The sequence below is a fragment of the Microcoleus sp. B7-D4 genome, from assembly GCF_036705125.1.
Lineage (GTDB): Bacteria > Cyanobacteriota > Cyanobacteriia > Cyanobacteriales > Microcoleaceae > Microcoleus.
Window position 1 is genome coordinate 1 of record NZ_JAUBTT010000078.1, and the last position, 42,511, is coordinate 42,511.

The window sequence follows — 42,511 nt, forward strand, 5'->3', positions numbered from 1 at the left end:
CTCATTATTGTCTCGGATGATTCACTTTTACGCCCTCAATCCGTCTATGTGCCAGTTGGGGGTGCGGAATGTGGGTTAAATCTGAGATGTGGCACCATTGTCAGGAACAGGCAAGATGCCTGTTCCACAAAAAGTGAATTTTCTTGTGGAACAGGCATCTTGCCTGTTCATAAAAAGCTTATTGACAATAGTGCCATATCTCAGATTTAACCAATTTTATGGTCGTTCGATCGCGCATCATCTCCAATAAAAAAACCCCACAGATGGAGGTTTTTTGATTATTATTGGCTATCGTCGGACAGGGTAAAACATCCTGTCCCTGCAGGATGCCCACAGCACTAAGACTCGATTCTTAGCGGTAGTCAGTGCGGACTGCTGGGTCGCGATCGGCTGTTGTAGTGGTATAGCGGACATTTTCTTCACGTTTTTTGGGTATTAAACCTAACAAGCCAGATAAGCCGAGTAAGCCCAACCATCCCCAATCAAAATCGCGATCGCTTTCAGCATTGTAGACATCGGAGCGAGGAGTGGTGGTGGTTGTAGTGTTGTTAGTACCGCCAGTTGTATCTGTCTGAGCTGAAGCAGGCAGATGAGCTGGTGCTATGGCTAAACCAGCAGCTATAATACCTGCACCGATTGCTTTGGATAAATCAGAACGTTTCATAATTCAAATGCTCTCTGTTGGCTAAAATCTTTAACTATCACAACTATATCGATTGGCTTTTAAATTTAAATCCACCTCTAGCAGTAAACATTGTTAGGTTCTACGTATAACTAGAGATTGATATCAAATTTTTAGCGGGCGCACAAAATATAAGATTGCTCGCGGAGGCACTCCGGCACTAGAAATCGCGGGTCTGGCACCTCACTCGGTTATGAGGCACTCCGGCAGTCCCGACAATAGACAAGGTGTTGTTTACAAAAAAAGGTAAACTCAGATATTGCACAGATAAGTGTTGGAACTCGATCGACGGAGATAAAAACTTTTGGGTATAGAGCTACGCAGCTACGTATTTCTAGACAACTTGCAGCCGCAGCACGCAGCATACATCGGCACCATCGCCGCCGGATTCTTGCCGCTGCCGGGGGATGCGTCGCTGTGGATAGAAATCTCCCCCGGTATCGAAATTAACCGAATTACCGATGTCGCCCTCAAATCTGCCTCCGTGCGCCCAGGAGTGCAGATAGTCGAACGCTTGTACGGCCTTCTGGAAGTACACTCGGGCCAGCAGGGGGAAACGCGGGCCGCAGGCAAAGCAATTCTAGAATTCATGGGAGTCCGCAGAGAAGAAGGTATCAAACCGCGAGTGATTTCCAGTCAAATTATTCGCAACATTGACCCCCACCAAACACAATTAATCAACCGCACCCGCCGCGGACAGTTGCTGCTGGCGGGACAAACGCTTTACGTATTAGAAGTAGAACCGGCGGCCTATGCAGCGCTGGCGGCCAATGAAGCAGAAAAAGGCGCATCTATTAACATCTTAGAGGTTCAGGCTGTAGGCAGTTTCGGACGGCTGTACCTCGGCGGCGCAGAACGAGATATTATAGCAGGTTCCCAGGCAGCAATTGCGGCGGTGGAAAATGTGACGGGTCGAGAAAATCCAACAATTTTTGGTCGCAAGGAATAGCCGTTAAAGGAGATGCAATTATGGCAAATACACAGCATTTAGCGCTGTTAAAAAAAGGTGCAGTTACTTGGATTGAATGGAGAAGTCTCAACCCAAATATAGAACCGGATCTCAGCGAAGCTAACCTCGCCGAAGCAAATCTCAGAGGTGCGTATCTTTGGCGGTCTAACCTTTTTAAGACCGATTTGTTTAAGGCTAAATTAATTGCGGCAAACCTCGCCGAATCCAACATCAGTTTAGCAAATCTTGCTGGAGCGCAACTGCTCGAAGCTAATTTAATTAAAGCTAATTTAACTGGAACTAACCTCGGAGCAGCAGACATTAGGGGAGCTGATTTGAGCGGTGCTAATTTAATTGGGGCTGACCTCACCGCTGCTAATCTCCAACAAACCGATTTCGCAGATGCGAATTTAATCGGTGCGGTGATGTTTCGAGTTAATGCGATGGGCGCGAACCTCAACTGTGCTAATCTCAGTCAAGCTAATCTGACTCAAGCCGAATTGATTGAAGCACATTGCTATGCAGCTAATTTCTCTAAAGCTAACCTCGGAGAATCTCACTTCACTGGAGCATATCTTTTCCGGGCAAATCTCAGTTTTGCACAGTTGAGCGCGGCAGATTTCCGGTGGGCAAACCTTGGCAAAGCTGATTTGAGAGGCGCGAATTTGACCGGGGCAAATCTTAGGGGAGCGAACTTGGCGGGAGCGATTTTGGGGGAAGCTATTTTGAAAGGAACAATCATGCCTGACGGCAGCATTGTTCGATAAATATTGGATAATATTTAGTCCTGTAAAATAACCGCGATAGTTAAAAGAAAGCCAGTGGCGCGTTTACCGAAAGGATTGCCAAAACATGAATTTTTGGGGCGGGTTCAGACTTTCTCTCTAATACAAATCCGAGATGAGAGTAAACCCGCCTCGGCTCAAAACTCGCAACTGTCGATCGATTAATTTTTGCCAGGGGGCGATACTTGATAAAGTCCTCTAACGGGCCCTTGATCAGTCGGTGAACCTTCCTGCTGTGTTGGAAGTGTAAACTGATCTTGGAGTCCGGCGGGAGTGGGGAAACAGCCGCTCGGTTGAGGTGCTAGCTGGCAAGCTGGAGGCAGTGCCATGATTGAGGCATCGAAGGGATTGACGGCATCTGGGACGCGCAGAATCGGATCGCTGGAAACTTGCCGCTGCATTACTCGTCGGTAGAAGCCGTTGACGCGACTAGCATCCCGCTCAATTTCTTTTTCGGGAAAGGCAACGACGCCGCTGGGGGAACCGATGCCTAAATAGTCGCCCAAGTAACCTTGCAAGCTGACGTTGTGGTAAAAGTCTCCTGAAGCTTGAAAAAATTGTCGGTTGAAGTCGTCGGCAATTGGATGAAATCGCTCTGTTTGTGCTTGAGCTGGTTTGACGGATGCCATTGCAGCAGAGGCGACAGCGAGAATCAACGCGCCGCTCAGGCTTTTTAACTTTTGACTCATATATTTGGGCCTCCTTAATTAATTCCGATTCCACTTTGACACTCCCTGACCTAAAGGACAGGGATTCTTAATTCAGCGACTGACCTTAAAATGTTGCGTCCTTTCGGCAATACTCAAACTTTTCAACCGTGCAATTGCACCAATTGACCAGCTTAACTCACAACCACCCCAGAGGGTCTATCTCCAAAAGCGTACTAGGGTACGAACCTAGAGTTCGGGTGTGCCCCACCCTACTTGATTGAAACAAATTATTGATTTTCTGGTGGGTGAGAATGCGTTGATTCCCCAGCTCTGTTTTACAAGGTTTTCGCTACCCTTCTTTTTGCTTTTAAAAAGCTTTCAGGTTCGAGGGTGCCGACTAAAAGCCGCTTCACAACCGCCCACCTTGGGAATTACAACCATGTGTATTCTATCAAAAAGCCGTCAAGCGATTTTAGATTTTAGATTTTAGATTTTAGAATTGAAGCATTGACCCCACGGATAAATTCGGGGGCAAGTTTCATCGGAGACAGGTTTTTTATTTCACCGGTCCTGAGTTGGCGCGTTGGAATGAATCCGGGGGCTTTTATCCTGGATGCCTTCGGTCAAGCGAAAGACGGGATTTTCAACCCAATTTTTTGATAAACTGATTATCGGCGGATTATTTGTGTTTTTTATAGGGTGTGAGTTATGGATGCTGCGGATTTAAAGGTGTTGCGCGATCGACTTCTAGATTTGTTGTGCGAGTTTGCCTATCGCGAAGGCGATTTTATGCTGTCTTCGGGGCAGAAAAGTTCTTATTACATTAACTGCAAACCGGTGACGCTGCACGCTGAAGGTGCTTTGGCAACGGGACGTTTGCTGTTGTCGATGCTGTCGTCTGATGTGCAAGCTGTGGGCGGTTTGACTTTGGGTGCTGACCCGATTGTAACTGCTGTGAGTGTGGTTTCGGCTCTGGAAGGTCGATCGATTCCGGCGCTAATTGTCAGAAAGGAGACGAAGGGACACGGGACAATGGCCTATATTGAGGGGCCGCTGTTGCCAGAGGGGACGAATGTAGCGGTTTTGGAGGATGTGGTGACGACGGGTAAGTCGGCGATGCAGGCGGTGGAGAGGTTGCGCGGTGCGGGTTATAAGGTCGATCGGGTGTTGTCGCTGATTGACAGAGAGCAAGGTGGTGCGGAGTTTTATCGCTCTGTTGGATTGGACTTTGAAACAGTTTTTACGATTAATGATCTTCAAAAGTGGATGGCTAGCAAAAAATAGGCAAAAGTGCGATTCCCCTCGTTACTAGGTTCTACCTGGTAACGCAGATGCTTTCGCTCTGCCTCATGTTAAAAATGGTGCAAGATATCAATCTTAACCAGCCAGTTTAAGGCTATGAAAACCCTCCGTTTTATTGACTTATTCTCAGGAATAGGCGGCATGAGATTAGCGTTTGAATCCGCCGCTCGTTCCTTGAATCTGCAAACAGAATGCGTATTAAGCAGCGAAATCAATTCCGACGCTCAATTAGTTTACCATAAAAACTTTGCCGACACACCTTTAGGCGACATCCGATTAATTGACAAACTGCCTGAACATGAAATTTTACTAGCGGGATTTCCTTGTCAGTCTTTCTCCTATGCTGGCAAAAAAGAGGGCTTTGGAGACACCAGAGGCACCCTATTTTTTGAGATTGCAAGGTTAATTGATACCTTTAAACCTCAAGCATTTATTTTCGAGAACGTGCGGGGGCTTGTCAGCCACGACGGCGGCAGAACCCTCGAAACTATTAAGGGCGAAATCAAAAGCCGAGGTTACAGCTTCGATTATTTTTTGCTCAACAGCTCTAACTTTAGTTTACCTCAGAACCGCGTCCGAGTTTACCTAGTAGGAATTTTAAATGCTTCGCCCCAATTTAAGCTAATTTCCGACTTAGGCCCAAAAGATTCGCATTCCTCTAGTCATCAACAGCTATCGTTCTTTTCCCCGTTAAGTCAACCTGTCACAGTTGCAGATATTTTGGAAGACAATCCAGAACCAAAATATGATTGTTCGCCAGAATTTGTTAATGCGTTGAAACAAATAGTTAACAATGATTTCAGTCGCTTGCACGGTAGGCGACTAATTGACTATCGCGGCGGCAATTCGATTCATTCTTGGGAACTGGGTTTGCGAGGCGAGTGCAGTTTAGACGAAATTGAATTAATGAATCTTTTTATCTTGAAAAGGCGCAATAAAGAATTTGGCGCTGACCAAGATGGCAAGCTATTAACTAAAGAGCAAATAGCTACTTTTTTTTCTCATCCCAATCTCGATGAAATGCTGGATTCCTTGGTAACAAAAAAGTACCTGCAACGGAACAACAATCAATACAAACCTGTATCCGGTAACTTTTCCTTTGAAGTATATAAATTTCTCGATCCGCAGAAAATTTCTGTAACAATTGTTGCCAGTGATGCTAATAGATTAGGGGTTTACTCTCATAACCGAGTCCGCAGGATTACTCCCCGCGAGGCGGCGCGGTTACAAGGTTTTTCCGATAGTTTTATTCTGCATCCTAATGATGATAAAGCTTATCATCAACTGGGTAATAGTGTAAGTATTAATGTAGTTAAAGCTGTTGCTCTAGAAGTGATCCAGAATGTTTTGTGCTCTACCAAACAAAAAGTTAGCGCCTGGTGAATTGGGAAGGGTGAGCCGAGTATTTTCGCTCACCCTAGGAACTAGCTTGGCGCTACAGGTTCCTTAGCCAAAAACTTCTCTAATTCCGTGAAAGCATCGGCATCAACCTTAGATCGGTGTTTTATTGGGTGGGATTAGAAACTATGTCTGCTCTAATTTTATCAAAATCAGCTCAGGTACTTGGAGGACAAGGGAAAATAAAGTTTTCGGTGCTAAACAAGCGCAAGCTTTCAGGTTGAGAGTCTCTACCAATAGGCCTATTTTAGCACAGCGAAATTATAACCTGAGTGAGATATTAACTAGAGAAGACTGTTTTAAAATGTTAGATGACGCGCAAGGAGAAGCAGTAATGATTTTACCTGCATCTATTAAAAGGAAATGGAAACTACTGGCAACAGCCTTTATTTGTCCTCTGACACTAATTGGTGTTGGGATTCAGCAACAACCGCTTCAAGCACAACAAAATCCCTCTAAGACTAATGTTGCTGCTTTGCCAGATGGTATTTACCTGTACGGAGATTCGCCACAGCCCAACCAAGTTCTTCAAAACTATATCGTGTTTCAACGTCAGAACGATCGCGTCGTTGGTGCAATCTACGCGCCGCGATCGGACTTTGCGTGCTTCACTGGTAAAATTGAGGGAAATACACTGTACGGGAAAACCATGTCAGGCGGACAAATTCAAACAGTTGAAGTCAATACTCAGCTAACAAATCTGCATTCTATTCGCACAATTAGCGCAAACGATCGCCGCATTCTTTCAACGTGTCAACAGACAGCGCGAGCTAACATATCCAGGTAAATCTTTTACCTAGCTCAAATGGTGCATGAGGCTGGCGGTGCGTTACACGGCGTTAACGCACCCTACGAATTGAAAATTTCTCGTTACCAGGCTCTACCTGGTAATGAATATCTAGAGGCTCTGCCTCCATATTTCTCGTTACCAGGCTCTGCCTGGTAATGAATATCTAGAGGCTCTGCCTCCATTAAAAAATAGCACAAAATATGAGTTTTCACCACCGGCTTAATAGCCATGAAAAAAATCCGTTTTATTGACTTATTCTCAGGAAGAGGCGGCATGAGATTAGCGTTTGAAGCCGCCGCTAGTTCCTTGAATCGGGAAACGGAATGCCTCTTAAGCAGCGAAATCAATCCCGACGCTCAGTTAGTTTACCAGTACAGGGTAGGCCGCTAATTGACTATCGCGGTAGCAATTCTCTTCATTCTTGCAAACTGGGTTTGCGAGGCTAGTGCAGTTTAGACGAAATTGAGTTGATGAAGAGTTTTATATCGACAAGGCGAAATAAAGAATTTGGGCATGACTAAGATGGCAAACTATTAACTAAAGAGCAAATAGCTACTTTTTTTGCTCTTCCCAATCTCGATAAAATTCTGGATTCCTGGGTAACAAAAAAGTACCTGCAAGGGAACATCGCAATTCTCCTTTTCGGAAACTGCTTTTAATCTAACCTTAAGTAAGGTGCGCCATCAGCACCCTACTTTTGAGCGGGCAGGATGGCCGCCCCACAAGAAACGAAACAGCTTTAGGATTAAGTAAGGTGAGCAATGCCCACCCTACGAATTAATCCAATTAGCTTTGGGCTACAGGTTCCTTAGCCAAAAACTTCTCTAATTCCGTCAAAGCATCGGCATCAACCTTAGTCTGCATCGGACAGAACTTAGGCCCGCACATTGAACAGAATTCAGCAGTTTTGTAGATATCCGCCGGCAAAGTTTCGTCGTGATATTCCTTTGCCCGTTCTGGATCTAATGACAGCTCAAATTGACGGTTCCAATCGAAATTGTAACGCGCTTTCGAGAGTTCATCATCGCGATCGCGCGCACCCGGACGGCCCCGTGCAATATCTGCAGCGTGAGCCGCGATTTTGTAAGCAATCAGCCCGTTTCGGACATCCTCAGCATTCGGCAATCCTAAGTGTTCCTTCGGTGTCACGTAACACAGCATTGCAGTACCGTACCAACCAGCCATCGCCGCCCCAATTGCTGAGGTAATGTGGTCGTACCCAGGCGCAATATCTGTCACCAACGGCCCCAAAACATAGAAGGGTGCTTCCGAACATTCCTCCATTTGTTTCTTGACATTAAACTCAATTTGATCCATCGGCACGTGGCCGGGCCCTTCCACCATTACCTGCACATCATGTTCCCAAGCTTTGCGAGTTAATTGTCCCAAAGTTTTGAGTTCAGCTAATTGAGCATCATCCGACGCATCGTGAGTGCAACCGGGGCGCAAAGAATCTCCCAAACTAAACGAAACATCGTATTTTTTGAAGATTTCAATGATGTCGTTAAAGTGAGTGTAGAGGGGATTTTGTTTGTGGTGATGCAGCATCCACCGCGCCAAAATGCCGCCGCCGCGAGAGACAATCCCAGTCAACCGATTTTTTACCAACGGCAAATGCTCGATCAAAATTCCGGCGTGAATTGTTTGGTAATCAACGCCTTGTTGAGCGTGTTTGTCAATGATGTGAAGAAAGTCATTGGGCGTCAGACTTTCCATATTACCATGAACGCTTTCTAAAGCTTGGTAAATTGGTACAGTACCGATCGGCACTGGTGAAGCTTTGATAATCGTAGTGCGAATTTCATCCAAATTACCGCCACCGGTGGACAAGTCCATCACGGTATCAGCGCCGTATTTCACTGCTAATTTAAGCTTGTCAACTTCTTCTTCCATATTGGAAGAGTTGGGAGATGCACCGATATTAGCATTGACTTTGCATTTAGACGCAATGCCGATCGCCATCGGTTCCAAATTCGGGTGATTGATATTAGCGGGAATAATCATCCGTCCCCGCGCTACTTCCGCGCGGATAAGTTCTGGCGGGAGATTCTCTCGCTTAGCAACAAAGTGCATTTCCTCAGTAATTACACCTTGACGGGCGTAGTGCATTTGAGATACATTGCTCTGGCCCTGACGCTTAGCGATCCATTCGGTACGCATATTTAATTTCCTTGATAAACAGCTTCCCTCCGCTGGTATTACCCAGACTCAGGTTCTAAGGGTGTTTTCTCAGCCCGGATATTCGGGCACCCCTAGCTAAGCTGTTGATTGTATCACCGATTTCTGTACCAGATCAAAGCAATTAAGGAAATCTTAATATAAACAATGGGGTGAGGAGATCGAAAGTGCGAGCTCCCTTTTGGGGTTTCTGATATTTCTGCTGTTTAAAAAGTACAAGCGAGCGAAGCTATCCCGAAGGGAATCGCACCCCATTTAACAACCTAAAAACAATCACACCTCATCAGGATTAATCCCCATTTCGCGCAATTTTGCTGCTAGGCGATCAGCGCGTTCTTTTTCTTCCTCCGCGCGAAGGCTTTCTTGTTGCGCGCGAAGGCTTTCTCGTTCTGCCCGCAGGCGTTCTTCTTGGGCACGTTCCTCTCCAATTAACAGCAAATTCCCTTCACTATCCCACCAACGCAACCAAGGTAAATTCATCTCATCATATTCACCTTGCCAAATGCCCAACTCAACTCCAAGCTGAGGAATCGGATAGCGACCGCGCTCATTTACACTCATGCGCTGATAGCGATTGTCTTCTAAATGATACATTTCTACAGCCGCTTTTTTCACTTCATAAATGCCGTAGTAAGGCACGCGAATCGCCTGTTCGTAAACCCAAAATTTTCCCACCTTTTGTTCTTCTGCTTGACCGGGTTCTGGTGGCGGCGTTCTATCTCGCTCTTCTGAACCATTACCCGACACAAATTCCAAAACAATCAGCGGTGCAACGTATTCTTTCCACAATACATAAGAACGTCGCACCTCACCATTTAATAGTGGAGGAACATTCGGCACATAAAACCAATCGGGTGCTTCGGCACCGCGTTCGAGAGGGTCAGTTAAACGCCAATAAATCCCACAATCTTGACCGATACGATAGCGTCCGTCAGGATGAATTCGTTGCAATATTGGTCGGAGTGAATCAGTCAGGATAATGCTTTGAGGAAGTTCTTGAAAGTTTTTCACAAAAGTACCGTCCGACTCTGGTAATTCAGTGTGGTCTGGGAGATGGGTGACTTCCAATTCAAATGGTTTGGCAATAGTCATAAAACTTGCGCTGATTTGAGGAATTCAACTTATTATAGTAGAAGGAAGAAGGAAAAAGCGAAATTGGGCGAATTACAAGCCCCCGGTAAATCACTAAAATTTAATCATCAAAAAGTCAGCCTAACCCAAGATAAAATCAACGCTCACTACTGTTGGTACCGTTTGGGTTTTGGGTCAATGCAGAGATTGCTGTTGTTCTTGTCGGTGAGCATTGTTAACTCTGAGCGAGAAGAGCTTTCAGTTCAGATTCTGTTTCCCCCCTTTGAATCTTGACAACTCCTGACATTTTCGCTCTTTATATTTGGGTAATAACTCACAAAAATGACATCTACTAACTGTAGCAGTTTTTTAGAAAGTTGGTTAATTCCTGAAACTCATTTGAAGCTTTGTTAATTTATTTTTTATGACATTTAACAATGTTAAATTTTCTTTACTGATTGATACAAAAATATAATTCAATGATATCCGCTTGAACGCAATCCGAGGGAGCCAAGGAGAGTAAAAGCCAATAAATAAATTACACTTTATTAACTTTTAATATGTTTTAAGATTTTTAGGGCATCCTAGATAGATCAGCATAGTTCGCTAAAAGCAAGCATAGCCTTTCTAAGATAGTGAACTTTTGGCTGTAGAAAAGCCCTTCTGACTCGCTGCCCTTGGCTCGTCTACGCTTTGTAGAAAAGTCCCGGCAAAAACTGGGCTAACTTTTGTTGAGTAAATTGCTATGTTACAATCAGCTCTAACAATAATTAAGTTTTAAAACCGGCCTGAACCTCACGCTCAATTCCCTTGCGATCGCTAGAATAACAATGACTCTCAACTTAGCTGGCTATCAATTCGTTGAAACCCTCCACAGCGGGATAAGAACTTCAGTCGATCGCGCTCGCAAGGATTCGGACTTGTCCAGCGCGATCGTCAAAACGCTAAAGGCTGAGTATCCCACTCTTTCTGACATCACCCGCTTGCGGCACGAATATCAAATTCTGCACAGCTTGAACGTAGAAGCGATTATCAAAGCCATTAGTTTAGAAAGCTATAACAACGGTTTAGCACTAATATTAGAAGATTCAGGCTCCGAGTCTCTCAACGATTGGATGAAGCGTAAAAAACTCACAATTATTCAATTTCTTTCTTTGGGTCTCCAGCTTGTCTCTGCCTTAGCCGAAATCCATAAACATAACATTATTCATAAAGATGTAAAGCCACAAAATATTATCATCAACCCAGCCACTGAAAAAGTTCAAATTATTGATTTCAGCATCGCTTCGCGCCTGGAGCGAGAAAATTCGACGCTCAGCCATCCAGATTTGCTCGAAGGCACACTCGCCTATATGTCGCCAGAACAAACTGGCCGGATGAATCGGTCAATAGACTACCGCACTGATTTTTATTCACTAGGCGTTACCTTCTATGAAATGCTCACAGGCGAGTTGCCCTTTAATTCCACAGACCCGCTGGAATTGGTACACAGCCATATTGCCAAAACTCCCATTCCCCCTCACCAGCTAAATCCTGAAATCCCACCCCAAATTTCAGCGATTGCGATGAAGTTATTAGCTAAAAATGCTGAAGACCGCTACCAAAGCACTGAGGGACTAAAATTTGACTTAGAAACTTGCTTGGTAAAACTACAGGCTAGCGGATATATTTCCAACTTTGTTGTTGGAAGTGCGGATAAAGCAGGGCAATTAAATATACCGCAAAAGCTCTACGGTCGCGACCAAGAAATTGAAAATATTCTAGAAACTTTCGATCGCGTTGCCAGTGGTTCCACCGAATTAATGCTGGTTTCCGGTTATTCCGGGATAGGCAAAACAGTTTTGGTCAATGAAGTTCACAAACCCATTGTGCGGCAACGAGGCTATTTTATTGCAGGTAAATTTGACCAGTTCAAGCGCAATATTCCTTATACTTCTCTGATTCAAGCATTCCAATCCTTAACTCAGCAACTTCTAACCGAAGGCGAAGTAGAAATCCAAACTTGGAAAGAAAAACTGTTATCCGCTTTAGGCGATAACGGACAAGTCATCATTGATGTTATCCCTCAAATCGAATTAATTATTGGCAAACAGCTACCCGTACCTGAGCTAGGGGCAACTGAAGCTCAAAACCGTTTCAGTCGCGTCTTTAAACAATTCATTGGCGTATTTACGACTATTGACCATCCCTTAGTTATCTTCCTCGATGACTTGCAGTGGGCGGATTCGGCATCGTTGAAATTAATTGAATTGCTAATAACTGATTCTGATAGCGAGTATTTATTGGTGATTGGGGCATATCGAGATAACGAAGTTTATCCAACTCATCCGACGATGCAAACGATTGACAAGATTCGCCAAACTGGTGCGACGGTGAATAATATTGTCCTTCAACCATTACATCTGGTTCATGTCGAAGAATTAATTGCGGATACTTTAAATGAATCTGGCGGTTCCGAACCCCTGTCTGTAAAGACGCGAAATTTCGCCTCTCTACTTTTTAATAAAACGCAGGGCAATCCTTTCTTCTTAAGTCAAATCCTCAAAACTCTCTATCAAGAAGATTTGTTGACTTATAACTTCACCCCCCTAATTCCCCCTTACCAAGGGGGGACAAAGGGGGGTTGGCAATGGAATATTGAGCAAATTCAAGCGATCGGCATCACCGATTACAATGTTGTCGAGCTGATTGCTAGAAACATACGCAAATTGCCAGAGTATACACAAAAAGTATTAAAATTTGCTGCTTGTATTGGCAACACTTTTAACTTAGAAGTTTTGGCGATTGTCAATCAGGAATTATCCTTAGTCACGGCGGCGCAATTGTGGGAAGCACTTCAAGCTGGCTTGATTTTACCTTTGAGCAATGAATACAAAATTCCCCTCGTATTTAGTCAGGAAGAATCGGGGGGCTTTACCTTAACTGATGTGAAAGTTGACTACAAGTTTTTACATGACAGAGTGCAGCAAGCGGCCTATTCTTTGATTCCAGATGAGCAGAAAAAAGAAACCCACTTAAAAATCGGTCAACTGCTGCTGCAAAGTACAACGCCAGAAGACCGAAAAGAAAATATTTTCGCTTTAGTTAACCAACTCAATTATGGTACTGACTTACTTACCACTGAATCCCAAAAATATGAACTAGCCCAATTGAATCTGATTGCAGGTCAGAAAGCCAAAGCTGCTACAGCCCACGATTCCGCCGTCAAATATTTGCAAGTGGGTTTATCTCTGTTAGCGGTAGATAGCTGGGAGAATCGGTATGAACTGACATTAAGGCTGCATGAGGAAGCAGCAGAATCAGCATATTTGAGTGGTGATTTTGACGGAATGCAGAGATTCGTTGAGATAGTACAAAACTACGCCAAAACGCTGCTGGACAAAGTGAAAGTGTACGAAGTCCAGATGCAGGCTTACATAGGGCAGAACAGGCTGCTAGAAGCCGTTAATACAGCGCTACAAGTTTTAAAGCTATTAGGGGTCGAGTTTCCCTCTGAGCCGAAACCGTCCGATATTGGGCAGGCACTAGGCGAAACTGCGGCAATTTTGAGTGGAACGCGAATTGAGGATTTAATTGACCTGCCTCGAATGAGCGATCGCTATAAACTAGCAGCCATCAAACTTTTATCAAGTATCTTTGCTCCTGCATATATTGCTGCTCCTACACTGTTGCCGTTGACTGTGTGCAAACAAGTAGATTTATCCGTCCAATATGGTAATGCTTCTGTTTCTCCCATTGCTTATGCCAATTATGGTCTTCTGCTTTGCGGAGTTGTGGGAGATATTGATTCGGGTTATCAGTTTGGTCAATTAGCTTTAAGTCTGCTGTCAAAGTTAAATGCTCAAGAAATCAAAGCCAAAACAGTCGTCATAGTAAATATATTTATCCGACCTTGGAAAGAGCATCTGAGACAAACATTAGAGCCTTTGCTATCAGCTTACTCTAGCGGATTGGAAATGGGAGATTTAGAATTTGGTGCTTTTGGTCTATTGGTGTACTCTTATTTCTCTTACTATACCGGCCAAGAGCTGACTTCCCTTGAAAGAGAAATGGCAATCAACAGAAATGCTATTCAGAAAATCAAGCAGAAAACAGCGCTTTATTATCACGAAATTTATTGGCAGGCTACCTTAAATCTGCTCGAAAAAAGTGAAAATACCTGCCGTCTCCAGGGTGAAGCCTGCGATGAGCAGATAAGATTGCCCCTGCACCAGGAAGCAAATGACAAAGCGGCAGTGGCCTACATATATTTAAATAAAATTATACTTTGTTATTTATTTGAAAATTACTCTGAAGCGATTGAAAATTCTGAGATAGAAGAGAAGTATTTGGACGCAGTAGTCGCAACACCTCATCTTCCTCTATTTTATTTTTACGATTCTCTAGTACGGTTAGCGGTGTATGCCCCTAGCCCCACGCCTGGGCAACATAAAATTTGCGATCGCGTACAAAGTAATCAAGAAAAAATGCAAAATTGGGCGGATTATGCCCCAATGAATCATCTGCATAAATTCTATTTGGTCGAGGCAGAAAAGCATCGGGTTTTAGGCGAAAAAGTAGAAGCAATGGAGATGTACGACAAAGCGATCGCTCTGGCTAAAGAAAACGAGTACATCAACGAAGAAGCACTAGCTCACGAACTCGCTGCCAAATTCTATTTGTCATGGGGTAAAGAAAAGATTGCCCGCACCTACATGACCGATGCTTATTATGCCTATATGCACTGGGGAGCTTTAGCTAAAGTTAAACATCTAGAAGAAAAATACCCGCAATTAATAGCGCGATCGCCTGCAGTCACGGAAACCGCTTTCAATCCTACGATGACAATTCCTCCTTTCACCATTACAGGCGGTCAAACAGAGTTGCTAGACTTGGCAACTGTAATGAAAGCATCTAGTGCCATTTCTAGCGAAATTGTTCTACCTAACTTGCTCACCAAGTTAATGAAAATTTTGATAGAAAACGCAGGCGCTGAAACTGGATCGCTTATTCTCTCAAAAGAGGGTCAACTTGTTATAGAAGTGGCGGGGACTAAAGATCAAGTCCGAGTGCTAGAATCTTTACCAGTATCAACTTCTGGGCAAGTGCCTATCTCGGTACTTAATTACGTCACCAGAACTCATAAAGATGTCGTTTTAAATGATTCGGGCCGCGAGGAAATCTTTAACGCCGACCCCTACATTGCCCAACACAAACCAAAATCAATTTTGTGTGCGCCTATCCTATCTCAAGGTAAGTTAAGTGCCATCCTGTACCTAGAAAACAACGTGATTGCTGGCGCTTTCACGCCGAAGCGGGTAGAAGTGTTGCGGATGCTATCGGGACAAGCTGCGATCGCCTTAGAAAATGCCAACCTCTATCACACTTTAGAAGTCAAAGTAGAAGAGCGAACCGAGGAATTAAAAACCAAAAATACGCGCCTAGAAGTAGAAATTCAAGAGAGACAGCGAGCCGAGGAAGCGGCAGAAGCTGCAAACCGCGCCAAAAGCCAATTTCTCGCCAACATGAGCCACGAACTTCGCACACCGCTCAACGGCATTTTAGGTTATACCCAAATCCTCAAACGAGACATAGATTTAACCAGTCAGCAAATTTCTGGTATTAACATCATTCATCAGTGTGGCGAACACCTTTTAACTCTAATCAATGACGTTCTAGACCTCTCCAAAATCGAAGCCGGAAAAATGGAACTCTACCTCACCGAGTTTCACCTGTCAGACTTTCTCCAAGGCATTACTGAAATCTGCCAGATTCGCGCCCAACAGAAGGGAATCTCTTTGATTTACGAACCGCTAACTCGACTTCCCACTTGCGTCCAAGCCGATGAAAAAAGATTGCGGCAAATTCTCATAAACTTACTCGGTAATGCCATAAAGTTCACCGAAAAAGGAGGCGTTAGTTTTAAAGTAGACAGAGTGAAGACTCAGCAATCTTTGTCATCACCAATCCCCAATCCCCAATCCCCAACAGCGAAATTTATTTTCCAAGTAGAAGATACAGGCATTGGCATCGGGCCGGACGAACTCTCAAAAATATTTTTGCCCTTCGAGCAAGCCAGCGGTTCAGATCGCCAGATAGAGGGAACAGGATTAGGGCTGCCAATTAGTCGCCAATTAGTGGAGATGATGGGCGGCGAACTGAAAGTACAAAGCTCTTTAGGTAAAGGCAGTATTTTCTGGTTTGAGTTAGAGTTGCCTATTACCGAAAGCTGGGGAGGGTATCAAAAAGAACCTGAAAAAATTATCAGGGGTTTCTCAGGCGATCGGCGGAAAATTTTAGTCGTTGACGATCGCTGGCAAAATCGCTCTGTCCTAGTTAATCTTTTAGCTCCCATTGGGTTTGAATTAATGGAGGCAACGGACGGTCAAGACTGCGTGAATAAAGCGGTGTTATTTCAACCGGACTGTATTATAATTGACTTAGTAATGCCAGTCATGGACGGCTTTGAAGCGGTGAGGCGGATCAGAAAAATCCCTCCATTGAAGGATGTAATCGCCATCGGAACTTCTGCTAGCATTTTATCCGGCGATCCCCACAGCATTGTGCAGGCTGGCTGCAACGCTTTTCTCCTCAAACCAATTCGGGCAGAAAAGTTATTAGAATGCTTGGGCCACCATTTAGGTTTAGAATGGATTTATGAAGAGCGAACAACTTTCAGTTCAGAAGGTATCTTCACCGAACTCCCTTCCCAACTCCAAGACCAACCACTGATTGCTCCCCCTTCGGAAGAAGTTGCAGTCCTGTTCGATTTAGCCATGAAAGGTGAACTCCTCAGTATTGAGCAGCGAGCCAGCAAGCTGAAGGCAATAGATATGCGTTATGCACCTTTTGCCAATCAGTTGATTGAATTAAGCAAAAACTTTGAAGAAGACAAATTAGTAGAATTTGTTCAACAGTTTAGATGAGGAATAAAAATGACTACCGAATCTTTAGACAGAGGCACCATTTTAATTGTGGATGATACGCCCACTAATCTGGGTTCAGTATTGGATTTTTTGACCGCATCTGGCTTCACTGTTTGGGTAGCTCGCAGTGGGTCTAGCGCTCTCAAAAAAGTGCAATATTCCCAGCCTGATTTAATTTTGTTGGATGTTCTGATGCCAGAAATGGACGGATTTAAAACCTGTCAAAATCTGAAAGCGAATGACTTAACTAAAGATATCCCAGTCATTTTTATGACCGCGCTGGACGATACAGAAAGCAAAGTCCAAGGCTTTAATGTGGGGGGAGTTGATTATATCACTAAGCCCCTTCAACACGAAGAAGTTTTAGCTCGCGCTATCACGCACCTGAATCTGCGAAATCTAACTAAAAAGCTTCAGGCGCAAATTGTCGAGCGCGAGCGAGCGCAAGCCGACCTACAAGTTTTGGCACAACAGCTAGAGACGCGAGTAGAACAGCGCACCGCTGAACTTTCCCAAACGAATGAACGCCTCAAGCAGGAGGCTGCTGAACGCAAGCTTGCAGAAGCAGCTTTGCAAGCATCGGAAGCGCGAGAGCGGCACAAAGCCCTACAGCTCGAAAATTCCCTGCACGAACTCAAGCACGTGCAAAGCCAGCTCATTCAGAGCGAAAAAATGTCCGGGCTAGGCCAACTCGTGGCTGGCGTAGCTCATGAAATCAATAATCCAATTAATTTTATTTATGGAAATCTTTCCTATGCTCTGGAATATTCAAAAGCTTTGGTCACTATCCTTGACCTCTACGAAAAGCACTATCCTAATCCGGCTCCAGATATACAAGCAGAAATCGCAGCAAGCGAGCTAGATTATCTCAAAGACGACTTGCCTAAATTGTTCAAATCGATGTACTTAGGAGCAGATCGCATCCGCGAAATCGTTTTATCTTTGCGCCTCTTCGCACGGCAAGAAGGATATGAAATGAGAGCGGTCAACATTCACGAAGGCATGGACAGCACGCTGATGATTTTACAGAGCCGGCTAAAATTTAACTCAGACCGCCCCTCGATAGAAGTGGTGCGGGACTATTGCCCAAACCTGCCCGAAGTGGACTGTTATGGGGGAGAAATGAATCAGGTATTTATGAATATACTTGCCAATGCGATCGATGCTATTGACGAGTGGAACACGCAGAGATCGCTAGAAGAAATTAAAGCGAATCCTAGCGTGATTCGGATTAGCACAGAAGTAACAAGCAGCAATTGCGTAGCTGTCCGAATTGTGGACAATGGGCCAGGGATCTCGGAAGAGGTTCGTCGCCACGTATTTAACCCGTTTTTTACGACAAAACCCCCCGGTAAGGGCACAGGGATTGGGTTGTCGATTAGCTGGCAAATTGTAGTGGAAAAACACCGGGGAAGCTTGGGGTGTATTTCTGCACCAGGCGGGGGAACAGAGTTTACTATTGAGATTCCGCTTCAGCAGGAGTCTCCTGTCTTGTCGCTGTCAGCTTGATATAATGTCGGGTATCTTCATCCATCATGGTGCGCTGTGATGGGCAATCGCGGGGTTTCTGCGATTGCCCATCACAGCGCAAAATTACCAACAAGAAAGTTCGGGTGTGCACGTAGTGGTGTAGGTAATACCGAACTAACTCTCCGAAGATTCATCGGATTGTGGCTGTTTCTGAGTATCTTTTTCCCCGGCAATAAATCCTTCTGTATCCTGCTTTAATTCTGATACAAGTGCGCCTCGATCGCGCCAAGCTTCGGCATTTTCTGGTTTGATGGCAATAGCTTGATCGTAAGCTGCCATTGCTTCCTCATACCGCTTTAATTCTGACAAAGCTATCCCCACATGACGCCAAGCATCGTAGGAGTCAGGCTTAATAGCAATCGCTTTCTCATAAGCTGCGATCGCTTCTTCATGGCGCTGCAATTTTGCCAAAGATTCGCCTTTACAAAACCAAGCTTCGTAACACTCGGAATTAAGGGTAATTGCTGATTCGTAAGATGCAATTGCTGCTTCGTGCTGCGACAGTTTGTCGAAAGCTACGCCTCGGTTGTGCCACACTTCAAAATCCTGCGGTTTAATCGCTATTGCTTTGTCGTAGGATTCGATCGATTCTTGATATCGCTGCAATTTTCCGAGCACAGCAGCTCTATTGTACCAAACTTCGTATTTGTCGGGCCGGATGCCGATCGCCCGATCGTAAGAATCAATAGCATCGCTGTAGCGGAGCCGTCTCCACAGCATATTGCCTCGATTGTACCAAGTTTCGTATCTGTTGGGATTGATCTCAATAGCGCGATCGTAAGAATCAACTGCTGCTGCGTACTGTTGTACTTTGGCCAGCATCGCACCTCGGTTGTGCCAAAGTTCGCTGTCGGTTGCTTTGATAGCCAGGGCGCGATCGTAACTGGCGATCGCTTCTTCGTAATGCTGCAATTGACCCAACAAAGCCGCTATACTGTGCCAACACCCGTATTTTCGGGATTCGCTCGAACTTGCTCGCTCGTAACAGGCGATCGCCTCTTCGTACTTCTGCAATTTGGCCAGCAAACTCGCTTTATTATACCATGCTTCGTAGTTATCCGGTTTAATTAATATTGCTTGGTCGTAACAGGCCAGTGCTTCTTCCATGCGCTGCAATTTTACTAACACATTTCCGCGCCAATACCAAGCCTCATTCAAAAATTTATTCGCTAAAACAGCTTTTTCCAAACAGACTAATGCTTCATCATAATTGCCTTGAAAATAAAGCCCTTCGGCTTGCTTGATATAATCGTCAGCAATCAATTTTTCGTCGTTAGCAGGTGCAGTTTGCGATTTTTGGGAATTGTTTAAGGCCGGTTGAGGTGCGATTTTGAGAGCTTCTTTGGCAACAACTGCGGGAACTTGGGAAATCTCTTGAACAATTTGATATTTTTTCTCGTCAACTTCTTTCCGCAAAACTTGCAGGTGCATGATAAATTGAGATTTGAGAGTCTCAATTTGCTCGACAGAAGATTTGGAAACTTCAGTTTCTCTAGTTAAAAAATCAAGGGATTGTTTAGCTGCACCCATTTGCGCTTCTAATTCATCCTTTAACTTTTGAGTCAGTTGGCTAGAATTTCTGAGTTCGGATTCCAATACACCAATGCCCTGCAATCGTTTATTGGCATCAGCCACCAACTGTTTGATTATCAGCCGTCGCATCATCCAAAAAAATGCAATTGTCACTGGTGGAAATACAGTACCAAGAATTAGTAAAATATTGAGCAGAGTTATGGTACTATTAAAACCATATCCAGATTCAGCACTGCCACTAGACGGGGAGATAAAAGCTAAAACCTCGCGAACTTGAGGATTGCTTTCAGCCCCGGTTTCGATTAATTTAGCCAGCCAGGTTTCTTGTAAAGATTTTGTTAGTTCATCGCCGGATGCAGCAGGAGTATTCGCCTTGGTTTTGGCACTAGGAGATACATCGGGTTGAGCGGCGGCTACCAGCAAACCTGTCGGCGATTTTACAGCAATTCGCGGGGAAAATTGTTCGTGGGCGATCGTCTCAGGCTCGCTAATTGGCTCAGCCCGACGGGATACGGTAATATTTGGGGAAAATTGTTCGTGGGCGATCGTCTCAGGCTCGCTAATTGACTCAGCCGGACGCGATTCAGTATTATTTACGGCATCAACAACGTTGCTAGCTTGCGGTGTCTCAGGAGAAATAGGAGGTGCAGCAGGATTGGCGCTAGTATTAGCAGTTAAATTGTGGGATGCGAGGGCAGCCAGAGTCAAGAGAGCTAGATTAGAGACGCGCATAAACGTCAACTCATTTAGGAGAAATTAGTGCTTGGTTGTCAGCGATCGGGCGATCGAACTCATAGTCTCAGCAGTTAGAATAGCTGACATGAGGAATGCTGACTTACTATCTCCAAAATACGGGCGGAGTCTGACTTTTCAGGAAAAGTGCCAGTAATTCTGGCTGTGGAACTTTTGTCCAAAAATATATTCTCGCGCCTAATCCGGTTGAATAACCCTCGAAATCATCGGGGCGGGTTTACCAATCTGCACAATTAGCCCAATATCCGGGTGAACCCGCCCCAACAGACCCAATTTTTCGCTTTAAACCCTAGCTACAATTGCTTCCGGCTGCTGACTTTGGGCCACGACTTCCTCTAAATCAGCGCCGAAAATTTCACAGCTATTATTCGGACTTTCAATCAGCTTAATTTTGTGCAACTGGGCGCCCAATTCCCGAACGGGCGATCGCAACAATTGCCCGATCCGAACTGCAATATTCTCCGCAGTCGGCACAACGTTCTCAAAATAAGCAATATCCTTATTTAAAAAAGTGTGATCGAAGGGTTCAACAACATAATCGTCAACGGCTTTTTGTAAAGCTCCCAAATCAGCAATCATGCCAGTCCGCGCATCCATTTCCCCTTTAACAGTCACCTCTAAATGATAATTGTGACCGTGACCGTTGGGACGAGCACATTTGCCGTAAATTTCCGAGTTTTCTTCAAAGCTCAAATCGGGACGAGCCAACCGATGGGCCGCGCTAAAATGAGTGGACAAAGTTAGATAAGCTTCCATTCCGTTTCCTAAATATTCAGCCCAAAGTTCGGGATGTTCAAACAATTGAATTTTGCTCAGAGGTAAATGAGGGGCTAGGCGCAGCCAAATTTGCCGTGCTATGTTTTCGGTAGTTGGCAGAGTCTGCTCAAATTCCGGCCACGCTTCGTTGAGAAAGGAAAAATCGAGATCCTTGATAACTTCCCGTTTGATGACGTGCTTGACATCAGACAGGTTGAGCACCATGCCGTTCTCGTCGAGTTCTCCTATCATGGAAACGTAAAGGACGTAATTGTGTCCGTGTCCCGGTGCGCGGGCAGTTGGGCCAAACCGCTCAAAGTTCTCGGCTTCGCTTAACTCCGGCAGCCAGTACCGGTGACTCGCCGAAAACTGTGCCCGACGATTGATGATGCACTGCATAAAAGTCAAGTAGGGTAAGCTTGTTAAGTTCTGTAAAGGACTCGCTTCTTAAGGATAAACTAATTTTTGCTGGAATTTTTCGATTATTTGAGGGTGCTGTAAATGAATTTCTACCAATTTTCCAAATATTGGCAACAAGTCGCCGATCGATCGAGCCGCCGGGCCCATTTTACGCCACAACACAGATATCCGGCAGAAAATACCGCTACAAAACAGTTTCTCGCCATCAATTGCTAACCCATCAGTTACGAGCCTTTGAGAAAGTACGCGCGTGCGGATTTATCCCGTTCGCGAAGCGGGCCCGTTGCGGTAAGGAATCGACCTTTTTTGCAACACAGGGCACTCCACAGTTCGAGTTTTTCGCCTAAGCTCTGCAATAGTTAGCAGTTGGCGGTTCAGTTGCGCTCAAAACTAATCACCCATTACCCCTTACCAAATATTAATGAATTGGATTACTTCACGAGCCGATCGCTTTTTTGAAGATTGGTCGGGTGCGATGACAACCCCCCTCTTTTATATCGGGGACGCTCATCTGTCCATCAGTGCGATCGTCCAACTGATAGTTTTAGCTATATTTGCCTTCATTCTAGCTAAGATTATCAGTGAAGGAATCAAGCGCAGCCTGCTAGTTCGGATGGGATTGGATCGTGGCAGTCGAGAAGCAATTTCCACCATCATTAGCTATATTTTAGCAACGCTTGGCTGTATATTCGTCCTGCAAAGTGCCGGCATCAACCTCACTTCTCTCACCGTCTTAGCTGGCGTTGTCGGCATTGGTTTCGGCTTCGGCTTGCAAAATCTCGCCAGCAACTTTATCAGCGGTCTCACCCTGCTATTCGAGCACCAAATTAGAGTCGGAGACTTTATTGAAATAGACAAGTTATTAGGAACGGTAGAAACCATTTCGATCCGCTCTACGATTATAAAAACAATTGACGGTCTCTTTGTAATCATACCCAACATTAAGTTTGTCGAAACTAACATTATTAACTGGAGTTACAAAGACCCCAGATGCCGCATCCACATCCCCGTCGGCGTTGCTTACGGCTCTGACCCAGTAATAGTTACGGAAGCGCTATTAATTGCGGCGCGGATGGAATCGAATGTCTTATCCCATCCTTCTCCTAAAGTATGGTTTTGCGGTTTTGGAGATCACGCTTTAAATTTTGAACTTTTAGTTTGGATTGACCAGCCACAGGAAAGCGATGCTATTAAAAGTGCAGTTTATTTTTTAATAGATTACGAATTTCGCCACCGAAATATCGAAATTCCCTTTCCACAGCGGGATTTGTGGCTGCGAAACCCCCAAGAGTTAACTCAACTTTTTCACAATAACAAAGACGATAATTCCAACGGCAAACTTTTTCCGCAGAATGCCACACATTCTACAGAAGTCAAATCTAATTCCACGGTTTCCGATCATAAAAACTCAGGGCCTAAATCCCCTAATAATTGGACGCTGCGAGATTTGTTGCGGCGAGTAACTTATTTTGAACAGTGTACGGATTTAGAACTGCGACAGTTAATTGAATACGGCTACCGACAACTGTTTCCAGCGGGACAGGTTGTATGTAAAGAAAATGACCCTGGCGATTCTTTTTATATTATTCTTTCGGGTACTGTAGAAGTTCTTTCTCAAAAAGCCGATCAGTATATTGCTACGCTTCATGAGGGCGAGTTTTTTGGGGAAATATCTTTGCTGTTGGGAACTCCGAGAACTGCGACTGTTAAAACTAGCGAAGATGCAATTTTGTTTGTGGTGGAACGCCACGACTTGCAAAAACTTTTAATAGAACAGCCGAACTTAGCCGATCAGATTGCTCAAAAATTGTCGGAACGCCAGCAAGCTTTGAGAGATTTGGGATTGTTAGATGGCGACTCTCTGGGACAAACTCCTTTTATTAAAATTCGCAAGCGAATTCAAGTTCTTTTTGGAATTTGATACGGAAAGGAAGTTCGGCAACGCGCCGTGTACGGGATTTAACGCATTTAACGGATGAATGCTGAGGGAATTGGGAATTGGGAATTGGGAATTGAGCAATTCTCCCACTCTCCCACTCTCCCACTCTCTCACTCTCCCCTCTCCCCCTCTCGTTGACTAACTAACTTTTAAATTTTAATTCATCCTGTGCTTCCCGCCGCAGTCTAGCGGCAATTCTAAACAGTTCTTGACCGGTGTGCAAGTGGCGATCGTCATAATTGAGGGTAAATAGCTGCAATTCTTCTATTCCGTCTCCGACTTGATTGATGCTGTAGTAGAGATGGGCCGCAACTCCGGCTACATTAGATGGATTGGGCATTGATGTAAAAAAGTTATGAGCTTTTTTGAGATACTCGCGGCTGGTTTCGATATAAAGTTGAAACTTTTCTATCAGTTCGTCATCAAACGGATCTGCTGACAATTCGTCTATTTCTTTTTTAAGTGGCTTCAAGATGCTGTTGAGCATTCTATTGACTGGTTTGTATACTTTAATCAGCCACTGTTCCATTAGTTCGTCAGCGTCCCGTGCTGTTTGTTGTTGCTGGCGGCTGACGTTTGGTGCGACTGGTGATTGCTGTTCGGTTTGCTCGGAAAGTTGGCGATCGTAAGATTGTCTGTGCTGGGCGTCTCCTAATATTTCATAGGCTGCATTGAGGCGGACAATCTCTTCGTGACCCGCTGTGTCGCTGCGGCTGTCTGGATGAAATAATTTGACTAAACGGCGGTATGCTTGTTTAATCTCGGCTTGTGTTGCGGTTGGGCTAATCTTTAGGGTTTTGTAGTGATTGATAACGGAAGACACGCTGTTATTTCCTTGAAATCTGGATAATTTGTGAAAAAAAGCTTGACAAAAATATCATTATTTGCTAATTTATTAGGTATTTATCTGATATAAATGCCAAAAAGTGTAAGTTGAAAACGTCAGTTTTAAACTTATCATCAATCTATTTTAGAAAAAGATTGATGCTTTTGAAGTGGCAAGCCGATCGACATTGGGGGCTCATATATAGCCTTTCTCGGTAACATGAGGTGCTCTCGCGGGCATAGGGCATAGGGCATAGGGCATAGGGCATAGGACAAAGCCCCCATACCTCACCACGCTTGAGAACCGCTATAGCCCTCCTCCCAGCAATTGTTAGCTCTTTCCTTCCCGACAAGAGCGCTTACCGGCCACGAAGCTAACGCGCCGAAAGCGGTTCGTTCAAAAAAAAGCCCCTTGACAAATTCAGCATCGCTCGCGATCGAGGCAGCTACAATCTATCGCAATTCTTTAAGCTAAAAAGCCAAGCCAAGCAGGGCGTACAGTGTACGCCCTGCTGTCAGTTTCTGCAGCTTGGGTCGGAGGCTGACCTAGTTGAGGGCCATCGCCAGATTGAGTTCTGGATCTTGGAACAAGGGAGTGCTGAGATAGCGTTCGCCGAAGCTAGGCTGAATCATTACAATCAATTTCCCTGCATTTTCGGGACGCTGGCCGACTTTCACCGCCGCACATAGTGCCGCGCCGCTGGAAATACCGGACAAAAGTCCTTCTTCTCTGGCCAAGCGACGGCCATAGGCGATCGCATCGTCATCGGTAACAACTATAATTTCGTCGATCGAATCCACATTCAGCACCGGCGGCACAAAACCAGCACCGATACCTTGAATTTTGTGAGGCCCTGGCTTTCCGCCCGACAGTATCTGACTATTAGCCGGCTCAACGGCGATCGCCTTAAATTCGGGTTTCCGCGACTTAATCACCTCTGCGACACCCGTAATCGTACCGCCCGTGCCGACTCCCGAAATCAGGAAATCCACCTCGCCGTCTGTATCTTCCCAAATTTCCTCAGCCGTTGTCGAACGGTGAACCTGCGGGTTCGCGGGATTCCGAAACTGCTGCAACATATACGCATTGGGAGTTTTGTCCACAATCTCTTGAGCGCGGCGGATGCAGCCGCTCATGCCCTCAATTCCGGGAGTCAGTTCTAGTTGGGCCCCGTAAGCTCGCAGCATCGATCGGCGTTCCGTGCTCATCGTATCCGGCATGGTCAAAATCAACTGGTAGCCCTTAGCCGCAGCCACCATTGCCAGAGCAATTCCGGTATTCCCAGAAGTCGGTTCTACTAAAACCGTTTTGCCAGGACTAATCAGACCTTCGGCCTCTGCTTGATTGACCATATTGACACCGATGCGGTCTTTCACCGATGCTGCCGGATTCATGCCTTCGAGTTTGACCACAATCCGAGCCACGCAGCCTTCGGCTTGGGGAATGCGGTTGAGTTGCACCAGGGGCGTCCGCCCTACCAATTCTGTAATGTCGCCAGCAATACGCATAATCTTTGTCAGTTTGTGGTTGAAAGTAAATCTTAATTCCTAGTTGGCAATATTTTAACTAGATGTAATACATGATATCGAGCTGCCGTCTGCCATTGCGCTTTTCGCACAGATCCTGTAGCGTGTATTTTTGCAACACTGAGTTGGCAATCGATCGAGCTTCTTGCCAAACTTCCCAAATCACCGCACTTTCTACAGTTTGAGCAGGCGAGTCTTTTTCAGCTCGATCGAACTCTGAGCCTTCGAGGCAGTTGATAATTTCGAGGAGTGTAATTTTCCAGGGTTCTCTGGCCAAGATATAACCTCCCTTAGCTCCTCGCTGGCTGCGAATCAGCCCGCAGCGTCTCATGGTAGCCAGCAACTGTTCCAAATATCGATCGGGAATATTTTGCTGAGCCGCTATCTGGCGAATTTGCAGAGGCTCGCCTTCTTCGTAGCAATCGGCAAGCTCCAGCAAAGCTAAGATTGCATATTCGCTTTTACACGATAGTTCCACCATAATTGCACTTGAAAGTTCCAGAATTATCAACTCCGAAGTCAGATTTTAGAATTATTCTCAATTTTGAGTTCCAAATTCTCACTCCTCACCTTTGATTATACCCCGGTTCTCCACTGGAGTTTACTGACTTTCATAAATTCTTGTAATTTGTTGCGCTGGGCGTTTGGCGGCGCTAGGCGCGGTTGCTATGTCAGGATTAACATCCAGAGCTTTGATGCTCCTCCGCCCTGAGTCTGCGATGTAGGCATAATTATCCCAAGGAGTCCGCCCTCTAATTATTCGTATCGACATCTAAAATCGTATCCCCAGGGGCAATTTCTATTAGTCAGCGGATTGCCTTCAAGGTAGACTTCCAAGATGTAAATTAAAGTTTTCAACATACTAATGTCAGAAATTAGATTGTTAGCAAGGTCGAGCCTTCTTAAGCTGGTTAAAGATTTTAATACGCTCACGTCAGAGATTTGATTTTCGCTAAGGTAGAGTTCAGTCAGTTTAGTCAGAGATTTCAGGGGACTAATGTCGGAAATCTGATTGTCAGCGAGGGAAAGTACCGTTAAACTCTTCATAAATTTCAACGATCTAACATCGGAAATATGATTGTTCGTGAGTTCTAGAGACGTTAAATTAATCCCAGATAACCTACTAAGATCAAAGATTTTATTATGAGCCAAATCGACTTTTTTTAACTTAGTCATAAATCTCAACGAACTAATGTCTGATATTTGATTTTCAAAGATATACAGTGTAGTTAGGTTAGTCAGAAATTGCAGGGGACTAATGTCTGATATTTGATTTGTATTAATAAACAAGGTATTTAGATTAGTTAGAGATTTCAGGGGACTAATGTCTGATATTTGATTTTTCTGCAAGTATAATTTTCTTAATTTATTGAGAAATTTTAAAGGATTAATATCAAAGATTTTGTTGGCATCTAGCGAGAGGTATGTTAGATGTGTTAAAGATTTTAAGGGATTAACATTCGAGACTTGATTACCGGTTAGGCTCAGTTTAGTCAAATTATTCAAATTATTCAAATTATTGAGAGATTTAATTTGATTATATCTGAGCTCCAATACAGTTAGCTTCGTTAAATCCTTCAAGGGTGCAATGTCTGAAATTTGATTGCCAAAAAGGGCTAACTCTGTTAAATTAGTTAGATGTTTTAACGGAGTGATATCAGAAATTGTATGATTCCTATCTAACTTAAGTACAGTAAGATTAGTCAGAGAACTTAGCGGACTGATGTCAGAAATATTATTAACACTAAGGGTTAACTTCCTCAAAATTTTAAAGGATGAAAATGGACTGAGGTCAACCAGTTGAGAACCCTCGATGCTAAGTTCAGTGCGACTAGAAAGCTTCTTGTTAGCTTGGGCGCAGTCGGTTGTCTCAACATCCCGCAACAACAGTTCAATAGTATGCCTAGTAGAGAGAGTGAGATTGGTTTTATTTACACACCAATCAGCAAAAGTGCGGTAACTGCTTGCTTGTACTTTGGGCTGTGTTTGTAGCTGTGATTGTATCTGTTTAAAATGTATAATTGAATTGCATCCACTTACAATAATAATTAAAGCTACACAAAAGGTGAATGTGACTTTAAAATAATACATACATAGAAGTTTCTGTACTCTTTTCATTTGCTCTCGCTCCTGTGATTTAAGTTTTTAATAAAAGTGAAATCGTTGTTACAATCGTTTGATTTATTAATATTCACACCTATAAAACTGCAATGGGCACTTTTTATTCCTCAGCGGATTTCCTTCAAGGTATAGTTGCCGGACGTTAGTTAAAGGCTTCAACATACTAATGTCCGAAATTCGATTGTTAGCGAGGTCGAGCATTGTTAAGCTGGTTAAAGATTTCAATGCGCTCACGTCAGAGATTTGATTTTCGCTAAGGTAGAGTTCAGTCAGTTTAGTCAGAGATTTCAGCGGACTAATGTCGGAAATCTGATTATCAGCGAGGGAAAGTACCGTTAAGGTCGTCAGAAACTTTAACGAACTCACCTCTTCAATTTGATTGTTAGTGAGTTGGAGATACGTTAAATTAATCCCATATAACATACTAATATCAAAGATTTTATTATGACCCAGATCGACTTCAGTTAACTTGGTCATAAATCTCAACGAACTAATGTCTGATATTTGATTCTCGGAGATATACAGTGTAGTTAGGTTAGTCAGAAATTGCAGGGGACTAATGTCTGATATTTGATTTCTATTAATAAACAAGGTATTTAGATTAGTTAGAGATTTCAGGGGACTAACATCAGAAATTTTATTTATCCCTAGCGAGAGGTCTTTTAGATTTGTTAAAGATTTTAAGGGATTGACGTTCGAGATTTGATTATCGGTTAGGCTCAGTTTAGTCAAATTATTCAAATTATTCAAATTATTGAGAGATTTAATTTGATTAGAGGTGAGAGCCAATACAGTTAGCTTTGTTAAATCCTTCAAGGGTGCAAGGTCTGAAATTTTATTGCCAAAAAGGGCTAACTCTTTTAAATTAGTCAGATGTTTTAACGGAGCGATATCAGAAATTTTGTTGTTCCGGTCTAAATTAAGAATAGTTAGATTGGTCAGTGAGCTGAGCGGGCTAATATCAGAAATCTCATTAACACTGAGACTTAGATTTTTTAAGTTCGTTAAAGATGAAAGAGGACTGATGTCAGTTATTCCCTCGCCCTCAATGCTAAGTTCAGTGCGACTAGAAAGCTTCTTGTTAGCTTGGGCGCAGTCTGTTGTCTCAACTTTCCGCAACAACAGTTCAATAGTATGCCTAGTAGACGAACTCAAATTAGTCTTATTTACACACCCATCAGCAAAGGTAAGATAAGTCGTTGTTTGTAGTGCTTGTCGCTGTGCTTGTGTCTGTTGTTGAAGAGGACTCAGTACACTGCATCCTATCAAAAAAAGAGTCAAAGATACACAAAAAGTGAGTGCAAATTGAAAAGGATAGCTATCGAGAAGTTGCTGTAATCTTTTCATCTGCTCATGAATTTTCATCAGTAGTTTTATTTGAGCGTCAGACGTATTTTCCCTCTCACTCAGAAGAGGTATTCTAGCAAGATACTATTAGCGTAGGCGCAAGAGATGATTTCCGGGACGCCCTGCACCCAGACCTTTGGGGAAATTACCAGAAGTTCGATTGCTTTTGTAAACCGTAGTTTTTTGCCCATAGGAGGCTGGTACATCCTTTAAGTTATGCTCGTAAAGCCCATAGACTGACCATTTACTAATAACCCTTGTTACTGTATTCCCAGAAACGGCTGCCACAATTCCTGAGTGTTGAATTAGCCCTTGGTTGTCCCGATAAATTACCACATCACCCACAGATGGATTCTGCGCGACGGAATACCCATTGTCTTTGAGGATTTTTTCTACTTCACCATTATTAATCCATTCTGCCCCTGCTAAAAATGTAAAGCCGTGGCAATCATATTCGGTGGTGATATCAGAAAGTTTTTTCACCTTGTCAGACATCTTAACGCTTTCAAGAAAAGTTTTTTCGTTAAAACCACTAGACATGCGACGCGAAGATCCAGAAGATCCATATCCAATTGTTATCGTTTTTCCACTATCTGTGAGATATTGATGGGTTTTTACTTTCGCAGTGAATAGCGCCGTGAGTAGCAACGCATCCAAGAGCTGATTTCTCATGCGTAGTTCAGTAATAATTGACCAGAGGGTTTTGGAGTCTACCTTACCATCGCGCTTAAGACCGTGAGTGGATTGCCAGTCAACGATCTTTTTCACAGTGTCTGCTCCAAAAATTCCCGTCTGACCTGCACCTACTACCTGTTGAATCAACTTAATACCAGCCGCGCTGTAACCTTTATCGTTATTGTAGCGAATGGCCGCAGGGGCAATATCAATTTTAGTAGCAGCCACACCCAAAGGATTACCACCGATCGCAATCACAGCCGGAATAGCACCTTTTGGTATTATATTCGGATTAAACTTCTCAACACCCTGCGTTGTCAAAGCATAAGCAGGATTTTCAACAGTCTTAATAATTTCCTCCACATCAAAGACGTAAGCATTTCCACCACCACCCAGAGTAGGATAAGAACCAATTAGATACTTCCCATCACTAGAAAGAGCCACATTATTAGTTAAACTCCCCGGCACCGGTTGAGTCGCGGCAACTAATTTGGGATTAGGCCCCAGGGGATCTTTAATAATGCCAATATTCCCCCCCGCCAGCGGATAACTTCCCGTATTTCCCCTGAAGTTACGACCCGCCACAAACGCATACCGCCCGTCCTTCGTCACCGTTACAGCCACTCCCTCATTCACCTCAAAGACATTGCCCTCATTGGTTTGTGCCGAAAGCGTTAAATTCGTGTAGCGAGTTGTAGGAGCCAAATTGATCGGGTCATCACTCACCGTCAGCACCCCAAAACCGCTTCCGTCTGTGTTCGGGTTACCATTGGTAAAAACCATTTTGAGCGGGTCAGGAGTTGCAGCCAACCCCCAAGCCCCTGTAGGAGTCAATACTTTTCCAATCTGTTCGCGCCACTTACGAGGGTTAGAATTCGGTTCGCTAGGTTTGTCTTCTGGGTCGATATTCACAGCGTAAATATAACCATCTGCCGCAGTAGCAAACAGCTTGCGCCCGTCACTGCTAATCGCAATCTGGCGCAGTCCTGACTTCGCATTAACTGAGAGAGTCTGGACAACCTGGTTATAGCTTGCCGAGTCTGGATTGACATCCAGAACATAGATGCTGCCCCGCCCCGAGTCCGCGATGTAGGCATAATTATCCCAAGGGTCAATAGATATCGCCCCAGGGGATGCACCATTTGGCAAATTAATATCATCGACAGCCGTCGTAGAAGCATCAGCATCCACCTCCCGCCGCGCCAGCAAATCAACCATTGCCACCCGCCCCGACCTCTCCAAAGGTACATAGGCGCGAGTCGCATTACTGGTGACAGCTAGCTGTCCGGGACGGTCTGTCACGCTTGGCATTCCCACCGACAAATCCTTGGGAGGCTGCTGTTGCGGGCTCGGCGGAGTCGAAACTGAACTGAGAGCGTCAATTACCCTAATTTTGTCACTAGACCGCTGTGCCACCAACACCAAATCAGAAAATACAGGTTCTAACTGGAGGTCTTCAAAACTCGAACGCTTGACCACATCAGAATCAAGCTGCCCAGGGCCAAAACGCTCATTCTGCGGCCGCGACAGTGTAATTTCCGACTCGCCCAGAGGTACGCTGATAGGAGCTTTGACCGCCACCTTATAGCGGTTGTCTCCGAGTGAGCTGCTGAGTTCTGGCATGACAGTGCCAGAGTAACTCTTACCTCCCACTGAGAAGTCAACCTTCAAATCCCCGAAACTATCGCCCAGATTGCCGTTGAGACCATTTAGGAAATTGCTACCTGTCAAGAACACCACAGGTTCGCTGTTCGAGAACTCTAGTTCGGCTGACTCCAGCGACGGCGGTTCAAGGGGAACTGCTAACCCAGTGTCAGGTCCAGAGAGAACTGCCGAGACTGTAGGAACTCCTTCTGTATTCAGTTCTACCTGAGCTGTTGTAATAACGGGTTCCCCAACTTTGGGAATTCCGATCATTTCCAGCGGCTTGTTTGAAGATTGCGCCAAGTAAGCTAATAGTGAGGTTGTCGCCTCGAATTGATTCTCTGTGGCAGAGACTGCACCAATTCCACCCGTTTGCGCTCCTAAATAGCTATTCTCAAAGTAGAGGTTAGTCGAAAGGTTGATGAGTCCAGCATTTTCCTCTGTACTCGCGTTCACAATTGAACTAACTGATGGCATTCCTGCGGGCAATAACCCAATAGTATAAGTACCGCTTTGTGTCACGCCTGGAAAAGGTGGCGAAGTGGTGCGGATCATTCCGTCTGCACCCACTACCCCTGATTCCTGTATCAGCCAAGTTTGGTTCCAGCTATCAGCTTCACCTGGCAGCGACCCCTTCCGCATAAATAAAACTTCGGTGCCGACTGGTACGCCAACTGGGGCGGGAATTGCCAACTGGACGGGTATATTCAAGGGGGTGTTCCCCAAGTCCAAATTGAACCCCCCAGCAAACTCCATGCTGTCGGGGAATGGCAGTGGCAAGCCCTCGCTGCTAAGTGGTGTCAGGTTAACCGTTGTATCATGAGTTAAGGCACTAGGAGCTACCATTACTACTGAGCCGTCGCTGCCTTGCACGACTCCGCCATCAACTCCCAAAACCGCCGGGTCCATCAAAGGCGTTTTTACCCGCACTGGAACCACCTTTTCTGCTGCTCCGTCAATGACGGTGACGCTGGCAATTCCTTCACCTACAGCAGTAATTACGCCGTCTGAATTCACCTGCAATACATTGGGGTTGCTGACGAAGTAGCGAGTGCCGACAGAGCCAAATTTTAGGTCTGGAGAGTCAGTAAGGCCGGAAATTCCTACCAGTAATGAGCGCTTTACTCCTGTTGTTAAAGTCACCGCTTGCGGGTAAACATCCAAACCGTAAATCTCTGCTAGTAGCGCATTCCACTCGTCATCGTTGGCAGGAATTGGCATTTCGCCTACTCGTGCCGCAGTCACGGCTTGAATGTTGTTGTGAGAGGCTGTAAAAATTGAGGTTCCGTTGGCTAATCCTGTGACTTTTCCGAAGGGGTCAATGGGTGCTACTCCGGGATTTAATGATGTGTATGTTAAGTAAGAATCTGGCAGCACTACGCCTTTTTGGTCGGCGAAGTCTCCGAGCACAACTAATTCTGTGTTGTCTCCTGGATATAGTTGAGGGTTGCGATTGGCGAAGTCTAAGGAAAGTAGGGGGGATCCGCTGACGTTGACTGTTACTTTTGCTGGTATTCCACTGTTATAGCTGTCGCTGGCTATGAAGTCAAAGCTGGCGATGCCTGAGAATCCGGGTGTGGGTTTGAAGGTGGCTGTTTTGGTAATGGGATCGAATTTTACAGTACCGTTAATTGGGTTGAGCGTGTTGTAGGAGATGGGGTCGTTTTCGGGGTCTGTTGCTTTACCGATTAAGGGTATAATTGTTTCCAATTCTGCATGGGTGTTGGTTGAGAATGGGGAGGTGACTGGTGGTTTGTTGGTGATGAAGCCGAAGTTGTTGTTGAGGAGAGTTTGGTCTACTGAGTTGATGATTCCATCGCGGTTGAGGTCTAGGTTAATTGTATAATTGGGGTCTGTTGCTGTGCTGCCTAGAGCGTTATTTAGGAGTTGTCTGTCTGTTGTATCAACTCGGCCGTCGCTGTTGATATCGCCTGCTACGTTCAGTTTTAGAGTGTACGCGCCACTCGATGCGCTGTTGATATTAAGCAGGTTTAAGCCAGAACGATTGATGGAAAATAGGGAATAGGTACTATTTGTATCGGTTGATGTGAGAATTGGTGTGAGTTTATCTACTTCTGGTAGTTCAGGTGACCCTTGATTATCTTTTGAGGCTACTGAAACTCCCACAAGTACGGTGTCTGAATCTGTGGAATTGAGTTCGGAATTAGTAATGCTAAAGGTGTATTGGTTCGCTGAACCTGCATTGTTATTACCTGATGCTGTTTTGGCTGTAAATGTGTAAGCGCCACCTAAATCAGTAGGTACTTTATTATTGCTTCCAGGCGGATCTATGGGCAATATAATTGGGGGTGGCAGCGTATTAAAAGCCCCTTGAATGTTAGGCCCTGGTGTCGGTGTTGGTGGAGAGTACAAGCCCAATGGGTCAAAGTCAATAATCGGCGGCAAGTCGCCATCGGGGGTGGGGGAAGTTGGGCAAGTACCCGCACCGCTATCTGCAAATAAATGTAAATTGGTCGCGTGATTAAATTTTTGGGCCCAGTCGGAAAAGTCAAAACTGAGCAGCGATAGAGAGTTGAGGAGTTGGTGCTGCGCGTCAGGGTCATCCACACCACCGGGAACTAGGGCGCTGGGGGTGATAATTCGTTCCAGGATGAATGTCTTTCGCGGGCGGCGAGTTTTTGGGGGAGAATTCTCAACCCCTTTATTCTTGCGGACTTGAAAGCCTTTTGAATGCCAACCCATACACTTAAGCCCCCGTTTAGTAGTGACCTGGAAAACCCAGGCAGTTAATTGAGTATATTAATTAACTACGTAGATTTGCAAATTAGCTAATTAAACACTACCATGTAAATCATGCAGCGATCGCAACTTGTAAACATTAGGGAATTTATTGTATTAATTAATACAGGAATTGCGCGAGTGTTGAGAAACCGGGTTTTTTACGAAAAGACGCATTGTAGACGGCAGATTCGGTAAAAAACCCGGTTTCTCGACCCCCATGCGTCCAGGACTGAAATTGCAACCTTTCTGTATAGCAAGATACAAATTGCTGACATTGCCAATGTTTTTCTGTGCAGCCTACAATTTATAACTCCCAACATCATGCAAAGTCGTGAAAAATTTGCACGCATCGAAGGTCAAGAAAAATTGTGCCCCGACTTAACTAAGGAAGAGGAGAAATCTATATCTCAAAATCCGAGTGAAGATTCTCCAACGATTCTTTATGGCCCAAAACTCAAATCAACGGTACAGTGGATACCGCACCCAGACGGCTATTGGATACTCCGCAATTCAGAAGGCGTTACTTGCTTGCAAGTTGACAATTCTGACAAAGAGGTAATGGAAAAGTTGGGCTTGAAGCCAATCAGCGATATCGCATCGGAATATGACATTACTTTGGAGGATTTGCAATACTTGCTGCGGATGCTAGCAGAAACGGGAATGTTAGAGGGAACCCAACCTCAAAAACCACCCCCAAACAAATTCAACATTCAGCAATTATTGTCTTTCCAAATTCCCCTGTTCAATCCCGATGCTTGGCTAACCAAACACACAGGTAAACTCCGCTGGATTTGGACGTGGCAATTGAGCTTTTTTCTGTGTGTTTTGATCGGTGCTTCTCTGGCTATATGGCTGGCTTTGGCTGACGAGGTTTCTGCTTCCAATCAACAGGTTTGGGCAACTGGGGAAATTACAACTCTGGTAACATTTGTGCTACTGATTATGGTAGTAGTTGGTCTGCACGAATTAGGTCACGCTTTTACTTTGAAGCACTACGGCGGTGTTGTCCCAGAAATGGGGCTGTTGTTTTTGTGCTTGATACCGGGATGCTATACAGATACTACAGATCAGTACAGTTTAGTGAGGCGGAAGCAGCGCGTTTTTGTAGTAGCAGCAGGCGTGTTGGTGCAGGTGGCTATCTGGGCTTTTTCGGTTTGGGTTTGGGTTTTTTCTAAGTCTAACTCTGGATGGCATTTTGCTAGCTATTTGCTGATGGTAGCAACGCTGGTGACTGTAGTTTTTAATCTCAACCCTTTGAATAAGTTTGATGGCTATTATTTGCTGGTTGCTTTGACTGGGCTTAACAATTTGCGATCGAGGTCTTTTCAATTTTACGCTCGTTGGCTGCGGCGAGAACACATTTGGGAAGAACCTTCAGACTGCTGGACTTTGGCTGCTTATGCTCCTTTTAGCATAGCTTATACGGTCTGGGTTTTAGGTTATCTGTTCTCTGCTGTTGTTCATTTGGTGGTGGAAAATATGCCGAGGTTTATCGATTTTTCTAAGTTTTACCTGCAGTCTGGCCTTTAAAAAAAGCGGAAAGCGGCAGACACTTTTCCCGATTGGAAAGAAGAGTGATTATTTAGGAGTGTGTCGCAATGAATGGATATCAAAAGTTAGGAATAGCGGTTGTTTATGGGGTTCTTAGCTTGGCTTTCAATGAGTTGGCAATTCCTGTACAAGCTGCTGTTCTCACGCAAACTTATACGGTAAATTTGAAGCAGCAGCCAGTTAATAGTACGCTGAATGGGGTGTTTCCTAAGTTTAATTCGCTGTTGGGGACGCTGTTAAAGGCTTATGTTACAGTTCAGTCAACGGTTAACAGCGATATCAGTATTGTTCCTGCTAGCAATTTTACTGGTACGGCGGTAACGAGTGCTCAGATTGCTGTGAATTTACCGAGTTTAAAAGCTGACCCCAATTTGGTTCTGAGTTTGTTTGCAAATCCGCCGGAAATGAGTATTGAATCGGGGGCTGCAGGGGCTAGAGGTGGGAGTGCGATGGTACGAGTTTCAAGGAGTTACAGTTCGCCGCAGTCTCTAAATATGTTTAGTGGGTGTGCGGGGGATTTAATTGCTGCTAGCATTGCGGCAATGGGTACTGTTAAAGTTTTAGGAACGCCTGCAACTGGAACTTATGCGGGTACAGTCGCGGCTGATTCAACACTTACTCTCGCCTATGAGTACGAGTCTGAGTCGGAAACTGTGCCGGAACCTACTACGATCGCAGGTGTTGGTTTAGCTTTTGGCTTGGGGTGCTGGTGGAAGAGGAAGGTGGGGAAAAGGGATTTTAAATAAGATGAGCTGCATTTGTCCGCCACACAGAAAAGCCCTGCCTTTGGCAGGGCTAATTTCAAAGTTTAGAGTTATTAGCAGACAGAGAGGATATGACCCCCCTGCCTCCTCTAACCCGCTCTTAGAACGTGAAAGTAGTTCTCAGGGTACCAATGATGGTGTCATCATTACGGCGATTTTGATCGGGATTCGTCACCCAAATCACGCCCGGAGTAACAGAAATGTTGTCCGAGAGCTTGAATTTGTAGAACCCTTCAAAGTGCCACGACTGGTCATTTGTGAAGCCCCGCAAATCGCTCGGAACCTTAAGTTTATCCAAGTAAGGCTCGCGACCTACCACGAACCCTAGCAAGTTGCCTTCTTTCCCGAAATCTGGCAAAGCCAAGGTGACAGCGTAATTCCAAATTTTCGCATCGCCGATGCCGAGAATGCGAGCATGGGTTAAACCAGCCCAGCCGCCAATGATAAACCTCGGGCTCAGCCGCAACGAAGCCTGAGCACCGTAGGAGTTGCTGACCACTTTGCGAGCGCGGAAGGAGGTGCCATCCTCGTAGGTAAAGCCGTCACTCAAAAAGCCGAGAGAATTAGCCTCGTTGGTACCGGTGAAACCGCCGGGGACGCTGGCCCCGGAACCGTTGTCAAACCCAAAGTTACCCCTGCCAAAGTAACCGTGGTTGTAGTTGAAAGCAACTTGCAAGTTGCGTCCGGGGGTAAAAGTCAACTGACCCATCGCCGCGTAGTCGCCATTCGTCAAGCCTGCACCCTTGCTAGGATTGGCTGCATTTGACGCCAAATAACCGAAGGACAGAGAAGTCGGGCCGAACACGCCACCCAGCAAGCCCCTGCCGCCGAAGGCGTAGTCAAAGCCGATACCTGAGCCACCGCCCAAGCGATAAATCGGGTTCCGCTGTCCAAAGGCGCTCAATGACCCGTTACCGCCGTCAAAGTCTTCAAAGTAAGGGTTGACAGTCGGCATAATGTCGTCCCAAACGCCAGCGTTGGCTATCAGGCTAACGTTCAGTCGCTGACCGACGGGGAACTTGTATAGCAAGGTGTCGAGGGCAACAACGTTGTCGGTTCTGCCGACGACATTCCAAGTTTGAGTGCCTTCGCTGGTCAACCCTAAGTTCAAGGGTTGACCGTTGCCTACCTGAAGCCTCGTCAGCAGCAAGTCTCTGCCGGTGAAGCTAGTGTTTAAATTCAGACGTACCCGCTGTTGGAAGACAGCTTCGTTGTTGTTGCTGCCTCTTCTGCGCTTTGAGCCCAGAACGTTAACACCGCCAGTCAAGGCACTAAAGTCCCTAAAGTCGTCGGTGAGGGCAAAAATTGCTTCCCCGGTCAGCTTGGTAGTAGTTGAGAATTGGTTGGCTTCGAGTTCGGCTGTCCGAGCTTCCAAAGCATCGACGCGGCCGCGCAGGGTTGCCAGTTCCGCTGCAAATTCTTCTTGGAGCCGTTGGAGGGCTGCCAAGTCATCTCTCGTAGCGAAGTTGCCACTGCCTGCTCTAATGAGCTCGCTCACCTTGTCTAAGCAAGCATTTAAACCGGCTGCGAATTCGTAGCGGGTCATTGCCCGGTTGCCGCGGAATGTGCCGTCGGGATAACCGGCAATACAGCCGTAGCGCTCGACTAGGGATTGGAGTGCTTGGAAAGCCCAGTCTGTGGGCCGCACGTCGGAAAGTTGAGATACTGAGGTAACTTGACCTTCAGTTTCGCTGCCGGCAGCACCTTCGGTGGTGTACTGGTTGAGCTGTTCTAATGTGGCGGCTGGGTTTTGCTCTTGTGGTGCTGCAGTTTGGGCTAAAGATTCAGCCGGTTTTGGCAAACTTGGTTCTGCCGACTCTGCCACTGCCGGGGCTGGAGTTTCTAATTGAACTGCACCGATTTGCTCTGGGAGAGCGGTAGCTGCTGGGGCTGGAATTTCTAGTTGGGCTGCCGGGGCCGAATTTTCTACTGGTTGAGCGACTGCTGGCCGGGCTGCGGCTAAAGATTCACTTGTAGGTTGTGATGCCGCTTGGGGATCTTCCTCAGCAGGGGCTGTGTTGGATCCGACGAGCGCACTTTCAGTTGCAGGCGTGGCCACATCTGCCATCGCTGCCTGGGTTTCGCTGCCAGCGACTTGGGAAATTTCTTCTACTGGCTCGGAGGCTGCAGTTGTTTCGGAAACAGCAGCTAAAGCATTTAGTTTCGCTTCGGAGGTTTCAGCGGTTTCAGCTTTGGCGGCAGCGGGATTGAGCGCATCAGCAGCCTGCTGAGCGTCTGCTGCCATCGCGCTCGAAGAAACTACTAGGGTAGCTCCTAAGACTGCTGGGCTGATTAGTAAGTAACTCCACAAAAATTTCGACATATTCACTCTCATCCTCACACCGATTACAGAGAAACTTTTTTAGTCTTCTATGTGGTCAGTCGTTGCTCAACTAGCATACTCTAAAAAGAGACCTAAAATTCACTTTTTCTTTTGATTCTTTCGGGCTGACCGAGTATATAGATGTGACTGACGGCTGCACAGAGCCTGTTTTTTTACCTGTACTCAACGGCGTCAAAACCATACCAGGCTTGGGCTGTGGATTGATTTGACTGCTGACACTAGATAGCGCCCGATCGCCTCTTTACTTTTTAGCACAGCACGCCCGACTCGTCTAGGCTGATTCGACTTTAACATCCAAGCTGTGTCCTAGAACGCTAAAGACTTGGCGGTGATCGAATAGTTCCAACAAATCGGCGTTGATTTTATTGTGAGCTGCTTCTTGCCGCAAAATTTTCATCGCTGCCTCTGTTCGCAGAGCTCGCTTGTAGGGGCGATCGCCTGCTGTCAGGGCATCGTAAATATCGGCGATCGTCATCAATTGCGCTTGAATTGGAATTTCTGACTTGTTTAAACCTCGCGGATAGCCTGTGCCATCGAGTTTTTCGTGATGTCCGTAGGCAATGTCTGGAATATTTTTTAAATCCTTTGTCCAAGGAATTTGTTTCAGAAACTCGTAAGTGTGAGTTACGTGAAATTCTATTGACGATCGTTCTTCCGGCGTCAGGTTGCCCCTTGACACCATCAATTGCAATATCTCGTCTGGGTTCAGCAGGGGTTTCCTTGCCCCATCTATATCTCTGTAAGTTTGTCGAGCAATCTCTCGCAGTTGAGCTAGGGGTTCTGCTGCCAAAATGTGAGGCTCGTTTGCCTCTAGCAGCACTTCCCAGTATTCTGCTAATCGGGTTTTCGCCTCTGCTAGCTTAGTGTCTAGCTGTTCGATTTCCTGGCATTGAGCGCACTCTGGCTCCTGGCTTGGGTGTTTTCGGTAGGCTGAATGCTCCAGCAAGTATTTATATTTAGACTGGACGCATTCCATTTCCATCGTCCGTTGAGCTAAGCCAAAGCGGTGGCGAATGATTTCTAGCTGTGCGGGGTAGAGCTTTTTCTGTTTGGTCAAAACTGCTTCGGGCACTCCAATTTTGCCAAAATCGTGCAGCAGGGCGGCGTAGCGAAGTTCTTGAATTTGGCGGTTGTTAAAGTAAATAGAGCGCAGTCCTCCGCTGCTGACGGTGTTTACTTCTTCTGAAAGGCGTACTGTCAGGGCTGCTACTCGTTCTGAATGGCCGTAGGTACAGGGGTCTCTGGCTTCTATGACTTGCACCGAGGCTTTGACGAAGCCCTCGAACAAATGTTCTATGCTGTCTTGAAGTTGATTGCGCTCGATCGAGATGGCTGCTTGAGAAGCGAGCGATCGAACTATCCTTTCTTCCCACTCCGAATACTGCTGCGTCGCTTCCCAGGCATTGTCTGCTGTCAGCACCGTATCTGCCTTTGTTTTGCGGTTGATCAGTTGCAGTACACCTATTGTCTCCCCCTGTCGGTTTTGCATCGGCAGTACCATTACCGAGCAAGTGCGGTAATTAATATCCCTGTCAAAACTGGTATCTAGCCGGTAGGGTACGCCGGGGGGTAAGTCGTAGGCATCAGACAGGTTCAAACTTTGACCTGTAATTGCCACGTATCCCGCCAAGCTTTTGTCTGTCAGTGGCAGAGCAAACTCCTTAAACGACAGGCTTGGTTTAGAACCGTTTTGCGCTACCTTGAACAGCAGCTTAGGTGTTTCGTCGCTGTGATCTACTAAGTAAACACTGCCAGCATCGCTGTAGGTGATTTCTCTACTTTTGGATAAAATTAAGTTTAACAAGTCGCCCAAATCTTGGGCGCTCGACAGAGCCGCGCCAATATCTAAAAGCTTTTCTATCAGATGGGTTTTTTCTGCCGCAGCAGACTCGTTCTTGAACTCTGGCTTTTCAAATACGATCATGGTCGGATGATGGGGAATAGCCTTTTATACATTGAACGTTTGGCCTCTCGACTTTTTAGCACCCGATTCTCACCCCCAGTCGATTTTTTATTGGCCAGCTTTCCGCGAGCGGGGCCTGTTGTTGCGCCAACGGACACTCTTTTAATCTAGCGTAGAAATCTCTTGGGCTAGCGCAAAGTCTTTCTCAGTTAAGCCTCCGGCATCGTGAGTTGTCAAGTTAAGTGTAACTTTATTATAGGAAATTTCTATATCGGGGTGATGTGCTGCGGCTTCTGAGGGGGCGACCAACTTATTTACAAAGGCGATCGCTTCTATAAAATCTTTAAATACACGGGTAGAGCGCAGTTGTTTGCCTTCAACCGTCCAGCCTGACAATTGACTGGCGCGCTCTTGAATTTCAGTATTGTTAAGTAGCTCAGCCATAATTTTTTTCTTTGGGATTAGCAATGGCAGATTAACTGCCCACCTGTAGAAACCCGGACCAAAAACTATCCGCTCTCACCAATAGCGTTTAGTCTCAAGTTTTCCTACTCAAGATTTAACACTATTTGAGGTGAGAGCGGTCTAGCGGGTCTTCAGATTAGAACCTGACTGCCGGGAGAATCCCTAGCTCAGCCTGGTTCCCCGTGGAAGTCGTTTCCCGTTGGAGACGACGGCTGACTGCTAGTGAGCGGCCCCGGCGCACAGCCGGTAGTTTCCAATCTGATGACCCATGCGTTTACTACTTTCTATCATGGGCATCACCTCCAGGTTTAGCTAAATGGCTTAATATTGGAACGCACATCACCTAAATACAAGATTTAAGGTGATGATTTGTGCGCTAGCCATTGCCAGCGTTACCGAAAGAACTTGCGTTCTGAGTATCATTCCAGTAGTCACAATTATCAGAATAACACAAGAAATTAGAAGTGGGGGAGGCAAATTGAGAATTTTGCAAGATCGGCGGAAATTACTGCTGCTGCAAGCTCTTTGATCGATCTCTACAGCAAGCGGGCGATCGCTGTTTCAGCCATTTGCGGATATGTTCTTCAGAATCCGCGCTGTGCGGCTATCAGGTGCATGGCAACTGAGGCTGCGGGGAAAGGCCGATCGATTTCTAGCCAGATGGAGAGTTCACCAGATATAGAGACACGAGTTGTTCTAGCTGCAGGCAGAGTTTGTTTTTGTACAAAATCAACTTTTTTTAGGGCGCTAATTCGATCGAATCCTGGAAACAAAAAGCTCCCGCCACCAGGCAGGAGCTTTTTAAGCATTAAGGGTAAAGCCTAAACTGCTTTATCTTACCCTTTTAAAATGTTGGAATTTTTGATATTTCGCCCAGATTACAGAGCGTTACCGCGAGGCAGAACTTCTTCAGGGAAGATGAAGTTTTCGTGAGGTTGGTCTGTCGGAGCCATCCAAGCACG

General features: G+C 45.4%; 29 protein-coding genes, 1 pseudogene and 1 riboswitch. Of the genes and pseudogenes, 14 read left to right on the forward strand and 16 right to left on the reverse strand.

Annotated features, from left to right (window positions below; genetic code table 11):
* Positions 1–210 (forward strand): annotated as a pseudogene (locus QUB12_RS26635) (hypothetical protein); the annotation flags it as partial.
* A gap of 142 nt (positions 211–352) precedes the next feature.
* Here QUB12_RS26635 and QUB12_RS26640 read toward each other — a convergent pair.
* Complete coding sequence (locus tag QUB12_RS26640) at positions 353–664, reverse strand: WGxxGxxG family protein (RefSeq protein ID WP_333139083.1); 312 nt, start codon at positions 662–664, stop codon at positions 353–355.
* 322 nt (positions 665–986) lie between these two features.
* On the opposite strand from QUB12_RS26640, the gene QUB12_RS26645 reads away from it, so the two are divergent.
* Positions 987–1,631, forward strand: coding sequence for a hypothetical protein (locus QUB12_RS26645; RefSeq protein WP_333042577.1), 645 nt, complete (start codon positions 987–989; stop codon positions 1,629–1,631).
* 20 nt (positions 1,632–1,651) lie between these two features.
* Positions 1,652–2,398, forward strand: coding sequence for a pentapeptide repeat-containing protein (locus tag QUB12_RS26650; RefSeq protein WP_333309178.1), 747 nt, complete (start codon positions 1,652–1,654; stop codon positions 2,396–2,398).
* Positions 2,399–2,577: 179 nt separating this feature from the next.
* Here QUB12_RS26650 and QUB12_RS26655 read toward each other — a convergent pair whose 3' ends face one another.
* Complete coding sequence (locus tag QUB12_RS26655; protein ID WP_333139079.1) at positions 2,578–3,105, reverse strand: hypothetical protein; 528 nt, start codon at positions 3,103–3,105, stop codon at positions 2,578–2,580.
* A 669-nt stretch (positions 3,106–3,774) separates the two neighbouring features.
* On the opposite strand from QUB12_RS26655, the gene pyrE reads away from it, so the two are divergent.
* From pyrE to QUB12_RS26675, 4 genes are all read left to right on the forward strand, one after another.
* Positions 3,775–4,350 (forward strand): orotate phosphoribosyltransferase, encoded by a 576-nt coding sequence (gene pyrE / locus QUB12_RS26660; protein WP_333309180.1) that lies wholly within the window; start codon positions 3,775–3,777, stop codon positions 4,348–4,350.
* Between the two features lie 114 nt (positions 4,351–4,464).
* Positions 4,465–5,751, forward strand: coding sequence for a DNA (cytosine-5-)-methyltransferase (gene dcm, locus QUB12_RS26665; protein ID WP_333309183.1), 1,287 nt, complete (start codon positions 4,465–4,467; stop codon positions 5,749–5,751).
* Between the two features lie 319 nt (positions 5,752–6,070).
* On the forward strand, positions 6,071–6,553 hold the full coding sequence (locus QUB12_RS26670; protein WP_333309184.1) for a hypothetical protein: 483 nt from the start codon (positions 6,071–6,073) through the stop codon (positions 6,551–6,553).
* A 231-nt stretch (positions 6,554–6,784) separates the two neighbouring features.
* Positions 6,785–6,946 carry a DNA cytosine methyltransferase gene (locus tag QUB12_RS26675; protein WP_333139071.1) on the forward strand — a complete coding sequence of 54 codons (162 nt, stop codon included), beginning with the start codon at positions 6,785–6,787 and terminating at the stop codon, positions 6,944–6,946.
* Between the two features lie 396 nt (positions 6,947–7,342).
* Here QUB12_RS26675 and thiC read toward each other — a convergent pair whose 3' ends face one another.
* Together thiC and QUB12_RS26685 are read right to left on the reverse strand one after the other, a co-directional pair.
* Complete coding sequence (gene thiC, locus QUB12_RS26680; RefSeq protein WP_333102218.1) at positions 7,343–8,716, reverse strand: phosphomethylpyrimidine synthase ThiC; 1,374 nt, start codon at positions 8,714–8,716, stop codon at positions 7,343–7,345.
* A 7-nt stretch (positions 8,717–8,723) separates the two neighbouring features.
* Positions 8,724–8,820: riboswitch (TPP riboswitch) on the reverse strand.
* A gap of 187 nt (positions 8,821–9,007) precedes the next feature.
* Complete coding sequence (locus tag QUB12_RS26685; protein ID WP_333139068.1) at positions 9,008–9,826, reverse strand: Uma2 family endonuclease; 819 nt, start codon at positions 9,824–9,826, stop codon at positions 9,008–9,010.
* A gap of 809 nt (positions 9,827–10,635) precedes the next feature.
* Between QUB12_RS26685 and QUB12_RS26690 the strand changes: the two genes are divergently transcribed.
* Positions 10,636–16,710, forward strand: coding sequence for an AAA family ATPase (locus tag QUB12_RS26690; protein WP_333309187.1), 6,075 nt, complete (start codon positions 10,636–10,638; stop codon positions 16,708–16,710).
* 9 nt (positions 16,711–16,719) lie between these two features.
* Complete coding sequence (locus QUB12_RS26695) at positions 16,720–18,219, forward strand: response regulator (RefSeq protein WP_333309188.1); 1,500 nt, start codon at positions 16,720–16,722, stop codon at positions 18,217–18,219.
* A 135-nt stretch (positions 18,220–18,354) separates the two neighbouring features.
* Here QUB12_RS26695 and QUB12_RS26700 read toward each other — a convergent pair whose 3' ends face one another.
* Positions 18,355–20,505, reverse strand: a complete 2,151-nt coding sequence (locus tag QUB12_RS26700; RefSeq protein ID WP_333309190.1) for a tetratricopeptide repeat protein — start codon at positions 20,503–20,505, stop codon at positions 18,355–18,357.
* A gap of 31 nt (positions 20,506–20,536) precedes the next feature.
* Here QUB12_RS26700 and QUB12_RS26705 point away from each other — a divergent pair, with 31 nt between their 5' ends.
* Positions 20,537–20,662, forward strand: a complete 126-nt coding sequence (locus QUB12_RS26705) for a hypothetical protein (protein WP_333309192.1) — start codon at positions 20,537–20,539, stop codon at positions 20,660–20,662.
* Positions 20,663–20,808: 146 nt separating this feature from the next.
* Here QUB12_RS26705 and QUB12_RS26710 read toward each other — a convergent pair whose 3' ends face one another.
* Positions 20,809–21,681: a 6-carboxytetrahydropterin synthase gene (locus QUB12_RS26710; protein ID WP_333309195.1), complete on the reverse strand. Its 873-nt coding sequence runs from the start codon at positions 21,679–21,681 to the stop codon at positions 20,809–20,811.
* Positions 21,682–21,783: 102 nt separating this feature from the next.
* Here QUB12_RS26710 and QUB12_RS26715 point away from each other — a divergent pair, with 102 nt between their 5' ends.
* Together QUB12_RS26715 and QUB12_RS26720 are read left to right on the forward strand one after the other, a co-directional pair.
* Complete coding sequence (locus QUB12_RS26715) at positions 21,784–21,918, forward strand: hypothetical protein (protein WP_333309196.1); 135 nt, start codon at positions 21,784–21,786, stop codon at positions 21,916–21,918.
* Between the two features lie 205 nt (positions 21,919–22,123).
* Positions 22,124–23,623, forward strand: a complete 1,500-nt coding sequence (locus QUB12_RS26720; protein ID WP_333309198.1) for a cyclic nucleotide-binding domain-containing protein — start codon at positions 22,124–22,126, stop codon at positions 23,621–23,623.
* Positions 23,624–23,783: 160 nt separating this feature from the next.
* Here QUB12_RS26720 and QUB12_RS26725 read toward each other — a convergent pair whose 3' ends face one another.
* The 6 genes from QUB12_RS26725 to QUB12_RS26750 all read right to left on the reverse strand — a co-directional run bounded on the left by QUB12_RS26725 (position 23,784) and on the right by QUB12_RS26750 (position 34,483).
* Entirely contained in the window at positions 23,784–24,464 is a 681-nt protein-coding gene (locus tag QUB12_RS26725; RefSeq protein ID WP_333309200.1) for a J domain-containing protein, read from the reverse strand.
* A 548-nt stretch (positions 24,465–25,012) separates the two neighbouring features.
* On the reverse strand, positions 25,013–25,975 hold the full coding sequence (gene cysK / locus QUB12_RS26730) for a cysteine synthase A (protein ID WP_333102231.1): 963 nt from the start codon (positions 25,973–25,975) through the stop codon (positions 25,013–25,015).
* 58 nt (positions 25,976–26,033) lie between these two features.
* On the reverse strand, positions 26,034–26,474 hold the full coding sequence (locus tag QUB12_RS26735; RefSeq protein ID WP_333044126.1) for an Rrf2 family transcriptional regulator: 441 nt from the start codon (positions 26,472–26,474) through the stop codon (positions 26,034–26,036).
* Between the two features lie 275 nt (positions 26,475–26,749).
* Positions 26,750–28,084: a leucine-rich repeat domain-containing protein gene (locus QUB12_RS26740; protein ID WP_333300461.1), complete on the reverse strand. Its 1,335-nt coding sequence runs from the start codon at positions 28,082–28,084 to the stop codon at positions 26,750–26,752.
* A gap of 93 nt (positions 28,085–28,177) precedes the next feature.
* Positions 28,178–29,461, reverse strand: coding sequence for a leucine-rich repeat domain-containing protein (locus tag QUB12_RS26745; RefSeq protein WP_333309202.1), 1,284 nt, complete (start codon positions 29,459–29,461; stop codon positions 28,178–28,180).
* An 87-nt stretch (positions 29,462–29,548) separates the two neighbouring features.
* Positions 29,549–34,483, reverse strand: coding sequence for a dockerin type I domain-containing protein (locus QUB12_RS26750; RefSeq protein ID WP_333309203.1), 4,935 nt, complete (start codon positions 34,481–34,483; stop codon positions 29,549–29,551).
* A gap of 360 nt (positions 34,484–34,843) precedes the next feature.
* Here QUB12_RS26750 and QUB12_RS26755 point away from each other — a divergent pair, with 360 nt between their 5' ends.
* Together QUB12_RS26755 and QUB12_RS26760 are read left to right on the forward strand one after the other, a co-directional pair.
* Positions 34,844–36,052: a M50 family metallopeptidase gene (locus QUB12_RS26755; protein ID WP_333139036.1), complete on the forward strand. Its 1,209-nt coding sequence runs from the start codon at positions 34,844–34,846 to the stop codon at positions 36,050–36,052.
* Between the two features lie 68 nt (positions 36,053–36,120).
* Positions 36,121–36,819, forward strand: a complete 699-nt coding sequence (locus QUB12_RS26760) for a PEP-CTERM sorting domain-containing protein (protein WP_333139034.1) — start codon at positions 36,121–36,123, stop codon at positions 36,817–36,819.
* A gap of 118 nt (positions 36,820–36,937) precedes the next feature.
* On the opposite strand, the gene QUB12_RS26765 is transcribed toward QUB12_RS26760, so the two are convergent.
* From QUB12_RS26765 to QUB12_RS26780, 4 genes are all read right to left on the reverse strand, one after another.
* On the reverse strand, positions 36,938–39,160 hold the full coding sequence (locus QUB12_RS26765) for an iron uptake porin (protein ID WP_333309205.1): 2,223 nt from the start codon (positions 39,158–39,160) through the stop codon (positions 36,938–36,940).
* A gap of 292 nt (positions 39,161–39,452) precedes the next feature.
* Positions 39,453–41,105 (reverse strand): HD domain-containing phosphohydrolase, encoded by a 1,653-nt coding sequence (locus QUB12_RS26770; protein WP_333139030.1) that lies wholly within the window; start codon positions 41,103–41,105, stop codon positions 39,453–39,455.
* Between the two features lie 141 nt (positions 41,106–41,246).
* Positions 41,247–41,528, reverse strand: coding sequence for a 4a-hydroxytetrahydrobiopterin dehydratase (locus QUB12_RS26775; protein ID WP_333139028.1), 282 nt, complete (start codon positions 41,526–41,528; stop codon positions 41,247–41,249).
* Between the two features lie 605 nt (positions 41,529–42,133).
* Positions 42,134–42,358 (reverse strand): hypothetical protein, encoded by a 225-nt coding sequence (locus tag QUB12_RS26780; RefSeq protein ID WP_333139026.1) that lies wholly within the window; start codon positions 42,356–42,358, stop codon positions 42,134–42,136.
* Positions 42,359–42,511 lie beyond the last annotated feature (153 nt).

Coding starts and splice junctions, on each gene's coding strand:
- QUB12_RS26640 (WP_333139083.1), bottom strand. CDS start 664: ATGAAACGTTCTGATTTATCCAAAGCAATCGGTGCAGGTATTATAGCT.
- QUB12_RS26650 (WP_333309178.1), top strand. CDS start 1,652: ATGGCAAATACACAGCATTTAGCGCTGTTAAAAAAAGGTGCAGTTACT.
- QUB12_RS26655 (WP_333139079.1), bottom strand. CDS start 3,105: ATGAGTCAAAAGTTAAAAAGCCTGAGCGGCGCGTTGATTCTCGCTGTC.
- pyrE (WP_333309180.1), top strand. CDS start 3,775: ATGGATGCTGCGGATTTAAAGGTGTTGCGCGATCGACTTCTAGATTTG.
- dcm (WP_333309183.1), top strand. CDS start 4,465: ATGAAAACCCTCCGTTTTATTGACTTATTCTCAGGAATAGGCGGCATG.
- QUB12_RS26670 (WP_333309184.1), top strand. CDS start 6,071: ATGTTAGATGACGCGCAAGGAGAAGCAGTAATGATTTTACCTGCATCT.
- QUB12_RS26675 (WP_333139071.1), top strand. CDS start 6,785: ATGAAAAAAATCCGTTTTATTGACTTATTCTCAGGAAGAGGCGGCATG.
- thiC (WP_333102218.1), bottom strand. CDS start 8,716: ATGCGTACCGAATGGATCGCTAAGCGTCAGGGCCAGAGCAATGTATCT.
- QUB12_RS26685 (WP_333139068.1), bottom strand. CDS start 9,826: ATGACTATTGCCAAACCATTTGAATTGGAAGTCACCCATCTCCCAGAC.
- QUB12_RS26690 (WP_333309187.1), top strand. CDS start 10,636: ATGACTCTCAACTTAGCTGGCTATCAATTCGTTGAAACCCTCCACAGC.
- QUB12_RS26695 (WP_333309188.1), top strand. CDS start 16,720: ATGACTACCGAATCTTTAGACAGAGGCACCATTTTAATTGTGGATGAT.
- QUB12_RS26700 (WP_333309190.1), bottom strand. CDS start 20,505: ATGCGCGTCTCTAATCTAGCTCTCTTGACTCTGGCTGCCCTCGCATCC.
- QUB12_RS26710 (WP_333309195.1), bottom strand. CDS start 21,681: ATGCAGTGCATCATCAATCGTCGGGCACAGTTTTCGGCGAGTCACCGG.
- QUB12_RS26715 (WP_333309196.1), top strand. CDS start 21,784: ATGAATTTCTACCAATTTTCCAAATATTGGCAACAAGTCGCCGATCGA.
- QUB12_RS26720 (WP_333309198.1), top strand. CDS start 22,124: ATGAATTGGATTACTTCACGAGCCGATCGCTTTTTTGAAGATTGGTCG.
- cysK (WP_333102231.1), bottom strand. CDS start 25,975: ATGCGTATTGCTGGCGACATTACAGAATTGGTAGGGCGGACGCCCCTG.
- QUB12_RS26735 (WP_333044126.1), bottom strand. CDS start 26,474: ATGGTGGAACTATCGTGTAAAAGCGAATATGCAATCTTAGCTTTGCTG.
- QUB12_RS26740 (WP_333300461.1), bottom strand. CDS start 28,084: ATGTATTATTTTAAAGTCACATTCACCTTTTGTGTAGCTTTAATTATT.
- QUB12_RS26745 (WP_333309202.1), bottom strand. CDS start 29,461: ATGAAAAGATTACAGCAACTTCTCGATAGCTATCCTTTTCAATTTGCA.
- QUB12_RS26750 (WP_333309203.1), bottom strand. CDS start 34,483: ATGGGTTGGCATTCAAAAGGCTTTCAAGTCCGCAAGAATAAAGGGGTT.
- QUB12_RS26755 (WP_333139036.1), top strand. CDS start 34,844: ATGCAAAGTCGTGAAAAATTTGCACGCATCGAAGGTCAAGAAAAATTG.
- QUB12_RS26760 (WP_333139034.1), top strand. CDS start 36,121: ATGAATGGATATCAAAAGTTAGGAATAGCGGTTGTTTATGGGGTTCTT.
- QUB12_RS26765 (WP_333309205.1), bottom strand. CDS start 39,160: ATGTCGAAATTTTTGTGGAGTTACTTACTAATCAGCCCAGCAGTCTTA.
- QUB12_RS26770 (WP_333139030.1), bottom strand. CDS start 41,105: ATGATCGTATTTGAAAAGCCAGAGTTCAAGAACGAGTCTGCTGCGGCA.
- QUB12_RS26775 (WP_333139028.1), bottom strand. CDS start 41,528: ATGGCTGAGCTACTTAACAATACTGAAATTCAAGAGCGCGCCAGTCAA.
- QUB12_RS26780 (WP_333139026.1), bottom strand. CDS start 42,358: ATGCTTAAAAAGCTCCTGCCTGGTGGCGGGAGCTTTTTGTTTCCAGGA.